General features: G+C 44.2%; 51 protein-coding genes and 2 riboswitches (1 of these 53 running past the window's edge). Of the genes, 38 read left to right on the top strand and 13 right to left on the bottom strand.

The features are described 5' to 3' along the window. Both LLW17_RS04325 and LLW17_RS04320 read right to left on the bottom strand, forming a co-directional pair. Positions 1 to 393, bottom strand: the 5' portion of a protein-coding gene (locus LLW17_RS04325) for a response regulator transcription factor (protein ID WP_228229039.1). The gene continues 291 nt to the left of window position 1, outside the view; only the first 393 of its 684 coding nucleotides appear in the window; it begins with the start codon at positions 391 to 393; the stop codon falls past the left edge of the window. Continuing rightward, complete coding sequence (locus LLW17_RS04320; protein ID WP_228229038.1) at positions 386 to 1,873, bottom strand: sensor histidine kinase; 1,488 nt, start codon at positions 1,871 to 1,873, stop codon at positions 386 to 388. Before LLW17_RS04320 ends, LLW17_RS04325 begins: the two co-directional genes overlap by 8 nt. A 126-nt stretch (positions 1,874 to 1,999) precedes the next feature. Here LLW17_RS04320 and LLW17_RS04315 point away from each other — a divergent pair, with 126 nt between their 5' ends. The 3 genes from LLW17_RS04315 (at position 2,000) to LLW17_RS04305 (ending at position 6,455) form a co-directional block, all read left to right on the top strand. Beyond that, on the top strand, positions 2,000 to 2,821 hold the full coding sequence (locus LLW17_RS04315; RefSeq protein WP_228229037.1) for a GLPGLI family protein: 822 nt from the start codon (positions 2,000 to 2,002) through the stop codon (positions 2,819 to 2,821). Between the two features lie 64 nt (positions 2,822 to 2,885). Further along, positions 2,886 to 3,713, top strand: a complete 828-nt coding sequence (locus tag LLW17_RS04310) for a GLPGLI family protein (RefSeq protein ID WP_228229036.1) — start codon at positions 2,886 to 2,888, stop codon at positions 3,711 to 3,713. A gap of 36 nt (positions 3,714 to 3,749) precedes the next feature. Further along, positions 3,750 to 6,455 (top strand): carboxypeptidase-like regulatory domain-containing protein, encoded by a 2,706-nt coding sequence (locus tag LLW17_RS04305; RefSeq protein WP_228229035.1) that lies wholly within the window; start codon positions 3,750 to 3,752, stop codon positions 6,453 to 6,455. A gap of 66 nt (positions 6,456 to 6,521) precedes the next feature. Here LLW17_RS04305 and LLW17_RS04300 read toward each other — a convergent pair whose 3' ends face one another. From LLW17_RS04300 to metK, 3 genes are all read right to left on the bottom strand, one after another. Then, on the bottom strand, positions 6,522 to 9,116 hold the full coding sequence (locus tag LLW17_RS04300) for a DUF3857 domain-containing protein (RefSeq protein ID WP_228229034.1): 2,595 nt from the start codon (positions 9,114 to 9,116) through the stop codon (positions 6,522 to 6,524). An 88-nt stretch (positions 9,117 to 9,204) separates the two neighbouring features. Next, complete coding sequence (locus LLW17_RS04295) at positions 9,205 to 10,131, bottom strand: 2-hydroxyacid dehydrogenase (protein ID WP_228229033.1); 927 nt, start codon at positions 10,129 to 10,131, stop codon at positions 9,205 to 9,207. A gap of 144 nt (positions 10,132 to 10,275) precedes the next feature. After that, entirely contained in the window at positions 10,276 to 11,532 is a 1,257-nt protein-coding gene (gene metK / locus LLW17_RS04290) for a methionine adenosyltransferase (protein ID WP_228229032.1), read from the bottom strand. Between the two features lie 363 nt (positions 11,533 to 11,895). Then, positions 11,896 to 12,003: riboswitch (SAM riboswitch) on the top strand. A gap of 120 nt (positions 12,004 to 12,123) precedes the next feature. On the opposite strand from metK, the gene LLW17_RS04285 reads away from it, so the two are divergent. From LLW17_RS04285 to LLW17_RS04225, 13 genes are all read left to right on the top strand, one after another. Beyond that, a complete protein-coding gene (locus LLW17_RS04285) occupies positions 12,124 to 13,416 on the top strand; it encodes an O-acetylhomoserine aminocarboxypropyltransferase/cysteine synthase family protein (RefSeq protein WP_228229031.1) in 1,293 nt (430 codons plus the stop codon). A gap of 114 nt (positions 13,417 to 13,530) precedes the next feature. Next, entirely contained in the window at positions 13,531 to 16,914 is a 3,384-nt protein-coding gene (gene thrA, locus LLW17_RS04280) for a bifunctional aspartate kinase/homoserine dehydrogenase I (RefSeq protein ID WP_228229030.1), read from the top strand. Between the two features lie 125 nt (positions 16,915 to 17,039). Next, a complete protein-coding gene (locus tag LLW17_RS04275) occupies positions 17,040 to 17,462 on the top strand; it encodes an OsmC family protein (RefSeq protein WP_228229029.1) in 423 nt (140 codons plus the stop codon). Between the two features lie 419 nt (positions 17,463 to 17,881). Further along, positions 17,882 to 19,048, top strand: a complete 1,167-nt coding sequence (locus tag LLW17_RS04270; RefSeq protein ID WP_228229028.1) for a trans-sulfuration enzyme family protein — start codon at positions 17,882 to 17,884, stop codon at positions 19,046 to 19,048. 29 nt (positions 19,049 to 19,077) lie between these two features. Continuing rightward, the gene (locus LLW17_RS04265; protein WP_099645831.1) at positions 19,078 to 19,488 is read left to right on the top strand and encodes an RrF2 family transcriptional regulator; all 411 of its coding nucleotides are present in this window, start codon (positions 19,078 to 19,080) and stop codon (positions 19,486 to 19,488) included. Between the two features lie 157 nt (positions 19,489 to 19,645). Next, complete coding sequence (locus tag LLW17_RS04260) at positions 19,646 to 19,918, top strand: DUF2061 domain-containing protein (RefSeq protein ID WP_228229027.1); 273 nt, start codon at positions 19,646 to 19,648, stop codon at positions 19,916 to 19,918. Further along, on the top strand, positions 19,918 to 20,541 hold the full coding sequence (locus LLW17_RS04255; protein ID WP_228229026.1) for a phosphoadenosine phosphosulfate reductase domain-containing protein: 624 nt from the start codon (positions 19,918 to 19,920) through the stop codon (positions 20,539 to 20,541). The genes LLW17_RS04260 and LLW17_RS04255 overlap by 1 nt, the downstream gene beginning before the upstream one ends. 11 nt (positions 20,542 to 20,552) lie before the next feature. After that, on the top strand, positions 20,553 to 21,452 hold the full coding sequence (gene cysD / locus LLW17_RS04250; RefSeq protein WP_099645834.1) for a sulfate adenylyltransferase subunit CysD: 900 nt from the start codon (positions 20,553 to 20,555) through the stop codon (positions 21,450 to 21,452). Positions 21,453 to 21,505: 53 nt separating this feature from the next. Further along, complete coding sequence (locus LLW17_RS04245) at positions 21,506 to 22,750, top strand: sulfate adenylyltransferase subunit 1 (RefSeq protein WP_228229025.1); 1,245 nt, start codon at positions 21,506 to 21,508, stop codon at positions 22,748 to 22,750. Positions 22,751 to 22,853: 103 nt separating this feature from the next. Next, positions 22,854 to 24,947, top strand: coding sequence for a nitrite/sulfite reductase (locus LLW17_RS04240; RefSeq protein WP_228229024.1), 2,094 nt, complete (start codon positions 22,854 to 22,856; stop codon positions 24,945 to 24,947). Further along, positions 24,940 to 25,698: a uroporphyrinogen-III C-methyltransferase gene (gene cobA / locus LLW17_RS04235; RefSeq protein WP_228229023.1), complete on the top strand. Its 759-nt coding sequence runs from the start codon at positions 24,940 to 24,942 to the stop codon at positions 25,696 to 25,698. The genes LLW17_RS04240 and cobA overlap by 8 nt, the downstream gene beginning before the upstream one ends. A gap of 1 nt (position 25,699) precedes the next feature. After that, positions 25,700 to 26,284: a precorrin-2 dehydrogenase/sirohydrochlorin ferrochelatase family protein gene (locus LLW17_RS04230; RefSeq protein ID WP_228229022.1), complete on the top strand. Its 585-nt coding sequence runs from the start codon at positions 25,700 to 25,702 to the stop codon at positions 26,282 to 26,284. A gap of 38 nt (positions 26,285 to 26,322) precedes the next feature. Beyond that, positions 26,323 to 27,378, top strand: coding sequence for an NAD(P)/FAD-dependent oxidoreductase (locus LLW17_RS04225; RefSeq protein ID WP_228229021.1), 1,056 nt, complete (start codon positions 26,323 to 26,325; stop codon positions 27,376 to 27,378). Here LLW17_RS04225 and LLW17_RS04220 read toward each other — a convergent pair. Genes LLW17_RS04220 through LLW17_RS04210 form a run of 3 tightly spaced genes read right to left on the bottom strand, consistent with a single transcriptional unit; the run spans position 27,375 to position 29,217 of the window. Beyond that, positions 27,375 to 27,761, bottom strand: a complete 387-nt coding sequence (locus LLW17_RS04220) for a response regulator (RefSeq protein WP_228229020.1) — start codon at positions 27,759 to 27,761, stop codon at positions 27,375 to 27,377. The two genes, LLW17_RS04225 and LLW17_RS04220, sit on opposite strands and share 4 nt — an antisense overlap. Further along, positions 27,748 to 28,617: a phytochrome family protein gene (locus LLW17_RS04215; protein ID WP_228229019.1), complete on the bottom strand. Its 870-nt coding sequence runs from the start codon at positions 28,615 to 28,617 to the stop codon at positions 27,748 to 27,750. Before LLW17_RS04215 ends, LLW17_RS04220 begins: the two co-directional genes overlap by 14 nt. A gap of 15 nt (positions 28,618 to 28,632) precedes the next feature. Next, positions 28,633 to 29,217 carry a carboxymuconolactone decarboxylase family protein gene (locus tag LLW17_RS04210; RefSeq protein ID WP_228229018.1) on the bottom strand — a complete coding sequence of 195 codons (585 nt, stop codon included), beginning with the start codon at positions 29,215 to 29,217 and terminating at the stop codon, positions 28,633 to 28,635. Positions 29,218 to 29,465: 248 nt separating this feature from the next. Next, positions 29,466 to 29,567, top strand: a riboswitch (SAM riboswitch). Positions 29,568 to 29,688: 121 nt separating this feature from the next. Here LLW17_RS04210 and LLW17_RS04205 point away from each other — a divergent pair. The 4 genes from LLW17_RS04205 to LLW17_RS04190 all read left to right on the top strand — a co-directional run bounded on the left by LLW17_RS04205 (position 29,689) and on the right by LLW17_RS04190 (position 36,109). Next, on the top strand, positions 29,689 to 30,711 hold the full coding sequence (locus LLW17_RS04205) for a homocysteine S-methyltransferase family protein (RefSeq protein ID WP_228229017.1): 1,023 nt from the start codon (positions 29,689 to 29,691) through the stop codon (positions 30,709 to 30,711). A gap of 9 nt (positions 30,712 to 30,720) precedes the next feature. Next, positions 30,721 to 33,849: a vitamin B12 dependent-methionine synthase activation domain-containing protein gene (locus LLW17_RS04200; RefSeq protein WP_228229016.1), complete on the top strand. Its 3,129-nt coding sequence runs from the start codon at positions 30,721 to 30,723 to the stop codon at positions 33,847 to 33,849. Positions 33,850 to 34,009: 160 nt separating this feature from the next. Then, positions 34,010 to 34,966 (top strand): methylenetetrahydrofolate reductase [NAD(P)H], encoded by a 957-nt coding sequence (gene metF / locus LLW17_RS04195; RefSeq protein WP_228229015.1) that lies wholly within the window; start codon positions 34,010 to 34,012, stop codon positions 34,964 to 34,966. Between the two features lie 51 nt (positions 34,967 to 35,017). Beyond that, positions 35,018 to 36,109: an acyloxyacyl hydrolase gene (locus LLW17_RS04190; RefSeq protein WP_228229014.1), complete on the top strand. Its 1,092-nt coding sequence runs from the start codon at positions 35,018 to 35,020 to the stop codon at positions 36,107 to 36,109. On the opposite strand, the gene LLW17_RS04185 is transcribed toward LLW17_RS04190, so the two are convergent. Further along, positions 36,106 to 37,725, bottom strand: a complete 1,620-nt coding sequence (locus tag LLW17_RS04185; protein ID WP_228229013.1) for an ArnT family glycosyltransferase — start codon at positions 37,723 to 37,725, stop codon at positions 36,106 to 36,108. The two genes, LLW17_RS04190 and LLW17_RS04185, sit on opposite strands and share 4 nt — an antisense overlap. Positions 37,726 to 37,919: 194 nt before the next feature. On the opposite strand from LLW17_RS04185, the gene LLW17_RS04180 reads away from it, so the two are divergent. From LLW17_RS04180 to LLW17_RS04170, 3 genes are all read left to right on the top strand, one after another. Further along, complete coding sequence (locus LLW17_RS04180; protein ID WP_228229012.1) at positions 37,920 to 38,678, top strand: head GIN domain-containing protein; 759 nt, start codon at positions 37,920 to 37,922, stop codon at positions 38,676 to 38,678. Continuing rightward, the gene (locus LLW17_RS04175) at positions 38,678 to 39,796 is read left to right on the top strand and encodes an acyloxyacyl hydrolase (protein WP_228229011.1); all 1,119 of its coding nucleotides are present in this window, start codon (positions 38,678 to 38,680) and stop codon (positions 39,794 to 39,796) included. The genes LLW17_RS04180 and LLW17_RS04175 overlap by 1 nt, the downstream gene beginning before the upstream one ends. Before the next feature lie 84 nt (positions 39,797 to 39,880). After that, positions 39,881 to 40,360: a hypothetical protein gene (locus LLW17_RS04170; protein WP_228229010.1), complete on the top strand. Its 480-nt coding sequence runs from the start codon at positions 39,881 to 39,883 to the stop codon at positions 40,358 to 40,360. 83 nt (positions 40,361 to 40,443) lie between these two features. Here LLW17_RS04170 and LLW17_RS04165 read toward each other — a convergent pair whose 3' ends face one another. Next, positions 40,444 to 41,562 carry a glycosyltransferase family 2 protein gene (locus tag LLW17_RS04165; protein ID WP_228229009.1) on the bottom strand — a complete coding sequence of 373 codons (1,119 nt, stop codon included), beginning with the start codon at positions 41,560 to 41,562 and terminating at the stop codon, positions 40,444 to 40,446. 52 nt (positions 41,563 to 41,614) lie between these two features. On the opposite strand from LLW17_RS04165, the gene ruvC reads away from it, so the two are divergent. From ruvC to LLW17_RS04130, 7 genes are all read left to right on the top strand, one after another. Further along, the gene (ruvC, locus tag LLW17_RS04160; RefSeq protein ID WP_228229008.1) at positions 41,615 to 42,190 is read left to right on the top strand and encodes a crossover junction endodeoxyribonuclease RuvC; all 576 of its coding nucleotides are present in this window, start codon (positions 41,615 to 41,617) and stop codon (positions 42,188 to 42,190) included. Between the two features lie 11 nt (positions 42,191 to 42,201). Then, on the top strand, positions 42,202 to 43,392 hold the full coding sequence (hemW, locus tag LLW17_RS04155; RefSeq protein ID WP_228229007.1) for a radical SAM family heme chaperone HemW: 1,191 nt from the start codon (positions 42,202 to 42,204) through the stop codon (positions 43,390 to 43,392). A 61-nt stretch (positions 43,393 to 43,453) separates the two neighbouring features. After that, positions 43,454 to 44,200: a cyclase family protein gene (locus LLW17_RS04150; protein WP_228229006.1), complete on the top strand. Its 747-nt coding sequence runs from the start codon at positions 43,454 to 43,456 to the stop codon at positions 44,198 to 44,200. Between the two features lie 430 nt (positions 44,201 to 44,630). After that, positions 44,631 to 45,257 carry a DUF4230 domain-containing protein gene (locus LLW17_RS04145; RefSeq protein WP_228229005.1) on the top strand — a complete coding sequence of 209 codons (627 nt, stop codon included), beginning with the start codon at positions 44,631 to 44,633 and terminating at the stop codon, positions 45,255 to 45,257. Further along, on the top strand, positions 45,241 to 45,768 hold the full coding sequence (locus tag LLW17_RS04140) for a GNAT family N-acetyltransferase (RefSeq protein ID WP_228229004.1): 528 nt from the start codon (positions 45,241 to 45,243) through the stop codon (positions 45,766 to 45,768). The genes LLW17_RS04145 and LLW17_RS04140 overlap by 17 nt, the downstream gene beginning before the upstream one ends. 3 nt (positions 45,769 to 45,771) lie before the next feature. Beyond that, complete coding sequence (locus tag LLW17_RS04135) at positions 45,772 to 46,395, top strand: tetratricopeptide repeat protein (protein WP_228229003.1); 624 nt, start codon at positions 45,772 to 45,774, stop codon at positions 46,393 to 46,395. A 102-nt stretch (positions 46,396 to 46,497) separates the two neighbouring features. After that, entirely contained in the window at positions 46,498 to 46,869 is a 372-nt protein-coding gene (locus LLW17_RS04130) for an MmcQ/YjbR family DNA-binding protein (protein WP_228229002.1), read from the top strand. On the opposite strand, the gene LLW17_RS04125 is transcribed toward LLW17_RS04130, so the two are convergent. Both LLW17_RS04125 and LLW17_RS04120 read right to left on the bottom strand, forming a co-directional pair. Then, positions 46,866 to 47,360 (bottom strand): PIN domain-containing protein, encoded by a 495-nt coding sequence (locus tag LLW17_RS04125; RefSeq protein WP_228229001.1) that lies wholly within the window; start codon positions 47,358 to 47,360, stop codon positions 46,866 to 46,868. The genes LLW17_RS04130 and LLW17_RS04125 overlap by 4 nt on opposite strands. Continuing rightward, on the bottom strand, positions 47,357 to 47,620 hold the full coding sequence (locus tag LLW17_RS04120) for a UPF0175 family protein (RefSeq protein WP_228229000.1): 264 nt from the start codon (positions 47,618 to 47,620) through the stop codon (positions 47,357 to 47,359). The genes LLW17_RS04125 and LLW17_RS04120 overlap by 4 nt, the downstream gene beginning before the upstream one ends. Positions 47,621 to 47,693: 73 nt before the next feature. Here LLW17_RS04120 and LLW17_RS04115 point away from each other — a divergent pair, with 73 nt between their 5' ends. The 4 genes from LLW17_RS04115 (at position 47,694) to LLW17_RS04100 (ending at position 51,792) form a co-directional block, all read left to right on the top strand. Then, complete coding sequence (locus LLW17_RS04115; RefSeq protein ID WP_228228999.1) at positions 47,694 to 49,469, top strand: MutS-related protein; 1,776 nt, start codon at positions 47,694 to 47,696, stop codon at positions 49,467 to 49,469. After that, on the top strand, positions 49,470 to 50,471 hold the full coding sequence (locus LLW17_RS04110) for a metal-dependent hydrolase (protein WP_228228998.1): 1,002 nt from the start codon (positions 49,470 to 49,472) through the stop codon (positions 50,469 to 50,471). Between the two features lie 104 nt (positions 50,472 to 50,575). Then, a complete protein-coding gene (locus LLW17_RS04105) occupies positions 50,576 to 50,893 on the top strand; it encodes a cupin domain-containing protein (RefSeq protein WP_228228997.1) in 318 nt (105 codons plus the stop codon). A 113-nt stretch (positions 50,894 to 51,006) separates the two neighbouring features. Next, positions 51,007 to 51,792: an SDR family oxidoreductase gene (locus LLW17_RS04100; RefSeq protein WP_228228996.1), complete on the top strand. Its 786-nt coding sequence runs from the start codon at positions 51,007 to 51,009 to the stop codon at positions 51,790 to 51,792. A gap of 3 nt (positions 51,793 to 51,795) precedes the next feature. On the opposite strand, the gene LLW17_RS18940 is transcribed toward LLW17_RS04100, so the two are convergent. Continuing rightward, positions 51,796 to 52,641: a helix-turn-helix domain-containing protein gene (locus LLW17_RS18940; protein WP_228228995.1), complete on the bottom strand. Its 846-nt coding sequence runs from the start codon at positions 52,639 to 52,641 to the stop codon at positions 51,796 to 51,798. Positions 52,642 to 52,773: 132 nt separating this feature from the next. Between LLW17_RS18940 and LLW17_RS04090 the strand changes: the two genes are divergently transcribed. From LLW17_RS04090 to LLW17_RS04075, 4 genes are all read left to right on the top strand, one after another. Next, positions 52,774 to 53,706 carry a dihydrodipicolinate synthase family protein gene (locus LLW17_RS04090; RefSeq protein ID WP_228228994.1) on the top strand — a complete coding sequence of 311 codons (933 nt, stop codon included), beginning with the start codon at positions 52,774 to 52,776 and terminating at the stop codon, positions 53,704 to 53,706. 303 nt (positions 53,707 to 54,009) lie between these two features. Further along, positions 54,010 to 55,587, top strand: coding sequence for an aldehyde dehydrogenase (NADP(+)) (locus LLW17_RS04085; protein ID WP_228228993.1), 1,578 nt, complete (start codon positions 54,010 to 54,012; stop codon positions 55,585 to 55,587). A gap of 116 nt (positions 55,588 to 55,703) precedes the next feature. After that, the gene (locus tag LLW17_RS04080) at positions 55,704 to 57,419 is read left to right on the top strand and encodes a DUF885 domain-containing protein (protein ID WP_228228992.1); all 1,716 of its coding nucleotides are present in this window, start codon (positions 55,704 to 55,706) and stop codon (positions 57,417 to 57,419) included. Positions 57,420 to 57,487: 68 nt separating this feature from the next. Continuing rightward, positions 57,488 to 57,671: transposase (locus LLW17_RS04075; protein WP_228228726.1), on the top strand; the 184-nt coding region annotated here is incomplete at its 3' end.

The raw sequence follows: 57,671 nt of genomic DNA, 5'->3' as shown, positions 1-57,671 counted from the left end.
CAATTCGGTATTTTTCTGAAGCGTTTTGCGGCTCACCAGATTGTGAATACGCACGATAAGCTCTTCCATACTGAAGGGCTTTTTGAGGTAATCGTTTCCGCCGATGCTAAAGCCTTCTACCACGTCTGCAGTTTGTGATTTTGCCGTGAGAAAAATGATGGGAATGCTATCGTCCTGCAAACGGATTTCTTTGGCCAGGGTAAAACCGTCTTTTTTGGGCATCATCACATCGAGCACCAGAGCATCGTAGTTGTTTTGGGTTGCCAGTTTTAGTGCCTTTTCCCCGTCTTCGGCAAGGTCAACCTTAAAACCACGGGTTTCCAGACTTTCTTTGACGATCTGACCCAGAGCGGCTTCATCTTCAGCGAGCAGGATATAGGTTTTTTCAGCCATGGGGAAGTTCGATTTTAAAGGTGGTTTGCGGCGCAGTGGCAACGTTTATGCTTCCGCCGTGTTTTTCAATGATTTTTTTGGTGTAATACAAACCAATGCCAAAGCCTTTTACGTCGTGGGTATTGCCTTTGGGTACGCGATAGAATTTTTCGAAAAGCTGTTTGGCTTCGGCTCTACCCAGCGTATTGCCCGAATCTGCCACCTCGATTATAACCTCTTTAGCAACAGATTTTAAAGTTACCGAAATACTTTCGCCCCCATATTTCACCGCGTTGTCCAGTAAATTGTTGAGCGCGTTTTCCAGGTGAAAAGGATCGGCGTTCAGAATCATGTCGTTTTCCGGGTGTTGAAATGTAAAGCTTTTTTGGGGAGCGAGCGTTTGATGCTTATTGATGAGGTTTTGTAAGAGTTCGTTGAGGTTGATGGCTTCGATATTCAGCGAAAGATCATCCCCGTCAAGTGTCGCGGTTTCCAATAGTTTTTCGACCATCATCGAGAGTTTATTCAGCTGGTTTGCCGATGTATTGACGTAGTTGCCGGTCTTCACCGGGTCGTTTTCGGTATTGAAATTTTTAATTCCTTCTAAAGCGACACTGATGGTGGCGATGGGCGTTTTAAACTCGTGGGTAATGTTGCTGATGAGGTCATTTTTAACTTCGGCGAGTTGTTTTTGACGTTTGATGATGTTGAGTAAAAACAACAGGCAGGCAATGACCGAAGCGACCAATAATGTAGAAAGCAAAATACCTAAAAGGTTGCGTTGCCATACTGTGCCGGCAATATTACTGTAATAGAGCGTGAAGTTGCTTTTGTTAGGGAGGTAGGCCGATTTGGCCTCGGCTTTGAGCGCGGTTGTATCAATTTTGTTGAGGTTATAGGATTGATTGGTGCCGTTCTTTTTAAGAAAGCGATACGCATAGTCGAGATCCAGTTTTTTCTGATCTAGCTGCTCTCTGATATACCTGTTCATCTCGGGAATCTCAATAGAATCGGTAGTTATGGAAATGATGATGCGGTTGGCCAGGGCAAACTTTCCTTTAAGGCTGTCTGTATTCCGCGGGTTTAAAAAGGATTCGACCACATCTTTACGGTCGTCTGAAGTGATTTTAATGCTGGAAGCCAGCGTATCTATATTTAGGGCGCGCAAACCTCTGAAAATTTTGATTTCGTGTAAATCTTCAGGATCTATACTGTCGAGACCGCTTAGCCCATCAGTTGAAAAATCCAGGCGCTTGGTAATCGTGTCCAGTCCTTTATTGTTGAGAATATCCCCGTCGTAAGCAAGACCAACGGTATTTTTTTCGGCTAAATCAATAAAATAATTGTCAATAGCGAGGTCGAGACTGCTTTGTACTTCGTTAATGAGTTGTTGCTTACCTGCCTGATAATTCTTGAAATTCCAATACACCTGTATCGCCAAAGTCGCAGCGATCACTGCGGCAATAAAGTAGATGAGGTAGGTGTATTTCTTGTTTTGCATAGTTCAAAAATAGGCCGAATATTTTTGTGCGGTCTTTCCGCTTAACACACGTTAACACTGGTTAACGCTTTGATATAGATTTCCTAATCATCTTTGCTTCAGAAATCAATCAAAAATCAAACAGTTATGAATTTTAAAATGCTATCTATCCTCGTCTTCGTTCTCGCTTTCGCGGAAGCATTAACCGCTCAGGATTTTCAGGGCGTCGCCACTTACAAGTCCAGACGTCAGGTTGATCTTAAAATGGAAGGTAAGAATATGACCGATGCGATGCAGCAACAGATCGCCGATCAGCTTAAAAAGCAATTTGAGAAAACCTACATCCTCACATTTGACCGCAATCAATCGCTTTACAAAGAAGATGAAAAGTTGGCTAAACCTGATTTGGGCGCTTCCGGCGGATTTCAGATAAAAGTGAGTCAAAGCCGCGATATTCTCTATAAAAATACGGCAGCCAGGCGCTACGAGCGGCAGGAAGATGTATTGGGTAAAATCTTCCTGGTGCAGGACAGCCTGCAGAAACCCGAATGGAAGCTGGAAAAAGAAACCAAATCCATAGGCGATTATACCTGTTTTAAAGCCACTCGCACCGAAGAGGTGACCAGCCAGACCTTTGAGTCTGATTCTATGAAAACCAAAGACACCACCTTTACTAAAACCATTACCGCCTGGTACACACCGCAAATTCCGGTAAGCCATGGCCCGGCGATGAACTGGGGTCTGCCCGGTCTTATTCTGGAAGTGCAGGACGGCAAAGAAAGCATTCTGTGTAGCCAGATCGTGCTCAACCCCGAGGATAAGATAGAAATCGAAGCTCCTGAAGGCGGCAAAATTGTAGACGAGGCTAATATGAAAATTATTCAGGAAGAGAAGATGAACGAGTGGCTTGAGCGTAACAGCAGCAACGGCGAAGACGGTAAAACCTTTACGATTAAAATTGGCGGATAAGTTAAAAACTGCTGTTAAACCTATTTGAAAATCAGGAGTCCAAATGCGATAAACATGTTGACTTATGAAAATCTACAGCATACTCCTGGTCTTTGCCGTTTTACTTTCCTTATCTGCTCAGGCTCAAAAATTTGATGGCGGCATCGCTACCTATCAGTCTAAAACTTCGTTCGATATGAACAATTTCGGTGGTCGCGAGATGAGCGAGCAGATGAAAAAGCAAATCGCCGAACGTATGAAGAGCCGTCTCGAGAAAACCTTTACGCTTTCCTTCAGTAAAGATGAATCTATTTATGAAGAGGAAGAAAAACTGGAAGCTCCGGGTGCTGGTGGCGGAATGCGCTTTATGGGTGGCGGTTTTTCGCAAGGCGGAATCTATAAAAATATCGCCGAGGATATTTACGCACGTCAAAACGAACTGATGGGCAAAACCTTTCTCGTTAAAGACACGCTCGCAAAACTGGACTGGAAGCTTGAAAAAGAAAGCAAAATGATAGGTCAGTATGCAGCTTTTAAGGCTACTGCGGTAAAAAAAGCAGAACAAAACCCCTGGGATGCGATGCGACGCAGTCGTAATGCAGATACTACAGCCGCAGAGGCGCCTAAGGAAATGGTGATTACGGCCTGGTACACGCCTCAAATTCCCGTAAGTCAAGGGCCTGATGAATACTGGGGTTTACCCGGTTTGATTCTCGAAGTAAGCGCCGGTCCCACCGTGATTTTATGCAACAAAATTGTCATCAATCCTAAGGAGGGTCTCGACATCGAGATGCCTAAAAAAGGCGATGAGATTAGCCGTGCCGAATATGAAAAAGTGGTGGCCGAAAAAACCAAAGAAATGAGTGAGCGTTTTGGCGGAGGTCGCGGCGGTTTCGGTGGTGGAAGAGGCTAGATCAACGCAAACTACATTCACAATCAACCAAAATTCATGAAATACATTTTCACCTTTTTTCTGTTGCTTAGCCTTACGGCGAAAGCCCAAAGCGTACGCGTAAGCGGTACGGTAAAAGACAGCATCGGCACACCGCTCGAGCTGGCTAATGTTATTGCCACCCGCGCCGATACCGGCGAAATGGAATCCTATGCGATTTCCAATTCTGAAGGACGCTATCAGTTTAACCTGCCTTCCGCTGCCGGGTATTCACTGGTTGCCAGTTTTCTGGGGTTGGCACCCACTACAAAAGAACTTACGATTGCTAAAGATGCAGCAGATATCGCTCTTGATTTTGTGTTGATGCCGGCGGCAAACCAGCTTGATGACGTGGAGATCGTTTACGAAATGCCGGTTGTGGTTCGGGGCGATACCATCGTCTACAATACCGACAGTTTTACCAACGGAACCGAGCAGAAACTGGGCGACGTGCTTAAAAAACTTCCCGGGGTGACCGTAGACGAAGACGGGCAGATTCAGGTGGAAGGGCAGACCGTTTCTAAGGTGATGATCGAAGGAAAGGATTTTTTTGACGGCAGCTCGAAGCTGGCGGTTAAAAACATTCCGGCTGATGCTTTGAAAAAAGTGGAAGTTTTGAAAAATTACAATGAGGTTGACCAGATGCGTGGTTTGGGTAACGACCAGAACAATGTGGCGATCAACCTGAAGCTTAAAGAAGGCAAGAAGAATTTTTGGTTTGGCGAAGTGCAGGGCGGTATTGGCGACGGGGGAGAAACCCGCTATCTGGGTAGTGCCAAGTTGTTTTACTACAGCCCTAAAGGCAGCATCAACATTATTGGGAATACTAACAATACCGGTGATGTGCCGTTCACGTTTCGGGATTACTTCAATTTTACGGGAGGTTTTAGGAATTTTAACCAACGCGGGGGAACTTCATTCAATATTTCAGACAGCGGTTTGGGCTTTTTGGTTACCCAAAATAACCGTGCCCAGATGATCGAAACCAATTTTGCTGCGGCGAACTTCAGTTACGAGGCTTCAGATGCCTGGGATTTGAGCGGCTTTACCTTATTCAGCGACAATTCAACCGATTTTATGCAGCGCTCCCTGCGCAATTACATTGCCACAAATGCTACCGAAGTAAATACCGAAGAAAGCAACCAAAGCAACCAGCTGGCAATGGCAAAATTCAGCAGCATCTACAAACCCAACGATAAGCTGCAAATAGATTACGATGTTTTGGCCAAAAAATCGCAACAATCTGAAATGACCGATGCACTTTCAATTTTCACCGATGAGGACGGCATCGTAAACAACCCGATCACCGAGCAAAAAGACAATGACCCCTTTAGTTTAAATCAAAACCTAAACGCGTATTATACGCTTGACGACAAGAATATTTTTGCCGGTTTTGTACAACATTTGTATCAAAATGAAGATCCGTTTTACAATGCAGTGGTTTCGCAGCAGCCCTTTACAGCAATTCTTCCGCTAGACACGCTTCAAAGCAAAACGCGTTTTGATATCAATCAGGACAAGATCATCAAGACCAGTAAGCTGGACAGCAAGATTGATTATTATTACGTCATCAACGATAAAAGCAATCTCAACCTCACTTTAGGTACAACCCAGAGCAGACAGGATTTCAATTCTAACATATTTCAGATTTTACAGGACGGAACCGTCAACAACTTTGTAGGAGACACGCTTAATAATGATGTGACCTTTAAATTTAGTGACGTTTTTGTCGGGGTGCATTACAAGTTTAAAACCGGAATTTTTACCATTACGCCCGGTCTTACGCTGCATAGATACGATGTGTCATCGGTGCAGTTGGGAAGAGAAACCGGAAGCAATCAGTTTAAGTTGCTTCCAGATCTTTTTGCAATTGCAGAATTTAAGCAAAGCGAAAGCCTACGCCTTAATTATCAAATGACCGCAGACTACACAGACGTTAACAATTTCGCCGAAGGCTATGTTTTCAATAACTACAACCGTATGTTTCGCGGTAACCGGGATATTGAGAACGCGATTTTTCATACGGCCAGCCTCAATTATTTCAACTTTAATATGTTCAACTTCACAAACCTGAATGGGGGTGTGAGTTATACCCGTCGTATTGATGCAATTAAGAGTCAGACCGCGATAAATAGCATAAACCAGGCTTCGTCGCCTATCAACAGCAATTTTGTAGATGAGGTACTGAGTGCAAACGGGCGTTTTCAAAAAACCTTCAGAAAGTGGAAGGCTAATTTAAGTGGAAACGTTTCGTATAGCGAACTCAATAATATTGTAAACAATCAACCTGCTTTGTCGCAAAATTTCACACAGAATTATACTGCGAGTGTAGAGACCAATTTTAAGGAAGCACCTAATTTTGAGGTGGGTTACAACCGAAGCATCAACAACTATCAAAACGGAAACAGCGATCGTACCTTTTTTACAGACCGTCCTTTTGCCAATGTAGATGTGCGATTCTTAAAGGGCTTTACCTTCACGGCAGACTGGAGTTATTACAACTATTTTGATAAAGACGACACGGTACAAAACGAATATTCGTTTTTTGAAGCCTCGTTGCGGTATCAAAAACCCGAAAGCAAATGGGAATTCCGTCTGGATGGCACCAATTTGCTGAATGTAGACTCGTTGAACAACGATAGTTTCAATGAAAATTTCAGCACTACAACCGAGTATTTTGTGATGCCCCGCATCGTAATGCTCTCGGTGCGATACAACTTATAGAAAGCAATTTTAGTAGCGTTAAGAAGAAAACCCGGAGACTCAATTGAAGTTCCCGGGTTTTTGATTTTATAAAGAGCTTTGCTGGCCCGGGCTTATTTCGGGGGTGTTAAACTCATAATGCTCAGGTTCAGTATAGGTTTTATTGGTGTTGGTAAAGGTGTTTTTTACCCGTTCTGAAAAGGCAAAATAGCAAATTACAATACCAGCTTTTATCATCACCCCGAGGATCTCTCCATATATATTTTGCGTTTCGGCAGGATTAAATTCATCAGGCGCAAGCTGAAGTAAAGCTATATTATCTAAAGTGAATAGGATTACAACGGCCGCATTCATGATGATAATCATACGTGGGGCGATGGTGCGCTTCTGAAAATAAAGAATGGCAACAAATATGGAAAAAATCAGGTAAGCCGAATTATACAGCAGTTCTACAATCCCTATGAGACCAAGTAGAAAACTTTGGTCAAAAAGATATTCCCAGTGGGTTGCATTTAAATGTAAATCTTCGCTGAAAAGCAAAGTACCCATTACAATCAGGGGGGTGAGCACAATCCCGATACCAAAGAAAGCCACCCAGCCGCCTATAGGCTGTTGCCAGCGTTCATCAACGGTGTTTGGCAGGTCGTAGGTGGTGTAAAGAAACCAGCAAAGCAGTGCGCTAAGCAAAACACCTAAAATGATCAGCGAGATAGTAAGGGTATAACTGCCGGCAGAAATCTGGGGACTATCAACAAAAGCAGCTCCGTAAGTCAATTGATAGGTAGATTGATTCTGTATTTGATTGTGCAGGTCAAGGTATTTGGCGACCTGATCAGCCTCAAGATAATCGGTTTTACCTTTGTAGTGATGCGTGATTTCTAAAGCGGCGTTTTTATAGTCTATTTTATAATCATAGCTAAAACCGGGATTATCCAGATGCAGGCTTTCATTCTCAATATCCCACGATTCAGGGAAGTACACAACCGTTTTGTGTTCAAAATTGGTCTCTGCATTTGTCAGATAAGGCATGCTACGCTCTGAACTGGAGACGGGATACAGCACGTTTTCTAATGCCGAAGGATAAAATTGCGCTGCTATAATCTTCTTATTTTCGGGGGTGGGTTTCCAAAGGCTGTCTATCTTATAGTTTTCTACCACCCTAATCAAATTGCTTTTACGATCATCTTCAACAACCACTTCTTTGTTTACACGTATGCCCGGGTACATACTGCTGTAGAAATCAGTATAGCTTTTCTGAACAGATTCGGTGCTGGTTGTATTGAAATAGGTACGCATATCATCTGCATCACCGTCATAATAAAGGGTTTCGATATCCAGTACCGCACCACCACCTACTTTGTCCAGTGAAAAGGTTTCCGTTAAAATGGTCTTTGGTTTTTTTGCTTTGGTCAATCGGGTTAGTTCTGTAGTGTTTTCGTCCAGAACGAGTCCAAAATGATAATTGGGCCAGTAAGTGGTTTGCAGGGAGCCCCCCTGATCGCTAATGGTAGGATCAATGTAGGCATCCTGACCAAGTTCAGTCTTATACTGAACGATGCAATGATCAAATACAAAAGGCGATGGTAATTTTTTATCAAGGGTTGTTCCATTGATACTATGCACCAAAATGGGTTTTGCCTCAACACCATAACATTGCAGCAAGGTCGAAAGCAGTAGGGCTTTGTCTTTACAGTCGCCAAAGCGCCTCTGCAGCACTTCTCCCGGCCTGCTGGGCTTAAAAGAATTTAGACCATCTTCAAAACCCAAATAGCGTATGTCATCCTGAACAAAACGCACGAGAGCTGTAAGACTGTCAGATCGGTTTTTGTGCCATTTTAAAACCGCTTCTGAAGCTTTTTTTAAGGCGACCCTATCCGGCTCACTTACCGCGTAATGCTTACTGTACTGTTTTGCGACGGCTGCCCAGTTTTCAAAAGCAGAAAACTCCACCGTAGGAGCGGGATAGTACCAGCTGGGTGTGTTGCTTTCGTAGAGAATGGCTTTAGTATCGCTAGCGCTCCAGCTGTAGCGCGTATTGCCCTTATAGCTGGTTATTTTTGCATCCGGGGCGCCATTGTCGGTGTTGATAAAGAGGTCGTAATTTTCCGGTTTAAGTATTGAAATGTGTATCTGAGCAACAGGCAAGGTATGTTGTAAAAAGAAGGTGGCACCCACTTTACCTTCGTGAATGGGGTTTCTTCCAAGGGTTGTGTATGCGTAGTCAATAATATCACCTTCGCGAATATCATAAAGATGATTCACTGCAGTTACCACACCATTGTACAGATGGCGCTCCAGATCTTCTTCCCGCTGAATGATCCTAAAATCTTTCATATCAAGCCGGTTAAGCGTTTTCCCGTCTCGAATGATGTCAAGTTTGTGAAGAACGATTTTTTGATATTGCGGGTCAAACTCGATGCTGATGTCGCTCATTTCCTGCACCCCGTTTTTGGAGACTATTTTATAGGTAAAGCGCTCGTAATATTCTTTCTGTTCGGTATTGTATTGATCGTCGAGCAGTAAATAATAAAAGCCCGAAGCCTTGGCATCTTCAGCGGATGCAGTGTAGTCGGGAGTTGTAGGTTCTACCCAATCAGGAATGGGTTTCTGGTTGAGGTTCTGCGCATTTATTTGATATAGGGATAGGAAAAATAAAAGCTTAACGAATACGTGTCTAAGCATAAAAGAAAAATAGCATAAAGCCCAAATAAACGTTTTTAAGAGATAATTAACAAGTTTTTTTGAAGCTTAATCGATAAACTGCAGCTGTTTAATACCCCTTTTTCTGCGAAACGGTATTCTTTAATTCTTCGCCTTTTTCCATCCTTCGGTAATTCTCTGCAATTTGCGGTGCGACCGAAGCGGCGTTGCTCATACTGGCAACGTGCGGAGTGATCAGTATGTCTTTTCGGTTCCAGAATGGATGATCTTCAGGCAGGGGTTCCGTATGAAATACATCCAAAGCGGCGCCGCTTAAGTGGTTGTTGTCTAAGGCTTCAATCAAATCTGCATCAACCAGATGTCCGCCGCGGGCAACGTTGATGAGGTAGGCACCTTTAGGGAGTTTGCTGAACAGGGAGGCGTTCAAAATACCTTCGGTTTCTTCAGTCAGCGGGAGTAAGCACACTAGAATTTCAGCTTGCGCTAAAAAATTATCCAGCTCATCCTGGGTATAGCTTTTGATGCCTTCGATTTCTTTTCGCGAATGCGACCAGCCGCTTACCTGAAAACCGGTTTGCTGAAGCGCCTGTCCTACCGCCTGCCCCAGGGTTCCAAAACCCAGAATACCAACCTGTACATCGGGTACACGCTTATACTGGGTGGGCTTCCATTGGGTTTGATCCTGCAGGTTGCGGTACAGCGGCAGATTTTTGATGTGGCTCAGGCATAAGGTCAGCACAAATTCCTCCATATCGCTGGCAAGCTTTTCATCTACCACACGCGTCAGGGTGACATCTTTAGGCAAGGAGGGATCGTTGAACAAATGATCAACTCCCGCACCCATAGAACCGATGACTTTAAGATTGGGATAGGGCTCAAAGCTGCCGTTTGGGGCTTTCCAGGTAACCGCCATCGTAACCGAATTAGGGTCTTCTGCCGTTTCGGGAGTTAGGACTTCAAGTGAAGGATCAGCTTCGTGAAGGGCGTCAATCCACGCCTCGTAATCTTTGTTGTTGCGAATAAGTAGCAGAGCCATATATGGAGATGTTTAGGTACAATTTAGAAAAAAGTTCTCAATCGTATTTTTAAGTGGAACATCCCCTCCAACCTCCCCTTCCAAGGGGAGGCTTTTTAAATTCGAGCTCCCTTCCTTTGAAGGAAGGGTTGGGGATGGATGTTTCTAAACTATCCCAAAGGCTTCTTTAACCCGGTCTACATAGTCCAGTTTTTCCCAGGTAAATAATTCCACTTCTTTTTCTACACGACCGCTGTAAGGGCTTTCAAACACTTTGGTTAGGATTTGCGGATCTTTCCCCATATGGCCGTAAGCGGCAGTCTCGCGGTAGATAGGATTACGCAGCTTGAGGCGTTCTTCAATTGCAGCAGGGCGCATATCAAATAACTCACGCACTTTTGCAGCGATTTCACCATTGCTAAGCGATACGTTTTTAGAACCGTAGGTGTCTACAAAGATTGAAGTAGGCTCAACCACACCAATGGCGTACGAAACCTGTACCAAAACTTCATCAGCAACACCGGCTGCAACCAGGTTTTTAGCGATATGACGCGCTGCATAAGCCGCAGAACGGTCTACTTTACTGGGGTCTTTACCGCTGAAAGCACCACCCCCGTGCGCACCTTTTCCGCCGTAGGTGTCTACGATAATTTTACGTCCGGTAAGGCCTGAATCTCCGTGCGGACCTCCAATTACAAATTTTCCTGTTGGGTTTATGTGGTAGATAATCTCGTCGTTAAACAGTTTTGCAAGCTCTTCAGGCAATGCATCTTTAACACGTGGAATCAATATCGAGATAATATCTTTTTTGATTTTAGCCAGCATTTTTTCGTCCTCATCAAACTCATCGTGCTGGGTAGAAACTACAATAGCGACTATCTTTTGCGGCACATTGTCGTCAGAATACTCAATAGTCACCTGAGCTTTGGCGTCAGGACGTAAATAGGTAATGTCTTTTTCCTCGCGGCGCAGCTTAGCCAGTTCGATCATAATGCGGTGCGAAATATCTAACGCAAGCGGCATATAATTCTCGGTTTCTTTGGTGGCATAGCCAAACATCATCCCCTGATCACCAGCACCCTGCTCTTCTTTTGAAGCGCGGTCCACACCCTGATTGATGTCTTGCGATTGCTCGTGAATAAGCGAAATCACACCGCAGCTGTCACCGCTAAACTGGTAGGCACCTTTGGTGTACCCAATGTCATTGATTACGCCGCGTGCGATGTTTTGCACATCGATATAGGTATTGCTTTTCACCTCTCCGGCAAGTACAACCTGACCTGTGGTTACCAGGGTTTCGCAGGCAACCTTAGACTCGGGGTCAAAAGCTAAAAAGTTATCGAGTAGGGTATCGCTGATTTGATCTGCGATTTTATCGGGGTGTCCTTCAGACACGCTTTCTGAGGTAAATAGATAAGCCATCTAAGCAATTTTTAACCACAATGTGGCACATTAAACGTTTTGAAACCAGATCTTTTTCGCGTTTTTAGCGCGCGTAAAAGTTGCTGTGAGTCGTTTGGGAAAGATTTGACAAATGCCGCGTAGGGTAGTGTGGTTACTGCCTTTAGCATTTTTTTAAACCAAAATAGTTTTGATTTAAGAGGTTGCAATCAGTCAAATCTTTCCTCTTTTGAGCGGCAAATGTAGGGATTTTGAAAGTATTACAAAACGCATGGTGTAATCTTGTGAAAAATTTACGCTTCTTAAAATTTCCCTGCTTTTGTTTGCATATCTGTAAAAGGTTTTGCAATCTTTGTCGCTCACAAAGTTCAGACTTTTACTGAAATGTTATCAAGAAAGGCGGAGGGATTAGACCCTGTGAAGCCTTAGCAACCCTTCCCCCGGGATGAAGGTGCTACATTCTACAACAGCACAGCTGATGATAGATAACTAACGAGTCATTTTTCTAGAAATGACTTTACTAATTTCTTAATAACATTTTTCTTGTAAATGATGCCGAAGGCCGGCAGCAGACTTTGGGTTTAATTTATTTTCAACTCAAAAAACAGAAAAATGAGTACACACCAATTTTCGACTCAGGCGCTACACGCCGGTCACGACACCACAGTTAACGGCGGTACCCGCGCGGTGCCTATTTATCAAACCACCAGCTACGTTTTTAACGACTCAGACCACGCGGCGGGTTTATTCAACCTGTCGCAGCCGGGTTACATTTACACCCGTTTGAACAATCCCACAAACGATATTCTCGAGCAACGTCTGGCTGCCCTTGAGGGCGGTATCGGTGCGGTGGTAACCGCTTCAGGAACAGCGGCGATCAACACCGCCCTGCTTACCTTGCTGCGTGCAGGAGATCACATCGTGGCCTCCAGCAGTTTGTATGGCGGCACCTACAATTTGCTTAGCGTAACGCTTCCGCGATTTGGAATTACCACCACTTTTGTAGACCCTTCAGAGGCTTCCAATTTTAAAAGCGCGGTACAGGAGAACACCCGTGCGGTTTTCGTAGAATCTTTAGGTAACCCAAAATTGGATGTACTGGATCTCGAAGCGATTTCCGCTGTCGCGAAAGAAAGCCGCGTTCCACTTATTGTAGACAACACCGTCGCTACACCGGCTTTGCTAAATCCCATCAAACACGGGGCGAATATTGTGATTCACTCGTTAACCAAATACATCAACGGTAACGGAACTTCATTAGGCGGTGCTATCATAGATGCCGGTACCTTTGACTGGTCAAGCGGAAAGTTTCCGGAGTTTACCGAGCCTTCTGCCGGTTATCATGGTTTGGTGTATCACGAGGCTTTAGGGCCTGCGGCTTTTATTGCCAAAGTGCGGGTTGAAGGTTTACGCGATCATGGTGCAGCTTTGAGTCCGTTTAACGCGTTTCAGATCATTCAGGGTTTGGAAACCCTTACGATACGCATCAGGCAACACAGCGAGAATGCTTTGGCCCTGGCCGAATGGCTCGAAGCTCAGCCCGAAGTAACCTGGGTAAACTATCCCGGCCTCAAGAGCAGTGCGTATTACGATTTGGCTCAAAAATACCTGCCCAAAGGACAAAGCGGTATCGTGACTTTTGGTTTGAAGAGCGGCTTTGAAGGCGCAAAAACCGTAGCCGATAAAACGCAAATCTTCTCCCTTCTGGCAAATATTGGAGATACCAAATCCTTAATTATTCACCCGGCGAGCACCACGCATCAGCAATTACCTGACGAGGCGCAGGAAGCAACCGGCGTGACTAAAGATTTGATCCGTCTTTCGGTTGGTCTGGAAGATGTTGAAGATTTAAAAAATGATTTAAAAGCAGCTTTTGCACAGATTAAACAAACAGCAAATGCTTAATAATAAAGCTAAAAGTTAGTATTCGTGTCAAACTGAGCCTGTCGAAGTTGAGGCTTCGACAAGCTCAGCCTGACAACTATAATGAAGCTTTTTTTAAAAATAAGACTCCCTAAAATGTTACACAAACTGAACCTTCCCGGGTTTAAGACCTTATCCGGTTTTCAACTGGACTTGCCACTCAGCTACGAGACTTTTGGTCAGCAATTGGGCACGGCACCGATAATTTTGGTAAATCACGCCCTTACAGGAAATTCGCACGTAAGCGGTCCTGACGGCTGGTGGAATGAAATTATAGGCGACGATAAATGCATCGACACCCGCAAATACAGCATCCTGTCTTTTAATATCCCCGGTAACGGCAATGACGGCTTTTTAATCGAAAACTATAAAGATTTTGTTGCACAGGATGTCGCGCGGGCTTTTTTAGAAGGCCTTAAGGCTCTTGAGATTACCGAGCTTTTCGCCATTATTGGCGGCTCGCTGGGAGGCGGTATCGCGTGGGAAATGGTGACCCAGCAACCGGCGATTACCCAACATTTAATCCCCGTGGCCTCTGACTGGAAATCAACCGACTGGCTTATAGCCAACTGCCAGATTCAGGAGCAGATTCTCAAAAACTCCTCGCAGCCCGTACACGATGCCCGTATGCACGCAATGCTTTGCTATCGCACGCCGGAATCGTTTAAGAGTAAATTTCAGCGCAGCACCAATGAAGACCTCAATATCTTTAATGTGGAAAGCTGGCTCGATCATCATGGTCATAAGTTGAAAGACCGTTTTCAGCTTGCGGCGTATAGGTTGATGAATCAATTGCTGAAAACCATAGACGTGACCCGTGGCCGCGAAGGTTTTAATGAAATCCTGAGTCAGGTTGAAGCCAATATTCACATCATCGGGGTAGATTCAGATCTGTTTTTTACGCCTGCTGAAAACCGCGAGACCTACAAGCAGCTGGCGCAGGTTAAAAATAATGTAACCTATGGCGAAATCAATTCGGTACATGGGCACGATGCGTTTTTAATCGAATTTGAACAGCTTGAGCAGTTGCTGTATCCTGTTTTTAGAGCCGATAGCGCAAAGCTGAAAATTCTCAAATTTGGCGGAAAATCCCTTGCAAACGGAAACGGCCTTGACACGGTTTTGAATATAATTAAAACCAAAGTTGATACTGGCGAGCGCATTGCTGTGGTGCTTTCGGCACGGGGTGGCGCGACCGATGAATTGGAAGCCATTCTCGAAGCGGCAGCTTCCGGACTTGAGTTTCAGCATCAGTTTGAAGCCTTTAAAAGCTATCAGCAAAGTGATTTTGATGTAGATCTTTTCGATGAATTTAAAGAACTGAAGCGCTTGTTTGAAGGTGTGGCGCTTTTGGGAGATTACAGCAAAAAAGTAAAAGACGAGATTCTGTCTTACGGCGAATTGATTTCGGTAAAAACCGTTACGCATCTGCTGCAAAAGCAGGGAGTAAAAGCTCATTTTGCCGATTCGCGTAAGCTTATTACCACCAACGGTGCTTTTGGCAATGCCCAGCCCAATGACAAGCGCTCCAAAGAGCAGGTGGTAAAGCATTTTGCCAAATACAACGGCGATACGGTAAACATCGTTACCGGTTTTATCGCCAGTGATGAAAACAACCAGACCACGACTTTGGGTCGTAACGGCAGCAATTACACGGCTTCGTTGCTGGCCAATTATCTGGATGCGGGCGAACTGCAAAACTACACACACGTTGACGGTATTTTTACCGCCAACCCCGATTTGGTTCCCGATGCGCAGAAGATTGAACGCTTAACCTATAGTGAGGCAAACGAACTCGCGAATTTTGGAACTTCGGTGTTGCACGCTAAGACCATCATTCCGTTGATTGAAAAGAATATTCCTCTCCGCATTCTCAATACTTTCAAGGCCGATGATGCCGGTACATTGATTACTGCGCAAACCGAGCAGGAAGGGATTAAGTCGCTTTCGGTGCTTAGCGAGATGGCCCTGATCAATCTGGAAGGTCGCGGCCTGCTGGGGAAAGTAGGGGTTGACGCCCGTATTTTTAGAGCTTTGGGGAATAGCGGTGTGAACGTGAGTATCATCGCTCAGGGTTCGTCAGAACGTGGGATTGGCCTGGTGGTGGAAGCCAAACAGGCGCAATTGGCGATTTCTTCGCTGCGTTTTGAGTTTGAAGCCGATTTTCAAAGTCAGGATGTTAACCGCATCGAGATTATTGATGAAGTTGCGGTGATTTCGATTATTGGTCAGGATCTGAGCAGTTTCCACAAACCGTATAGCGAACTCATCAAAAATGGGATTGTTCCGTTGTTGTTTAACAATACGGTGACGGGCAAAAACGTGAGTGTGGTGTTGCGCAAACCCCAATTGACCAAAGCCCTTAATGTGGTGCACGGCGAGATTTTTGGCATTGCCAAAAAAATAAACATCGCCATTTTTGGTCAGGGTCTGGTGGGCGGTACGCTTATCGACCAGATTGTGGCTTCGGCGGCCAGCATTCAGGAGCGCAAAGGCATTGCGCTGAATATTTTCGCGGTAGCAAATTCTAAAAAAGTGTTGCTCAACAAAGACGGCGCTACAGAAACCTGGAAAACCGATTTTGAAAATCAGGCTCAGGAAGGCGGTGTGGATGCCGTTATCGCTTTCGCGAAAGCGAATCACCTTGCAAACCTGATCGCGATTGACAATACGGCAAGTGCAACTTTTATTCAGAATTATCTGGAGCTCGCTAAAAACGGATTCGACCTCGTTTCTTCCAACAAGATCGCTAATACCGTTGGTTTTGATTTTTACCAAAAGCTGCGTCGCGTTTTAGATGAAAACAACAAGCGTTACCTGTATGAAACCAATGTGGGCGCAGGATTACCGCTTATTGATACCATTCGTCTGTTGCATCTTTCGGGCGATAATATTACCCGAATCAAAGGGGTTTTCAGCGGTTCACTGAGTTATTTGTTCAATACCTTTTCGGTAGAAGACCAGTCTTTTTCAGAAGTCCTGCAACAGGCGATTGATAAAGGCTTTACAGAGCCTGACCCGCGTGAGGATCTGGGCGGAAACGATGTGGGGCGTAAACTTTTAATTCTTGCCCGCGAACTCGACTTACACAAAGAGTTTAGCGATGTGCAGATCGAAAACCTGATTCCCGAAAATTTGCGGGAAGGAGCAGCTTCAGACTTTTTAGGAAGGCTGAAAGAGCTCGATTCGGTTTTTGAAACGCGTAAAAAAGCCCTGAAAGAGGGTGAGGTTTTGCGATATGTTGGCGACCTTTACGGCGACTTATCTCAGGAAGACGGCGGAACCCTCGAGGTGAAGCTGGTGACGGTTTCTAAAAATTCGGCCCTGGGTCAGGTTAAAGGAAGCGACAGTATTTTTGAGATTTATACCGAGTCGTATGGCGAGAATCCACTGGTGATTCAGGGAGCCGGGGCAGGAGCCGCGGTAACTGCACGAGGGGTTTTTGGCGACATACTCAAACTCGCAGAGCGGAATAGTTAAACGTATTGTTATTATTATTTCCATTATTATTTGGAAATTGAAAAATGAACAGACCGATGTTTCACCTTTGAAGGGTGCCAGGGGGGATGTTGAGGAATAACAATAGCAATAAAAATAATAATAGAATGAAAGTAACACTCGAACGTAAAAACTCTGATTACCTCTTTGAAGCCAAAGGAGCTTCGGGTAATCCTGTGATGATAGATAATAAAACCGGAGATGTGGTTCAGGGCAGCAGTCCCATGGAACTGCTCTTGATGGGAGTAGGCGGTTGCAGTGCGATTGACATCATTTCGATCTTAAAAAAGCAAAAGCTGGAGATTGATTCCTATCACGTGGAAGTGGAGGGCGATCGTATTGAAGTAGGCGGAGCAAAACCTTTTAATGCGATGCGCGTTCACGTGTATCTGGAAGGCGATATCCCGCCGGCAAAGGCCCTGCGCGCCGCCCAACTGAGTTTTGAAAAATACTGTTCGGTTTCAATTACGCTTCAGGCGAGTGTGAAGGTGACCTACAAGGTCTTTCTGAACGGGGAAGAGGTGGAATAGACCTGAGATCGGAGACGTGAGATTTTAGAACAAAGAATAAAGAATAAAGAATAGAGAGAAGAGGTAAGAAGTGAGAGATGAAAAGTTGAAAGTCAGTAAGCAGTCGCAGTTGGCAGTAAGCCGTTCTAGCCTGTCACACTGAGCTTGTCGAAGTGCTTTCTAGTGTAAACATAAAAGAAGCGAGTAGCAGAGATAGACCGATTAAACAGTTCAACGATTCCACGGTTAAACCTTTTTTCATAGTCTAAGAAAAACCAAAAAAATAGTATTAAAGTGTGGTAGCTGAGTGAATTACCCTGCGTAGCGGGAAATTTGTACCGAAGCTAACCGAAAAACGAAAAACACCAGATTTTAGACCATGTATTTGAGCAAGATAATCCATCTCAAATTTTACGTCTAAAGTCTAATATCTAAGTATAATGAGTAAACATTTTGAAACCGAAGCAATCCGTACCCAATTAAACCGAAGTGAGTTTTTAGAGCATTCTGTGCCGTTATACCTGACTTCGAGTTTTATTTTTGAAGATGCCGAAGATATGCGGGCTTCGTTTACCGAAGAAAAAGAGCGCAACATTTACAGCCGGTTTACCAACCCCAATACCAGCGAGTTTGTAGAAAAAATCTGCAAGATGGAAGGTGCCGAAACCGGATATGCCTTTGCAACGGGGATGGCTGCCGTGTTTTCGACTTTTGCAGCCTTGTTAGATAGCGGTGATCATATCGTTTCGGCGCGTTCGGTTTTTGGTTCAACACACACCTTGTTTACCAAGTATCTGCCCAAATGGAATATTGAAACTTCGTATTTCAAAGTAGATGAGGTTGATAAAGTAGAAAGCCTCATCAAGCCCAAAACCAAAATTCTTTATGTGGAATCGCCTACCAATCCGGGTTGCGACGTTTTAGACCTGGAGCATTTGGGCAATTTGGCTAAAAAGCACAACCTCATATTTGTGGTAGATAACTGTTTTGCCACACCCTATTTACAACAACCCATTAAATTTGGAGCAGATATCGTGATCCATTCGGCAACCAAGATGATCGACGGGCAGGGTCGCGTTCTGGGCGGTGTAAGCGTAGGTCGCGCCGATTTGATACGCGAGATTTATTTGTTCTCCAGAAACACAGGTCCGGCGTTATCGCCTTTTAACGCCTGGGTACTTTCTAAAAGTTTGGAAACCCTGCACGTACGTGCAGACCGGCATTGTGAGAATGCGCTCAAGGTGGCCGAGTTTCTGGAAGCGCATGACAAAGTTAATTTTGTGAAGTATCCGTTTCTGAAATCGCATCCGCAGTACGAAGTGGCCAAAAAACAAATGCGACACGGCGGAAACATCGTAGCTTTTGAAGTTAAAGGCGGAATCGATGCGGGACGCAAATTCTTAAATTCGATTAAAATGTGTTCGTTATCTGCAAATCTGGGCGATACCCGCACGATTGTGACGCATCCGGCTTCTACCACACACAGTAAACTGGCCGAGGAAGATCGTCTGGAAGTGGGCATCACCGATGGTCTGGTACGTTGTTCGGTAGGTTTGGAGCACGTAGAAGATATCATTGCAGATCTGGAGCAGGCGCTAAACGCTTAAGTTTCTAAGTTTTTGCCTACTTTTAGGCCGTGTTATCCAAGAAAACCAAATACGGTCTTAAAGCGCTTACCTATGTAGCCAAGCATCAGGGTGAAGATCCTGTGCAAATAGGTGCCATTGCCAAAAGTGAAAACATTTCCCAGAAATTCCTCGAAAGTATTATGCTTACCCTGCGTAAAGCCGGTTTTTTAGGAAGCCGAAAAGGAAAAGGTGGCGGGTATTATTTACGTCGCCAGCCCGAGGATATCAAAATGGTTGAGGTGATGCGCGTTTTGGAAGGTCCGGTATCTATGGTGCCGTGCGTGAGTCTTAATTTCTACGAAAAGTGCGACGATTGTCCCGATGAGACTACCTGTTCAGTACACGTACTCATGGCGCAGTTACGCGACAGCAATCTGGCGGTTCTCAATAAGAATACCCTGGCCGACCTTATCGAATAATGGTTGACAGATTCGGAATAATTGCTCCATTTTCTAAAAATCACTTAAAAATTTAAAAATAAATGCCAAAAGATTTGGTCACTAAGAAGGCACACAATACTTTTGCTTTTAAATCCTAGTAATCCGATAGGATTTAAATAAAAATAGATATTCGGTTATGATTTTAGATCAGGTATATAGTCAAACAAAGACTGAAGAGACTCCAAAGGTCTCTTATAAAAAAGATACAACTTCAGAAAAGCCGCTGCGCAGCATCGTTAAATCAATAAGCTGGAGAATCGTGGGTACCATTGATACGGTTTTGATATCGTGGATTATCACCGGTACGCTGGCTCTTGCGTTTTCGATTGGAGCGGTAGAACTGGTTACCAAAATGGCTCTGTACTTTTTCCACGAGCGCATTTGGAATACTATAAACTGGGGAAGATAATGAGTTATTCAGCAGCAGAATTAGAACAATTAAACGCAGATCTTCGGGAGAAATCGCCGGTTGAGATCGCACAATGGGCGGTGGCGCAAGCTAAAAATCCTATTGTAACTACCAATTTCAGGCCTTATGAGGCGGCAATTTTATTTGCAGCTACTCAGGCAAAACCCGAAATCCCGGTGGTTTGGTGCGATACCGGTTATAATACGCCCAATACCTATCGTCATGCAGAAGAAGTAATTGCCTTGCTTCAGCTTCACATTGACCTTTACGTGCCTCAGCAAACCGCAGCACACCGCGATGTAGTAATGGGAATCCCGCAAATTGACGATCCAAGACATAAGGTTTTCACCGAACAGGTAAAACTGGAGCCTTTCAAACGAGCGATGGCAAATCATAAACCCGATGTTTGGTTTACAAACCTGCGTAAAGGCCAGACCGCGCATCGCGATAACCTCGATATCTTAAGTCAGGGTGCAGACGGAGTACTTAAGGTGAGTCCGTTTTACTACTGGAGCGACGCCCAATTAGATACTTTTTTGGCAGAGCATAATTTGCCAAACGAACATAAATACTTTGATCCAACTAAAGTGTTGGAAAACCGGGAGTGTGGTTTACACGCCTAAAACCAATTGAGATGAGTACGATTTTAAAAACAAATGCATTAGAGAGCGAGGCGATTTACATCTTTAGAGAAGTAGTTGCCCAGTTTGAGAATCCGGTTTTGCTTTTTTCGGGTGGAAAAGATAGCATCACACTGGTGCGTTTGGCACAAAAAGCATTTTACCCTGCCAAGATTCCTTTTCCACTATTACATGTAGATACAGGGCATAACTTTCCGGAAACTATAGAGTTTCGGGATAAACTGGTTGAGGAATTAGGATTGAATCTGATTGTACGCCATGTGCAGGATGCCATTGATGAAGGTAAGGTAACTGAAGAAACCGGTAAATATTCAAGCCGAAATATGCTTCAAACCACCACGCTTTTAGATGCGATTGAAGAATTTAAGTTTGACGCCTGTATTGGTGGTGCCCGTCGCGATGAAGAAAAGGCGAGAGCCAAGGAGCGTATTTTTTCAGTACGTGATGATTTTGGTCAGTGGGATGAAAAAAACCAGCGTCCGGAATTATTCGATCTGCTTAACGGGAAGATTGAAATTGGCCAGAATGTGCGTGTTTTTCCAATTTCTAACTGGACCGAACTGGATGTATGGAGTTACATCGAGAAAGAGAAAATCGAAATTCCTTCGATCTACTTTTCGCATAAGCGCAAAACCTTTGTACGCGACGGCCTGATCTGGAGTGCTTCAAAATATGTGTACCGCGAGGAAGATGAGGAAGTGTTAGAGCGTATTGTGCGTTTCAGAACTGTGGGCGATATGACCTGTACCGCAGCCGTGGAGTCTGAAGCAGATACCATTGCACGCATTGTGAGTGAGATCAAAACCTCTACTATTTCAGAGCGAGGTGCGCGTATAGATGACAAGCGCTCTGAAGCCGCAATGGAAAAACGCAAGCAACAGGGATACTTTTAGGTCCTCGAGACGACACCTTCAATAATAATAGTAATAGCAATACGAAGAATAACGTGGAAGTTCTAAAAATAGCAACAGCAGGAAGTGTAGATGATGGTAAAAGTACCTTGATAGGACGCCTGCTTTACGATACAAAGTCTTTAACAGATGATAAGCTTGAGGCCATTGAGCGCAACAGCAAAAAGAAGGGTTATGATTATCTGGATTTTTCGCTGGCAACAGACGGTCTTGTAGCCGAGCGTGAGCAGGGAATTACAATTGATGTGGCGCATATTTATTTTTCGACCAGAAAGAAAAGTTACATCATTGCCGACACTCCGGGTCACGTAGAATATACCCGCAATATGGTTACAGGGGCTTCTCAGGCGCAGGCATCCATTATTTTAATTGATGCCCGAAAAGGAGTTATAGAGCAAACCTACCGTCATTTCTTCATCAATAATTTACTGCGGGTTAAGCATGTAATTGTTGCGGTCAATAAAATGGATTTGGTAGATTATGACCAAAGCGTTTTTGAAAACATAAAAACCGATTTTGAAAAGCTGAACGCCCAAAGCAGTTATGCCGAGCAGGAAGTGACGTTCATTCCTATTAGCGCACTAAAAGGGGATAATGTTGCGCAGAAATCAGATACTATGCCATGGTTTAAAGGCGAAAGTGTACTCGATTATCTGGAAGCTTTAAAGCCCGGACAGGAAGAACATACAGCCGCGCGTTTCCCGGTGCAAACGGTAATCAGACCAAAACAGGATGAGTTTCATGACTATCGCGGTTACGCCGGAAAAATCTACGGAAGCAGTTTAAAAGTAGGCGATGCAGTAACTGTTCTACCTTCTTTAACTTCTTCAAAAATCAAGACCATTGAGTTTTTTGATCAAAAGTATGATGAAGCGGTAGCCGGAAGTTCGGTAACCATCACGTTAGAAGATGATATCAACATCACCAGAGGCGATGTTTTAGTGAAGTCTGATGAAGTTCCACAATCCTCAAAATCACTCACGGCAGCTGTTTGCTGGATGGATGGTAAAGCGCTGGTTCCGGGAGCGAAATATGAGATTCAACACAATACCAACCGCATTCTTGCTAAAATTGACAGCGTAGAAAGTGTCATCGCTACAGATTATTCAGGTGAAGACGGCTCTAAGAATCAGTTGACGTTGAATGAAATTGGGAAGGTGAATTTTAAACTGAGTAAAAATCTTTTTTACGACACCTATGCCGAAAATAAGGCAGGCGGTTCATTTATATTAATTGACCTGCAGAGCAACACCACAGCCGGAGTTGGTTTTATAGGCTAACATTTAAAATTAGGAGTATTGCCAATTACTTTGGATACTCTTTTTAAATAATCCTATTATTTCTATAGGATTAAAATAATTAAGAATTAAAAAATAATAAGCTATGCAAAGCTTTAGAACAGAAATAGAAAACCCCGTTGTAGAACGCGATATTATTGAACTTGAAAGAAAGATCAAGCTCTTTAAAGACGGAAAGATTGATGAAGAGCGCTTTAGAAGCCTGCGTTTAGCACGCGGTGTTTACGGTCAGCGTCAGGAAGGGGTGCAAATGGTGCGCATCAAATTGCCTTACGGTAAAGTGACCAGCGATCAGCTGTTGCGTATAGCTGATGTTTCTGATGAATATTCCAAAGGACGTTTACACATCACCACCCGTCAGGATATTCAGATTCACTATGTGAGTCTCGACCGCACTCCTGAGCTTTGGGCCGAATTGGAAAAAAATGATGTGACCCTTCGCGAGGCCTGTGGTAACACGGTGCGTAACGTAACTGCAAGTGCTGATAGCGGGATCAACCCTGATGAAGCCTTTGACGCAACACCGTATGCACACGCTACCTTTCAGTTTTTTCTGCGAAATCCGGTTTGTCAGGAAATGGGCCGAAAGTTTAAAATGTCGTTTTCATCAACCGATGATGACTCGGCTTTGGCATTCATTCATGATTTGGGCTTTATCCCAAAAATCAAAGATGGCGAACGCGGCTTTAAAGTAATGCTGGGCGGTGGTCTGGGTTCGCAGCCACGCCACGCAGATGTGTTAACCGAATTTTTACCGGTGAATCAGCTTATCCCAACTATAGAAGGGGTGCTGAGGGTGTTTGACCGTCATGGGGAACGCTCCAGACGTTTAAAAGCGCGTATGAAATTCCTCATAAAAGATTTGGGGCAGGAAGGCTTTATGCAATTGGTGGAAGAAGAGCGAAAAGCATTAGCTTATAAAACGTATGAAATTGATACTGCAGCTTTTGATGGGACGCCAAAAGCTCCGTTAGCCGAAGCTCCACAAGTAGCTATTGAAGATACCAAAGCTTACGAAGCCTGGAAAGCGACCAATGTGTTTAAGCAAAAACAGGAAGGTCTTGTGGCTATTGGGATTCGTGTAAAACTGGGGGATTTTTATACCAAAGAAGCACGCGCTTTGGCGGGTCTGATTAAAAAATACGGTGGGGATGAGATGCGTCTTACCCTGCGTCAAAATATACTGTTAAGACATATACCGGAAGGGGCATTGCCATTCTTTTACTCACAACTAGCCGACCTAGGCTTTGCCCGCCCGGGATATGAAACCACTACAGACATAACTGCGTGTCCCGGTACCGATACGTGTAACTTAGGGATTGCAAGTAGTACCGGTATCGCAGTTAAACTAGAAGAAGTGCTTGAGGCCGAATATCCCGAGTACTTAAACAATAAAGGCATTACCATTAAAATTAGTGGGTGTATGAACGCCTGCGGTCAGCACAATATGGCGCACATAGGCTTTCAGGGAATGTCTGTGCGTACACCGGAGAAACTGGTTGCTCCTGCATTGCAGGTGCTTTTAGGCGGTGGCGTTTTGGGTAATGGCGAAGGTCGTTTTGCAGACAAAGTGATCAAAATCCCCAGTAAGAGAGGTCCAGAGGCTTTGCGCGCGATTTTAGACGATTTCAAAGCAAACGCCGGAGATCTTGACTTTTTGAGTTATTACGATGAAAAAGGGCAGCGATATTTTTACGATTTCCTAAAACCACTTTCAGATACCGATAATCTGGTGGAGTCTGACTTTGTAGATTGGGGTAATGATGAAAAATACATTCAGGAAGTAGGTGTTGGAGAGTGTGCCGGAGTCGTGATTGATTTGGTTCAAACGCTTTTACTGGAAGCCAAAGACAAACTGGGCAGCGCCATCGAAGCTTTTGAAGAGCAAAAATGGGCAGACAGTATTTACCACACCTATGCGGGGCTGGTAAATGGAGCTAAAGCCATCTTGCTTTCTGAAGACGTAAAAACAAATACCCAGGCCAATATTATCGAGGAGTTTGACAATACTTTCGGTGAAAATGACACGCTTCTTGGAGAAACTTCGTTTGCAGATTTGGTTTACCAAATACAAAAAAACGAACCTACCCGCGAGTTTGCCGAAGCCTATTTAGCCGACGCAAACGCATTTTTTAACCGCGTTGATACCTTCCGCAAAAACCAGCTTGCCAATGTTTAAGAATCCAAAATTAACCGTAGTAGGAGCAGGACCCGGTGATGCAGATTTATTCACTTTAAAAGGCATCAAAGCCTTGCAAAGTGCCGATGTGGTTTTGTATGACGCGCTGGTAAATCCGGAGTTGTTAGAATATGCCGCTGATGCCGAACTCATTTTTGTAGGAAAGCGTAAAGGTTGTTATGCCTATCAGCAGGAGCAAATCAACGATCTTATTGTCTCACGGGCTAAAAGTCATGGTCACGTGGTACGTTTAAAAGGCGGAGATCCGTTCATTTTTGGGCGCGGTGCAGAAGAAATGGAAATCGCAGCCGAAGCAGGAATTGAGGTTGCAGTTGTTCCGGGAATTTCTTCATCACTTGCGGTACCCGCATATCAGAATATTCCGTTGACCAAACGGGGCAGTTCAGAAAGTTTTTGGGTAATTACGGGTACCACCCGGGCGCATAAACTTTCAGAAGATGTAAAACTCGCAGCGCAATCTTCGGCCACCGTCGTGATTTTAATGGGGATGAGCAAGCTTGCTGAGATTACGGCATGCTTTCGCGAAAGCGGAAAAAACGACCTCCCTGTTGCCATTATTCAAAACGGAACAACGCCCGAAGAACGCATTGGGGTAGGCACCATAGACAGTATCGAAGAAGTTGTACAAGAGTTAAAGCTTACTAACCCATCAATTATCGTTATTGGTGAGGTGGTGCGCCATCGTGAGCAATTGCTTAACTTGCAAAATAAAATCGCATACGCTTCCTAAAATGTCGCAAGAAACCAATACACTTTATCCGGTTTTTCTCAAAGTTCGCAATCTGCAGGTGCTTATTGTGGGTGGCGGAAATGTTGCGCTTGAAAAACTCACGTTTTTGACCAAGTCGAGTCCGGACGCGGTGGTAGAGATGGTGGCTCCTTTTTTTAGAGCGGAAACTTTGGAGCGCGCGAAACAATACAACGTAAAAATCACCAAAAGAAGGTTTAGAAAGTCGATGTTGAAGAAGCGTCACATTGTGATTGCAACTACAGACAGCCCAAAAGTAAACAAGCGCGTTTATGAGCTGGCGCGAAAGCGTTTTTTGCTCTGCAATATTGCCGATGTGCCCGAACTTTGTGATTTTTATATGGGCGGAATTGTGACCAAAGGAAATGTCAAGATTGCGATTTCGACTAACGGAAAGTCACCCACTACTGCAAAACGGCTGCGGCAGTTTTTTGAAGAAGTAATACCGGATAATATTGACGATCTGGTGCAAAATTTAAATGAATACCGAAAAACCATAAAAGGAGATTTTGAAGAGAAAGTAGAAACCCTGAATGAGTTTACTAAAGGATTGATCAAGAAGAATTAAGAGTTGAATGAGGAGCTAAGGCTCAAAGAACAGAACAGATGATAAAGACAGATATTTTAATTATTGGAGCAGGCCCTACCGGGTTATTCACCGTTTTTGAAGCAGGATTGTTAAAGCTGAAATGTCACATTATTGATGCGCTGGCGCAGCCCGGTGGTCAGTTGGCTGAGATTTATCCTAAGAAGCCTATTTATGATATCCCCGGTTTTCCTGAAGTGATGGCGGGCGAACTCGTAGACAATTTACTCGAGCAGGGCAAGCAATTTCAACCCGGTTTTACATTGGGTGAACGTGCAGAGACTATAGAAAAACAGGAAGACGGTAGTTTTATTGTAACCACCAATAAAGGTACACAGCATCACGCACCTGTGGTGGCAATTGCCGGTGGTTTGGGAAGTTTTGAGCCGCGCAAGCCGCTTATACCAAATATTCACCAGTTTGAAGACAAGGGTGTCGCCTATATGATTAAAGATCCTGAAGTGTATCGCGGTAAAAAAGTGGTCATTGCAGGTGGTGGTGATTCAGCATTGGACTGGAGTATTTTCCTGGCTGATGTGGCTGATGAAGTTACCCTCATTCACCGTAGAAATGAATTTAGAGGTGCACTCGATTCTGTTGAAAAAGTACGTGAATTGAAAATGCTTGGCAAAATTAATCTCGTAACTCCTGCAGAAGTTGTAGGTCTCGCAGGAGCAGATGAGTTGGAGCAGGTAGTTATAGAACACGCCGATAAATCACAAAGCACACTGGAGGCTGATGCATTTATTCCTTTATTTGGGCTTTCGCCTAAATTAGGTCCTATCGCAGATTGGGGTCTTGAGATCGAAAAGAATGCGATCAAAGTTGATAACGCTTTAGATTACCAGACTAATATCCCCGGTGTATTTGCAATAGGTGATGTAAACACCTATCCCGGAAAATTGAAACTTATTTTATGTGGTTTCCACGAGGCCACGATGATGTGCCAATCTGCATATCAAATCATCAATCCCGGTAAGCGCTATGTGATGAAATATACCACAGTGAGCGGTATAGATGGTTTTGACGGTACGCGTAAAGAAGCCGAAAAAGCCGTAGTGCAGGCTATAGACTAGCAGGCAGGGCGCAATTTATTTTTGAGGTCCAGAATGATATTCTTGTTGAGCGGTTTTATTAAAAAATCAATCACCTGATTATAATTCTGGGCCTTTTCTTTGTCCAGATCGCTTGTGCTTGAAGTTACAATTACAACCCGGGTCTGGTCATCTTTTTCTTTTAGTGCGTCTAAAAAGCTCCATCCGTTAATATCGGGCATATTCAAATCCAGAAAGATCAGGTCTGGTTTTTCCTTCTCCAGTTCAGAAAGAGCTGTACGCGGCAGGGTATAATCAATGATACTTTCGGCAAAATCAGTGACTTCGATAAGTTTTTTGTTGATGAAATTGGCCATTTTTTGATCATCAACCAGCATTATTTTAAGCAGCTTAGTCATACCCATTTTCAATTAAATTAGCATTTGAGGCAGTTTGTTCGCTCTGGCTAACCACTCTTCTAAAAATAAGGTCCAGTTCAAGAGCAGACTCTTTAAGTTTGGGAAGAATACTTTTTCGCAGATCTTCGTCGGTATACAGTTCAGAGATTTCCAGAAAGCCCAGAATTCGGGTTAGAGGTTCTCTTAGATCGTGAGCATTAAGTTTTGAGAGTTCGAGAAGTTTCTTGTTTTTAAAATGCAATTCTTCCGTTCTGCGGAAAATAATATTTTGTTGATTGTTATTGATGCGCTCAATTTCGGTATTCTTGAGTTCTATTTCTGTAATTGCTTCTTTCAGCCTTAAGTTTTTGGTTTTTAATTGCTGACTCAGATAGATTTGAAAATACCTCGAGGTGATGTTATCAACCAGCAGATTGAGGATTTCCATATCACTGTGGTTAAAGCTTTCGGTATCATCTGAAATTAAGGAAAAGCAAATTTCCCGTTCGCCTGATGTCGTATGCCAGCCCCATAATTTTGGCTTATTCCAGTTTTCATAAAGAGCTGTAGCATGACCGGGTAAATCGGTTGTGTTAAGCGCTCTCAAAAGAGGAATTTTTACTTTAAACAGTTGCTTTTCGTAATCGAGTAATTCATCGCTATCTACGATTTTTGGTTCTTTCGATTTAAGGAATGTAAAACTTACAGCAGTTTCGTTTTTAAAAAGCATAACAATCCTAAGCATCTTGAAATTAAACAAATACTTAAGATGCCTGTTAGCAACAATTCCAAGCTCTTCAACAGATTCTACTTTGCTGAGACTGCCTGATAACTTGGAAAATGCCTCGTAGGTAATGCGATACTTGGCTGAAGATAGATTCACAGGAATGTAAAGGTTTTAAGCCTGGGCTTCCATCAATTCGTTATCGATCTTAATACCGGAAACATCTGCAAGGGTATTCAGCATATTAACCAGATCGGCCTGAGCCATCAATTCCTGAATTTCAGACTCGTCAAAACCTGCATCGCTTAATGCCTTAAAATCTTCATCGTTGATCTGATTAGAATGCAGAGCTGCCTTGGTCACCACTTTAATAGCAGTTCTAAAGCTTTCAGGAATCATGGGGCTATCCAGGTTTTCGGTCACTTTAAAGTTTGCCGTCTCATTAACCAGATTGCTCATGCTGTCTGCAAAAATCCCGTGAGCTTCGGCACAGTAGGAGCAATTGCGTTTTTTTGAAACGTTGTAAATAATGAGTTGCTTTAAAACGTTAGGCACGTTACCCTGCATTAGGGTAGCTTTTAATTTAGCCCAATTTCCGGCTAGTAAAATGGGATTAGAGCCCTGGCATTTAAACCAGTTTAGTACAAATGGGATTTGTAGCGTGCGTTTTGTGTTATCATAGATTTCTTTTACGGCATCAGAGGCATTCTCATAATCCACAATTGGAAATCTAGATTCCAGATAAGTAGCGTTTTGCATAGATAAATAGTTACGTTTCGTTATAAAAATGGGGACTACAAAATTAACTTAAATAATCAAACACACAACTCTGTAAATCAGATAGTTGATTTTTTAACAAGTATATTTATGCGTTTTTCGTCCGCATATATTGCCATTTGTCTAAAAAAGAGGCAGGTATTTTTTTAATTGTTTAAACATTAATCTCTTAAAATTTGGGTATTCTCCCGTTGTTTTTTAATCTTTGCAGTTCAGTTCATTATTTAATGCAGTTATCAAGAAAGGCAGAGGGATTAGACCCGATGAAGCCTTAGCAACCCTCCTCCCGGAGAAGGTGCTACATTCTACTCATATGTTGAGATAGATAACAAAAAACGAGTTTCACGAACTCCCTTTTTGCCTTCTTAATAACTTAATTTTGCGCTTTGTTTTGAGCAGATTTAACTGTGCTTAAAACCGAGAGGAGAGGATACAGGCTTATACGAGTTGATTATGAGTAAAGACAAATTATATCAGGCTTTAAAAGAGCGAATTTTGGTACTGGACGGCGCTATGGGGACCATGCTGCAGCGCTACAAGTTTACCGAGGAAGATTTCAGGGGAGAACGGTTTAAAGACTGGCCCAGCCCGGTACAGGGTAATAATGATATGTTGAGTATCACCCAACCCGAGGCGATTGCTAATGTACACGCCAGCTATTTTGCCGCAGGCGCAGACATCGTAGAGACCAATACCTTTAGCGGTACCACCATAGCAATGGCAGATTACGGAATGCAGGAGTTTGTTTACGAACTCAACTACGAGTCGGCTAAAATCGCCAGGAAGGTGGCGCAGGAGTTTACCGAAAAGCAACCCGACAAACCCCGTTTTGTTGCCGGTGCAATGGGACCTACCAATAAAACCGCGAGTATGTCACCAGATGTAAACGATCCCGGTTTTAGGGCAATTTCGTTTGACGAATTGCGCATAGCCTACAAGCAACAGGCCGAGGCACTGCTAGACGGTGGCGTAGATATTCTTTTGGTTGAGACTATTTTTGATACGCTTAACGCGAAAGCGGCCCTTTTTGCTATCGAAGAGGTAAAAGACGAGCGCGGTATTGAGGTGCCTGTGATGGTAAGTGGCACGATTACCGATGCTTCCGGAAGAACACTTTCCGGTCAAACTGCGGAAGCTTTCCTGATTTCCATAGGCCATATGCCTTTACTTTCAGTAGGCTTCAACTGTGCGCTGGGTGCAAACCAGCTTACTCCGTATCTCGAAGTGGTTTCATCTAAATCAGACTTTGCGATTTCGGCTTATCCCAACGCCGGTTTACCGAACGCTTTTGGAGAATATGACGAGACCGCAGAAGAAATGGCAGCGCAAATAAAAACCTACCTCGATAAACAGCTTATCAATATCGTAGGCGGCTGTTGCGGTACCACACCAGAACACATCAAGGCAATAGCAGATCTTGTAAAAGACTATAAACCCAGACCATTGCCCGCATTAGAACAAACGGCAGCTTTATAAAAACCAGTTATGAGTACTACTGTACAGGCAGCTAAGCATACTAAAAACTTCAAACCCCTTAAATTAAGCGGACTTGAGCCTTTGGTCATCACTCCCGAAAGCAATTTTGTGAATGTGGGTGAGCGAACCAATGTGGCAGGGTCACGCCGGTTTTTAAGACTTATTAATGAGGAGAAATTTGACGAGGCACTAGCCATTGCCCGCGATCAGGTAGAAGGCGGTGCGCAAATCATTGACGTCAATATGGATGATGGTCTTATTGACGGTAAAAAAGCAATGGTCAACTTCCTAAACCTGATTGCCGCCGAACCCGATATCGCCCGGGTGCCCATTATGATAGACAGTTCTAAATGGGAAATCATTGAGGCGGGTTTACAGGTCGTGCAGGGCAAATGTGTGGTGAATTCCATCAGTTTGAAGGAAGGCGAAGCCGAATTTATTAGCCACGCCAAAAAGATAAAGCGCTACGGTGCTGCCGTGGTTGTTATGGCTTTTGATGAGGTAGGCCAGGCAGACAATTACGAGCGCCGACTTGAAATCACCAAACGCAGTTATGATATACTCGTTAATCAGGTAAAGTTTCCGCCGGAAGACATCATTTTTGACCTGAATATTTTTCCGGTTGCTACCGGGATGGAGGAGCACCGTCGCAATGCTATTGACTTTATTGAAGCCACCCGCTGGGTGAAAGAAAATTTGCCTCACGTGCACGTGAGTGGTGGGGTGAGTAATGTTTCGTTTAGTTTCCGCGGAAATGATACCGTACGCGAAGCGATGCACTCGGTATTTCTCTACCATGCCATAAAGGCCGGGATGAATATCGGGATTGTAAATCCAACGATGCTTGAGGTCTATGACGACATCCCGAAAGATTTGCTGGAGCACGTTGAAGATGTGATTCTGGATCGCAGGGATGACGCAACCGAACGCCTGCTTGATTTTGCCGAAACCGTAAAAGGCAGTGCCAAAGAAAAAACCGTTGACCTTTCGTGGCGTGAAGAACCGCTTCAGGATCGAATTACACGAGCTCTGGTTAAAGGTATTGATACCTATATTTTAGAAGATGTGGAGGAAGCGCGGCAGGCTTCAGAAAAGCCATTGCACGTGATTGAAGGACATTTGATGACCGGTATGAATGTGGTAGGCGATCTCTTTGGAGATGGAAAAATGTTCCTGCCTCAGGTGGTTAAATCGGCACGGGTAATGAAAAAGGCTGTGGCCTATTTATTACCGTATATTGAGGAGGAGAAATTGAAAAACGCAGCCCCCCAACCCCCAATGGGGGAGCAATACTGGCGCACGGCAGACCCGGTATTATATGGTTTGCTTAAGGAATTTGCTCAAAAAATGCGTTACAACAATCCCACTCCGGCTGAAAAAGTGCTTTGGGATTATTTAAGCAACAAAAAACTACAGGGCTATAAATTTAGAAGGCAGCACATCATAGGCAAATACATTGCTGATTTTGTCTGTCTCAAAGAACGTTTGGTAATAGAAATTGATGGTTTAATTCATCAATTGCCCGAAAATAAGGAGCATGATCAGGTTCGTACAGAGTGGCTTCAGGAACAAGGGTTCAAGGTAATCCGCTTTTCAAATGTTGAGGTTTTAGAAAATACCGAAGCGGTTTTAGAACGCATCGTTGAAAAGATAGTGACCGAAACTCCCCCTCAGGGGGAAAGGGGGGCTGGCTTGGTTCTTATGGCAACCGTTAAAGGCGATGTGCATGACATCGGTAAAAATATTGTTAGCGTGGTTTTGGCCTGTAACAACTATGAGATTATAGATATGGGCGTAATGGTTCCGCCTGAGAAGATAATCGCAACCGCCAAAGAGCGCAATGTTGATATCATAGGCCTTAGCGGACTCATAACACCATCATTGGATGAGATGGTTTTTCTGGCGAAAGAAATGAAGCGTCAGGATTTTACCGTGCCTTTGCTCATAGGTGGTGCTACCACCAGTAAGGCGCACACGGCTGTAAAAATTGACCCGGAATATCCGGAAGCAGTGGTGCACGTGAATGATGCATCCAGAGCGGTAACCGTGGTGGGCGATTTGCTCAATCCGGAAACCAGACTGAAGTATAAAGCAGATATCAAACAGGATTATGCATTGTTCCGGGACCGCTTTTTAACCCGTGGTAAAAAACGCGACTTTTTAACGCTGGCACAGGCCCGCGAGAATAAATGGAAGCTCGACTGGGATGCTTTTAAAGCCTTTAAGCCCAACGAGCCCGGTATACAGGTAATCGAAGATTTTGAGTTGGAAAAACTCGTTGATTATATAGACTGGTCACCGTTTTTCCGCAGCTGGGATTTGCACGGTAAATATCCCGACATTCTCGAAGATGAGGTTGTAGGCGAGCAGGCACGCGAACTTTTTGCTGACGCGAAAGCGATTCTTAAAAAGATTTTAGACGAAAAGTTGCTGACCGCGAAAGCCGTTTTTGGTCTTTTTGAAGCCAACACTGTAAACGACGACGACATTGAGTTGGTCACTTCGGGCGCAGTCGAGAAGCAGGAGAAATTCATCTTTAGAACCTTACGCCAGCAAAGCAAAAAAGCTTCGGGTAAACCGAATATCGCTTTGGCCGATTTCATCGCGCCTAAAGAAACCGGGAAAAACGATTATATGGGTTGTTTTTGCGTTACTGCAGGTTTTGGCACTCAGGAACTGGCCGAAAAATATGAAGCCGAGCACGATGATTATAACAGCATAATGGTAAAAGCCCTGGCAGACCGTCTGGCAGAAGCTTTCGCCGAATACCTGCACGAGCGTGTGCGCAAGCAACATTGGGGTTATGCCAGCGATGAGGAGTTGTCTAATGACGAACTCATCAAAGAGGCGTATAAGGGCATCAGGCCGGCACCGGGTTATCCCGCCTGCCCGGACCATCTGGAAAAACTAACTATTTGGGATGTGCTCGATGTCAAAGAACGCATAGGTGTTGAATTGACTGAAAGCCTTGCGATGTGGCCGGCTGCTTCGGTGAGCGGGTATTATTTTGCACATCCGGAGGCGCGTTATTTTGGTTTGGGTAAAATCAAAATGGATCAGGTTGAAGATTTCGCAAAGCGGAAAGCTATCGAAGTGCGCACCGCTGAAAAGTGGTTAAACCCGAATATCGCAGATTAAAAAGCGCCAGGGATTGAGCTGCTGTTGGAGCTCGTCGTGGCGGTAGCCAGGACAGCGACCAGCGAAAGCCCGGCCCGCAGGGAGGCGCCCAAAAATTGAATATTAATAGAATAAATAAATCCGGTTCCCGCTCCTTTGGAGCGGGCGGAGGAAGAGGAATATGAAAATTACAGATCACATAAAAAAAGCAGACGGTAAAACCCTTTTTTCTTTTGAATTGATACCGCCACGCAAAGGCCGAAGCATTCAGGAATTGTACGATAATATTGACCCTTTGATGGAGTTTAAACCTCCGTTTATTGATGTGACGACTTCGCGTGAGGAGTTTGTGTATATCGAGAAAGAAGACGGTCTGCTCGACAAAAAAATCACGCGTATGCGCCCGGGAACTCTGGGGATTTGCGCGTCTATAAAGCACAAATACGATGTGGATACCGTGCCGCACGTGCTTTGTGGCGGGTTTACCAAAGAAGAAACCGAATATCTGCTGGTAGATTGCCATTATCTGGGTATTCACAACGTGATGGCCTTGCGCGGTGACGCGATGAAAGAGCAGCAGTATTTTGAACCTACCAAAGGCGGGCACGAGTATGCACTGGGGCTGGTAGAGCAAATTGCCGATATGAATAAAGGCCGCTATCTGAATAATGTAATTGAAACTTCAGACTGTTCTGATTTTTGCATCGGTGTGGCAGGCTATCCGGAGAAGCATTTGGAAGCTCCTTCGTTAAAAACCGATCTAAAACGCCTTATTCAAAAAGTGGAGGCCGGTGCCGATTATGTGGTAACCCAAATGTTTTTTGATAATAAAAAATACTTCGAGTTTGTAGATATGGTGCGCGCTGAAGGAATTGATATTCCTATTATTCCGGGGATTAAGCCACTTGCGGTTAAACGCCATCTACAACTGCTGCCGCAGGTTTTTAAAATTGATTTGCCTCAGGATCTCATTGATGCTGTTGATGCCTGCAAAAACAACAATGACGTGCGTCAGGTAGGGATTGAGTGGGCGATACAGCAATCGCGCGAGCTTATGGAAGGCGGTGCGCCGGTATTGCACTATTATTCTATGGGGAAAAGCGACAACATCAAGGCAATTGCGGCTGAACTTTTTTAGGGGAATAAATTCGAATACTATTTGATACATTTGCCCGATAGTTAAAATCGAATGATCTACCGAATCCTGTTTTTAGTGTGTTGCGGCTTTTCTGTTATGGCCCAGGAAACCGAAGTTAAGCCGTACAGCCTGGATGCCAACTTTTTTTACGGAACCATCCTGCAGCACAATAAGGACATCGCGCATTTAATTACCGGGCATCCTACGGGTGTAATTCTGAGTTATAATCGTATGACCTATGGTTTTAACGATTGGGAAGCACGTTACAATTACCCGGATTACGGGTTCTCATTTATTGCGCAGGATCAAAAGAATGAAAATCTGGGTCAGAATTTTGGACTCTACGGTCATTTTAACTTCTACGCCCTCAACCGAAGATTGATGCTGCGTATTGGTCAGGGTATTGCTGCGACGACTAAGCCTTTTGACCTGGATGATAACTTTAGAAATAATGCTTACGGTTCTACCTTGTTGAGTTCAACCTTTGTGATGGTAAACTATAAGCAACCCAATATTATAGATCGAATAGGTTTACAAACCGGTATTTCCTTAATCCATTATTCGAATGCTAATGTAAAGGCGCCTAATGCGAGTACCAACTCGTTTGCCTTCAACCTGGGTTTGAATTACCAGTTGGATGACGAAGAGCGACCCGAGTATATCCCAAATGTCAAAAGCCGCTATACCGAGCCTTTAAAGCTGAATTTGGTTTTGCGTGGCGGGGTTAATGAAAGCGACTACATCGGTTTGGGGCAGCGTCCTTTTCTGGTTACTTCGGCATTTGTAGATAAGCGCATTACGCATAAAAGCACGCTTCAGGCGGGTGTTGACTTTTTTCTGAGTCCGTTTTTAAAAGACCAGATCGAGTACGAGAGTATTGCTCTGGAACGTCTGGGTACCACAGGAGATGAGGATTGGAAGCGTTTTGGAGTGTTTTTGGGACACGAACTTCGGTTTAACAAAAATGCCTTTGTAACGCAGTTTGGTTATTATGCTTATTATGACTACGACTTTGAAGGCCGGATTTATTTCAGAGGCGGTTTAAAACGTTATTTTACCGATAAAATCTTCGGCGCTATTACGCTCAAATCGCACGGAGCAAAGGCTGAAGCGGTAGAATTTGGTATAGGTTACCGCCTTTAGTAATACACCGTCCACTTCTTCATTTTTTCAGCCTGAAAGCCTTGCAACAGGTATTGTAAACTGTCTGGCAGTGATTTCTTATTCTTAATCAGTAAAACGTTGTTTTTATCGGCCAGTAACTTCTTGAGTCGGTCGCTTTGCCCCGGTTCGTTTAGAGGAAGATAGGTTTCTTTCCAGTGATCTGTAGTTTCAAAGCGCGTATCCCGTTTGGCTTCAAAATTAGAGTTGTAGATGGTAATCACCCGGTCACCCAAATAAAAAGGGGCAGAAGATAGCAGATTGTCGTAGACCAAAACTTTATAATCACGATCAGTCCTTTCACTTTTAACAAACGCATACTTCGCTTTAGGTGAATTGATAAGCGTTTGGTTTTGCGCTGCAAAATCAGCATAAATCAAGATCAAAACACTCAACATCGCTGTACTTAAAACAAGCAGACGGTCTACCTGAGCAGCCTTTGACCGAAATAACAAATGAGAACCGAAAGCCAGGGAGATTCCCAGAAAAAGCAGTGTTTTATACCAGGTAAACGTGAATTGAGGGATAAAGAACAACGAGGTAATAATGAGTACTAAAAGCAGAAATGCACCTCTAAAAGAGAACTCGTAGATTTTTGAAAACCGGTTGCCATACTGGATGAAAACACTGCCGCAAAAGAGCGCCAAAAACGGAAACATCGGGAGGATGTATAAGATTAATTTGGACGAAAAAAGGGAAAAGGCAATCAAAATGGACAATGCTGTATAACCGGTAATTTGAGTGGGTTTATCCCATTTTTCCTGTTTCACCTTAAAGATCGTAATCAGCGTAGGTACTATCCAGGGTAGAGAGAGGGCAGGAACCAATACCAGATAAAACCAAAAGGGTTTATCGCGGTGAAAGGTTTCGGCATGTACGCTTCGGTCGATGATTTGTTCCTGAATAAAATAATCCCAGAGTTCCGGTTTTTGCAGGATCAAAATGATAAACCAGGATGCCGAAATTCCCAGCAGTAAAATAAGTCCTAAAACAGAATGAATACTCACTTTGGGTTTTTCCCTATTGATGATTTTATAACAAAGAATGAACAAGGCAACAGGTAAAAATGCAACCGGACCTTTAGTGAGGCAGGCCAGTCCTAAAACAATATAAAACAGGTAGAGGTAAGTTATCTTTTCGTTTAATTTATTCTGAAGCCATAAATAAATCGCCCAGATAATAAACGTGGTTAAGAATGCATCTGTGGTTAAATTACGCACAGCGATAAGCGCCAGCGGAAATGAAAAATATGTTAGTGCCGAAGCCAGTGCGATTTTGTCGTCCTTAAACCAAAGCCGGGCAATTTTAAAGATAAGTAACAGCTGCAGGATTAAAGCCAGACTTAAAAAAAACCGGGCTCCAAACTCGTTGTAACCAAAAATTTTATACCCAATCGCCGTAATGGCGTAGGTAACAGGAGGCTTATGATAGTGAATGATTCCCAGTAGACTGGGATTGATAAAATCATTGCTTAAGGCCATTTCGCGGCCAATCTCGGCATAGCGTGCTTCACTGCTTTCGGTAAGACCCCAGCTCCCTAGCCTGATCAGCAAAACGCCAAAAAGAACCACGAGAAGGACATAGAATTTTTTAGTCAAAATATTCCGGACGTTTAATACAACTAAGAATTCAAAGTTCTGTCTTTCTATGCATATGCTAAAATGTAGCCTGCTTATTTTTATTTTTTGAGAGGCACCTTGCTTTCAAAAAACAATCTGCGGGTAGGTTAGGACTTTTTTACCGTACTTTGTGGCGGTTGAGCCAAGGCTCAATGAGCGAGTTGAAGAAGTTTATGAGAAACCTGTTTTTATTTGCATTATTAGTTTTCACCGCTTGTGGTTCAGATAATGCCGGTGATTGTTTTGAAGGAGAAGGCGATCCTGTAGCCATTACCTACGATTTGCCTGAGTTTACCAAACTGCGCAGTGAGACCGATGTGATTGTGTACATCAAGCAGGGTCCCGAGCAAAAAGTGGTGCTTAAAACCGGAGAGAATATGGTAAGTGATGCCGTAATCGAAGTGCTTGACGGCGGTATTTTACGCATCAAAAACGCCAAGCGCTGCAACCTGTTTCGCGATTATCAAAACTTTGTGGTCTACGTCACAACGCCAAATCTTACCGAAATACGCAATGCATCGGGGAATGCGATTTACAGTGACGGTACTCTTAATTTTGCAACTTTGGTTTTGCTTAGCGATACGATCTATGATTCTGGAGATACTACACCGCGTAAAAGTGGAAACTTTTATTTGGATCTTGTTGCCAACAATTTGGAGGTTCGCGCTAACGGAAAAAGCGTTTTTTATCTTTCGGGAACAACCACTAACTTAAGAGCATCCTTTTTTAATGAAGGCCCAAGACTTGAAGCCCGGGATCTGGTTGCTCAAAATGTAACCGTAAATCAAACCTCTGCAAACAAGATGATTGTAAACCCACAGGCGAGTATTAAAGGAACCATTTTTGGAACCGGAGATGTTATTTCGGTAAACAGACCGGCTGTGGTTGAGGTTGAAGAAAAATACACCGGCCGCTTAATTTTTGAAAACTAATGCGCAGACTTCAACTTGTTTTACTTGCCGTATGTAGTTTTTCTTTTTACAGTCTGACCGCACAGGAAAACCCCGATTTGAAGGAGAAAAAACCGGTATCATTAGACGCCTCGTTTTTCTACGGAAGTATTCTGGAGCATAACCCCGACATCAATCACCTCATCACCGGTCATCCCACCGGTTTTATAGTAAGTTACAACCGCCGTACCTACGGTTTTAATGAGTGGGAACGCCGCTACAATTATCCCGATTGGGGATTTTCAGCTATTTATCAGGATCTGCACAACGAGTATCTGGGCGAAAACCTGAGTTTTTACGGGCATTTCAACTTTTATTTTTTGAATCGTAATGCGTATTTCCGCATCGGTCAGGGAGTCGCGGTTGCGGGCAGTCCGTATGATCCCGAAACCAATTACATAAACAATGCCTACGGCACCAAATTGCTGAGTTCGACCTACATCGCCCTGCAATACAACAAGCAAAACCTGTATAAAGGCTTCGGATTAAATGCCGGGTTTACGATTATTCATTACAGCAATGCCAATTTGCGCGCACCCAACAACAGTACCAATACCTTTGCCTTTAACGTCGGCGCTAATTACAACCTCGATTACGAGGAGTTTCCCGATTATATCCCCGAAGGCGAGCGTACCAAATATACCGAGCCGGTACATTTCAACCTGGCGCTACGCGGCGGGGGCAATGAAAGCGACATTGTAGGTCAGGGGCAGTTTCCGTTTTTTGTGGTTTCGGCATTTGCAGATAAGCGCATCAACCACAAAAGCACTCTCGTCGCAGGGACTGATGTGTTTTTTGCCTATTTCTTCAAAGAACTTATTAAGCTTCAGGCCGCTTCTTTTCCCGAAACCGGCGTTACCGGTGATGAAGACTGGAAACGTGTAGGGCTTTTCGTAGGTCACGAACTGCGTTTTAACAAGATCGCTTTTGTTTCGCATTTGGGTTATTACGTGTACTACCCGTACGAATTTGAAAACCGACTTTACAACAGGCTGGGTCTTAAGCGCTATTTTACCGAAGATATCTCGGCTGCTGTTACCGTGAAAGCGCACGGCGCAAAAGCCGAAGGCGTAGAGTTTAGTCTGGGCTATCGTTTTTAAAAACCGGTAAAAGACTGTTAGCCGAGTAAGTACTAGTTTTATTCCGCTCGTTTTTACATCTTTGCCAGTGATTTAAGTCATTCCATGATTCGATTTGTAGTTCTTTTGGCGCTTGCCCTTAACCTGTTTTCGTGTAAAGATCTCGAGACCAAAAAAATCTCTTCAGACGATCTGGTACAGGAAGAACTCAAAACCCTTAATATGAATGAGGTTGAGGAGTATCCCACTTTTGCTTCCTGCGAAAACTTAAAAGATCAACAGGCGCGTTATTCCTGTTTTCAAAACGAATTGCAGCGCAATTTTCAGCTTCAGCTTTCTAATAAAACGATGATTGTCGAGACCGAAATCAACGATACGGTCTGGCTTTACCTGAGCATCAGCGAGCTGGGTGATCTCACAATTGAAAAGGCACAAATTCCCGATACCATCGCCAGTCAATTGCCGCAACTGGAAGGTTGGCTTATAGACAGCCTCGATTCGCTTCCTAAAATCATCGCGGCCCACAAAAGAGGTATTCCGGTTAAGACCAGCTTTAAAATGCCGGTGGTTGTGAAGGTTGAATAAGAGTTTTTAGCGTGCTTTTTGAAATTTTCAAACAGCAGCCTTCCTTTGAAGGAAGCGTTGGGGATGGATGTTTACGTAGGTGTCTATTTCCTAAAATCCCTCCCTTTCCAGCTAAACTTACCAAACTGGCTCACCAAGGCTATATACAGGGTGAAAAACGGATAAACAAGCGCAACCCATAGATACTGTTTAAACGGTTTTTTTTGGGCGAAAAGATTTGCGGTGCACCAGATGAGGAGAAAATCTATAGCGACTTTTAGTATCAATAAGTAGTAGATTTCGGCAAAAAATAATATGGCTACTACCGAAGCATTTCCCAAAAGAACCAAAACCGAAACCCAAACAGCAAAACGGCTTTTGTAGGCTGAGGCCTTCGCTGCCCAGCGCTTCCGTTGATTGATCAGCGATTTTAAATCGGGTTGCGGGGCTGTTGCTACCAATGCGTCGCGGGTTTTGAGATACCCAACCGCTTTAGCATCGGCTTCTAAAAACTGCTGCATTAAAAACACATCGTCTCCGCTGGCGATGTGATTGTTCGCAGCATAGCCATTCAGCCTTAAAAACGCGCTTTTTAAAAACCCCAGATTTGCACCATTACACATAAACGGCCTGTTCAGTCCAAAACTGCCGATGGTTGCGCCCTGAAGACTCAAAAAGTCCAGCTGTTGAAAGGCATCCAGCAATTGGTTTTGATCTTCATAAAAGCAAACCGGCCCGGCGATGAATGTGCAAGCCTCGCGAAGTATTTTGTAATTGTAATGCTTCAGCCAGTTTGACGGCACCCGGCAATCTGCATCGGTGGTAATGATCCAATCCATTTTCGCTTCAGCAATCCCCAGATTGAGCGCATCTTTTTTTGGTGAACCCGAAACGCGTTTGTTGTTTAGTATTTTCAGTTCTAGTCTTTGATGCGCAGCTAGAAAATTTTCAATTACTTCCAAAGACCTGTCTGTAGACCCATCGTTTATGAGAATGATTTCATACAGTTCATCCGGATAATCCAAACAATTCAATGTTTCCAGTAAGGCTTGCAGATGTCCGGCTTCATTTCTAAACGGGATGACGATAGAAAACCTGGTTTTGGTGTCTGAAAACATCTGGTTGTCAAAATTTGTGCTTTCGTTTTTCAGTCTAAAAAAACCAATGCAAAGCCCCGCGATGAGCAAAACATAGAAGATTAAGAGGAGGGCAATGACGATCACGCTTATAATGGTTAGCTTTGCGAAAGCTTCAAAGATGGAAAAAATTTAGCGCTTGAAATCAGAAAAAATCATTTTAGGGATTGACCCGGGAACCACGATTATGGGTTTTGGTCTCATACGCGTGGTCAATAAAAAAATGGAGTTTCTTCAGATGAATGAACTTCAGCTTAAAAAATACGACGACCCCTATATCAAACTCAAACTCATTTTTGAACGCACCATCGAACTTATAGACACCTACAATCCCGATGAGATGGCGCTCGAGGCTCCGTTTTTCGGAAAAAACGTACAGTCTATGCTTAAGTTGGGCAGAGCCCAGGGAGTGGCTATGGCAGCCGGTCTCTCGCGCCAGATCCCGGTAACCGAATACCTTCCGAAAAAAATAAAAATGGCCATCACCGGCAACGGTAACGCCAGTAAAGAACAGGTGGCTAAAATGCTGCAAAGCCTGCTCGGCCTCAAAACCCTGCCTAAAAATCTGGACAGCACAGATGGTCTGGCTGCTGCGGTATGCCATCACTTCAATGCAGGTCGTGTCGAAACCGGTAAAAGTTATACCGGCTGGGATGCTTTTGTTAAGCAGAATGAAAAACGGGTAATATCCCCCAAACCCCCAAAGGGGGCTTAAAGCATTATTCTATGAAAATCGAAGATTTTCTACAAGACAGTAAAACTCCCCCTTCGGGGGCCGGGGGGCTGGGGATCGGTTTGTACATCCACATCCCGTTTTGCAAGCAGGCCTGTCATTATTGTGATTTTCACTTTTCGACTTCGCTAAAGAAGAAAGACCAACTCGTTGAGGCTTTGTGCAACGAACTCATCTTGCGTAAAAACGAAATTTCAGGTGTTCTGCAAACCATTTATTTTGGTGGTGGAACGCCCAGTTTGCTCGATGCAGACGAACTCGAGCGTATTTTTAAAACCATTGATGCGCATTTTGAAATTTCCGAAAATCCCGAAATCACACTCGAAGCGAATCCCGATGATCTTACGGAAGAAAAGCTGAAGATGCTTTCAGAATCGAGAATCAATAGGCTGAGTATTGGCGTGCAGTCCTTTTTTGAAGAAGATTTGAAGCTGATGAACCGGGCGCATAATGCAGATGAGGCGGTGCGCTGTCTGGAACTGGCTAAAGCCTATTTTGACAACATTTCGATAGATCTAATCTACGGCATGCCCGATATGACTAACGAGCGCTGGAAAGAGAATCTGGACAGTGCTTTGGAATTGAATATTCCGCATATATCAAGTTATGCGCTTACGGTGGAGCCCAATACGGCGCTTCAAAAGTTTATAGAAAAGGGTGTTGTAAAACCCGTTGACGACGCGGTGGCACAGGCGCATTTTGAGATTTTGGTCGATACGATGCAGCAGGCCGGTTTTGAGAATTATGAGTTTTCCAATTTTGGCAAACCCGGCTATTTTTCGCAAAACAATACGGCCTACTGGACCGGCAAAGCCTATTTGGGCATTGGCCCCTCGGCACACAGCTACGACGGAAATACCCGCAGCTGGAACATCAATAACAACCCCAAGTACATCAGGGCTATTGAGGCCGGCGAGCTTCCGGTGGAGCGCGAAACGCTTTCGCTTACCGATAAATACAACGAGTATGTAATGACCGGTTTACGTACCATTTGGGGTATTTCGCTTTCTAAAATTGAGGAATCCTTCGGTCTAAAATTTAAAGAATACGCTTTGCAACAGGCCGAAAAACATTTGGAAGAGCACCTGCTCTTTCGGGATGGCGATCGCATTGTAGTCACTAAAAAGGGTAAGTTTTTGAGCGACGGTCTGGCGAGCGATCTCTTTCTGCTCAATCTTTCTTAATTTTTTTAGCTGTAACTTTTTCCGAAAAGACTAACTTATAAGGCAACTTAATGAAATGCCTATGCGAGCAACAATTACTTTAAACAATAAACCCGTTACTGTAGATTTTAGCAAACCCATAGACATCAGCATTCCTGTAGTGAGTGGTGCCGCTAATCCCGTGGCCTGGTATCTCAATCCGCCTAAAATTGAACCGGTAGTCGAGGGCAAATGGGTCGCTGCGGTGGCTCAGGGAGCGGTTTTGAATTTCAATAATATCTATTACAACCCGCACGCGCACGGCACGCATACCGAATGTGTGGGACACATTACCGAAAAAGTACACAGCATCAACCAGAATCTAAAAACCTTTATGTTTACTGCGGAAGTGATCACCCTCGTGCCCGAGCCGAATAACGGGGATTTTGTGTTTACCAAAAAACTAGCTCAGCGTGCCCTTCAGGGAAAAAATCCGGAAGCTGTGGTGATACGAACCTTGCCCAATACGGCAACCAAAAAAAGCAGAAAATGGTCGCATACCAACTGGCCGTATCTGCTGGAAGAGACGGCGGTGTTCTTTCGCGAAAGCGGAATCAAACACCTGCTTATCGATATGCCCAGCGTTGACCGCGAGGAAGATGGTGGCGTGCTTGCTGCACACAATGCGTTTTGGAACACCGATGGAAAAATCAGAATGGACGCCACCATTACTGAAATGATTTTCGTTCCTCACACCGTTCCGGACGGCTCGTATCTGCTCAATCTGCAAATCGCTTCTTTTGAAAACGATGCCAGTCCCAGTAAACCGGTTCTGTATGCTTTTGAGTAATTCTGAATGCAGAATGCTGAGTGTAGAGTTTTCGATATCAAACCAAAAACCACTATTTGCCATAAAGATTTAAAGCATTGCAGGTTGCAGGTTGAAAGAAGCTCGGAAAGCTGAAGGCAAAAATGATTAAGCGCTGGCTGAGTAGATTTTGCGAAGGCCGTGGGCAGCAGAATTTGTATCGAAGGCAGTGCGAATTCTGATGTGTTAAATAACTTATAACTAATAATTTAATCCAAATATATCCTTTAGTTAAAAAGTAGCCTCCCTTTGAAGGGAGGTTTGGAGGGATGTTTTTTCAATGCAGAATCAAGAATTATGAGTTTTGAATAAGAAATCAGAAAGAGTGATTTCAAATAACCCAATAATCAATAACTTCATAAACAAACAGAACCCTTAACTTTACCGGAATACCGAATTTTCAACTTGCGTAATGGAATATCTATTCATAGGTCTTGCAGCAGGCAGTATCATTGCCTATTTTATTTTTTCGCGCTTTTCTAAGAGCCGAAGACAGCAAAATGCCCAGCAGCAGTCTGTGGTGTTGATGGAAAAAATACGCAGTGTATGCAAATTCATCACTGTGGAAGGCGATTTTTCCGAAATCTACCATTACCAAAATGTAAAAGACAAGTGGCTCAATTTGTTTTTGGGAAGCAAAAAGGCTCTGGTTTTAATTGACGCCAAAGCCTACGTGGGCTTTGATCTCACCAAAATCAAAATGCACCCCGATGTGAAAAACCGTACGATTGTACTGACCGATTTTCCGCAGCCGGAGTTGCTAAGCATCGAGACCGATTTTAAATATTACGACAAAAAAGAAGGCTGGGCCAACCCGTTTACCTCTACAGATTTAACCGAAATCAACCGGGAAGCCAAACAGCATATTATTGATAAAGTGCCCCAAAGCGGACTCTTTGGCGAAGCTTCAAAGCAGGCATTGAGCACGGTTTCTCTGATGGAAAACCTGGTGCAAACCATAGGCTGGAAACTGGATTATAAAGCCCTGGAAACCGCAACCGAAACTCCAAAATTGAAAGAAGGTGAAGTCTCCAAATAGTTTTGAAGTAAGGCCTCTGGGCGAAAAGGACTGGCCGGTTTTAAAAAGTCTGGTTGATCGCGTCTGGCCGGTGACTTTTAAAGACATTCTGTCTGAAGAGCAGATTGCTTATATGATGGAGTTTATGTACAGCACTGCTTCGCTAAAAAAACAGGTAGAGACCGGAAGCCGTTTTTACATCTTGTATGAAGCAGCCGAACCTATAGGATACCTGGCGTTGATCCCCAATTACCGAAATGAGAAACTTTCCAAAGAGGGAAGATGGATGAAGGTAGATAAACTTTACGTGATGCCCGAAAATCACGGCACAGGAGCAGGTCGGTTCTTGATGGATTTCGCTTTCGCGGAAGCTAAAAAAGAAAACGTACAGGGCGTAATGCTTAATGTGAACCGCGACAACAAAGCGGTCAAATTTTATGAGTATTACGGCTTTAAAACCGCCTATTCAGGCGACTTTGACATTGGTAAAGGCTACCTGATGCAGGATTATATAATGGTTTATAGATTTTAAATTATGCTTTACGGGGGAAGTAGCGCGAAAGGGATGATCGATAGTCTGCGGAATAATCGAAAATTACTCCGCAAGAACTCCAAATTCAAAAAAGACCGAAGCTTTCTCAACCTTAAAGAAACTGATTTAAAAGGTGCAACCGGCAAACCGACTTTCAATGCCTATTCTAAAGAGGCTATTAGAAAAATAAAAATAAAATTTAAACGCAGGCGTAAACGGGAGAAGGTCTTTTTTGTTTTTCTGGGATTTATTGGCTTGTTTCTTTTTGTGAGTTTAGGAAGGTTATTGGTTAAAGATGTTTTACGGGAGCGAAACGATAGTAGACAGGAACAGATTAAAAAAAATGAGCGGCTGTATTTAAAGCATATAGAATTTGGAGATCGCTGGTTTTCTCAGGGAAAATGGAAGAATGCGATTTTCTATTATAAGCAAGGTGTTGAGCTATATCCTGACAACTACGAGATCAACTACCGCCTGGTGCGTACCTATAGTTTGCACTGTAAAAATGAACTGGAAAATTGTACTGAAGCAAAAGCCTTGCTGGATGATATGTTGATTAAGTTTTCAGATAAGGAAACACAATTAGCAGAATTGAAAGAGGTGTTGAATTTTGAATACGGAATTTAAGATTAGGTCAAACTGAGCTTGTCGAAGTTGAGCTAATTTTGAAAATATAAAATTACCTAAATCAAATTCCCTCCCCCTTGGGGGAGGGTTAGGGAGGGGACCATGAACATCGACATTTTCAGAACCTACTGTTTACGAAAACCCGGTACAACCGAAGAATTTCCGTTTGATAACGAGACTTTGGTTTTTAAGGTGATGGGGAAAATGTATGCCCTAAGCGGACTCGAAAGTTGGGAGGGCGGCACACCTCGCATCAACCTCAAGTGCGATCCCGAGCGTGCGCTGGAGCTGCGTGGGGAGTATCCCGAGAGTGTTTTACCCGGCTGGCATATGAACAAGCAGCATTGGAATACTGTGGTGTTGAACGGGGAGATTTCGCTAAAACAACTCTACGAATTTATCGATCACAGCTACGAGCTTATCGTAAACAGCCTTACCAAAAAGCTAAAAGAAGAATTGAAGAGTTTAAACTAGACTTGAACTTCATCTTCGCCATGTTTTTTGAGGATTACATTTAATAATTCAATGGCGCAAAATCGATTTTCCGCAATCAGTTTTTGAAAAATGGGTCGCAGTTTAGGAATAAGTTTTTTGGTTCTGGCGGCTGATAAAATCCCAAGAGTTCCAATACAGTTGATTTCAAAACTTTCGGCGATGGCGCGTGCTTTTTTGTCGTCTATTAATAGAAAATCTGCATTAAGTTCCCTGTAAAGAATAACAGATTCAGATTCCCCGTAATCCATTACAAAAGTTAAATCATTGAAGCCTTTAATGGGAACAACTTTAGTGCTGAAAAAATCGTGTAGCAGGGGGTAGATTTCGGTTGTCTCGTCTAAAGTTATTTCTTCCCAAACAGCCTGTGGAATTTTTACATCTTCAAAAAGTTCCAGGAGGATGTGCAGCTGGTCAACTGCAGCAAGCGAAAATAGGGGGCCTGCATCAGCAATTATAAGTTTGGTTTTCATGAATCCAATTTATTCAGATCAGATAGGATATCTTTTTCTGAAAGGTTGGATATGGGAATTCCGTTTTTAACCAGTTCGTTTTCAAACTCCATCCGAGAAATGCCGGAAAGCTGGGCGGCCTTACCCAGAGTTAATTTTTCCAACTTATACAATTGGATGGCAAGGGTAAGTTTAATGCGATTTTTGAAGTCTTGCTCAGATTCATTTAATGCCAAAAGAATATCAGCAGGAAAGTCGAGCGAAATGCTGTGATGTTTCATAATTTTAGCCTTTTACCAAATTTAAGCAATTTTCATCCAGAAACCGGCTTTTAAAAATCACCTGACAACATCGATGCAAAACCCAAAAGATACCTATACTTCCCTTGTAACCGACTATAAAGCACAGCTTACCAAAGCCCAGTCCACACTATTTACCAGCAGTATGATTCGCCTGGCGGTTTTTCTGGCGGGGGTTATCGCGATCTATTTTTTATGGGCGCAGACGCGGGTGGTAGTCGGGATTGTGGTGGCTGAGATTGTGTTGTTTCTCATTTTGGTCTCCCGGCACAACAAGCTTCAGTACAAACGCGATTTTTTGCAGGAATTGATTGCTTTAAATGAGACCGAATTGCGGGTGTTGAATCGCAATTTTCACGATTTGCCTTCCGGCGAAAAATTCAAAAATCCGCTTCACGCTTTTAGTCAGGATGTAGATCTTTTTGGTCGCGGATCCTTTTTTCAGTACCTCAACCGCACCGCCCTCGAGAGCGGAACCCGCAAACTAGCCGAATTCCTCACCGCAAACGACATTGCAGAAATTCCGCAGAAACAGGAAGCTGTGAAGGAACTTGCCGGGCATTTATCGTGGAGGCAGCAATTTCGAGCCACGGCTGCACTGGTCAAAGCCGACTATGATGCCAAAGAAATTCTCAGCTGGTTAAAAAACTACAGCAGTTTTATGCCCAAACTTATGCGGTGGGTGCCCAATAGCTACACCGGTATTTCACTGGTTGCTTTTGTGTTGGCCTATCTGGGCCTGATTCCCGGAAATGTTGTGGTGTGGTTGTTTTTTATCGGTCTGGGGATCTCCGGGATTTATGTGAAAAAAGTAAATGACCTCTGGGCCAATGCCAGCAAAATGCAATCTACGTTTGAGCAGTACCACAAACTGATGCTGCTGCTTGAAAAACAGGAATTTCAGTCGGTCTACCTGCAACGCCAACAGGTTAAAATCAAGTCGCAAAAGGCCAAAGCTTCGGCTGTAATTGAGCAGTTTTCAAAAATGCTGGGGATTTTAGACCAGCGTTCTAATATGCTTATGGGCATTATTATCAATTCTTTTTTCCTTTCCGATCTTAGACAATGCTACAACATCGAGCGTTGGATCGAAGCCAACGCAGGCGAGGTGGCCAACTGGTTTGAAGTCATCGCCTTTTTTGATGCGCAAAACAGCCTGGGGAATTTCAGCTTTAATCATCCCAATTACGCTTTCGCGAAAATTACAAAGGCCAGTCAAACTCTGGAAGCTAAAAGGCTTTTCCATCCGTTGCTGGATCCTAAAAAGGCCGTTCCCAATGATTTCAGTATCGAAAATGAGCAGTTTTTCATCATTACCGGGGCCAATATGGCCGGAAAGAGCACCTTTCTGCGTACCGTTTCGCTGGCTATCGTGATGAGCAACACCGGGCTTCCCATCTGTGCTCCCGAAGCGCATTACCATCCCATTAAGCTCATCACCAGTATGCGCACCAGTGACTCACTTACTGATGATGAATCCTATTTCTTTTCAGAACTGAAGCGCCTGCAGTTTATTGTAAACGCCATTAAAACCGATACCTATTTCATCATTCTCGACGAAATTCTCAAAGGAACGAACAGCACCGATAAAGCCATTGGCTCGCGTAAGTTTATTGAAAAACTGGTCGCTTCCAATTCTACCGGAATCATCGCCACCCACGACCTGAGCCTTTGCGAAGCGGCAGAAGATCTAGAACCTGTAAAGAATTACTATTTTGACGCGCAGATCATCAATGACGAACTCTTCTTTGACTACACTTTTAAAAAAGGGATTTGTCAAAATATGAACGCCTCGTTCCTGCTGCGTAAAATGAACATAATCGACGCTTAGATGGATTCTCTAACACAAATTGTACTGGGTGCCGCGGTAGGCGAGGCCGTTTTAGGTAAGAAAGTAGGCAACAAGGCGATGTTGTATGGTGCGATTGCAGGTACGATTCCGGATTTGGATACCCTCGTTGGTAAATTCCTTGATCCGCTTACGGCGATTGAAATTCACCGCGGCATCAGCCACTCCATTGTGTTTAGTATTGCGATGGCGCCGTTGCTGGGTTGGCTGGTTTCTAAAATTCATACAAAGGCACAGGCAAGCTGGAAGGATTGGTCCTGGTTGTTCTTTTGGGGTTTGATCACACATCCGCTGTTAGACGCGCACACCACCTGGGGAACGCAGTTTTTTTGGCCTTTCGATCTGCGACTGGCTTATCAAAACATTTTTGTGATCGATCCGCTGTACACCCTGCCGTTTTTGATCTTCCTGATTTTGGTGATGCGATTGCCCAAAACTTCGCCTAAACGCCGTAAGTGGAACCGCTTCGGGATAATTGTAAGCTCGGTTTATATGCTGCTTACACTCATTTTAAAAGGCATCAGCTATCAAAAGTTTACCGATGCGCTCGAGGAGCAAAACATTGAATATACCGCGATTGATACCCGCCCTGCGGCCTTTAATACGATCTTATGGTATGCCAATGTAGATGTGGGAGACGCTTATCTGCTGGGTGATTATTCGTTTTTTGATACCAAGCCTATTGCGTTTCGGTTTGTACCGAAAGATCACCAGTTTTTAGGCGATTACAAGGATACCAAAACCATAAAGCGACTGGAAGCCATTGCCCAAAACTGGTACACGATTTCCCGTAAAGACGGAAACCTGTATTTTAACGACCTGCGTTTTGGGGCTTACGATTTAGATGCTAAAAACCTGAGTTTTGTATTCAGTTATGAATTGATTCCTACCGAAACTGGACTTACCATAAAGGAAACCGAGCGTGATCCGGAAGCGATGAAACAGGTGCTGCGCAGTTTGTGGGAACGCATGTGGGGGAATTAGATTTTAGACGTGAGAAAGTAGAAAGTAGAAAGTAGAAAGTAGAAAGTAGAAAGTAGAAATTACCTTTAATAACCCAATAACCCAATAACCCAATAACCCAAAATATGAATTATAAACTCTCAGACATTACCCCAAAAGAAATCATGCCGGGATACCATGGTAAACTGGTACATACCCAGAATACCTCTTTGGCTTTTTGGGAAGTGGAAGAAGGCGCTGAAGTGCCTGAGCACAGTCATATGAACGAGCAAATTATGCATGTAATTGAAGGCGAATTCGAATTTACCCTCGACGGAAAGACGCAGGTGTATCATCCCGGCGATATTGTCGTGATCGCTCCGCATCTCAAACACAGCGGCAAAGCCCTTACACCCTGTAAATTGCTGGATGTGTTCAGCCCTACACGGGAGGAGTATAGATAATTAGATTTTAGATTTGAGACATCAGACATTAGAATAGAGAGTAAAGACAAAAGACTGTTTGTTCCTTTCGGATGTGTCTCAAATACTAATAATAATAGCAATAAAAATAATCAATGAATATTAACTTAAGCGGAAAGAAAGCACTGGTTGGCGGAAGCACATCAGGGATTGGGAAAGCAATTGCTATGCAACTTGCGGCAAGTGGCGCGGCGGTGACCTTAATGTCCCGCTCGCTGGAAAAGCTGGAAGCGGTAAAGGCAGAACTGCCTTCTCCTCACGAGCAGCAACATCAGATCCTTCAGGTTGATTTTACCGATTTTGAAGCTTACAAAATGATTATTTCTTCATACTTTGAAAGCAACACCGTCGATATTTTAGTCAATAATACGCAAGGTCCGGCTGCGGGAACCGCGCTTGACAAAGAGGTAAGTGATTACCAGCAGGCTTTTGATTTGTTGTTTAAGAATGTCTTACTCACTACCGAACTAGCGCTTAAAGCGATGCGCAAAGCGAAATGGGGACGTGTGATTAATGTGGCTTCGGTTTCGGTTAAAGAGCCTCTGGCACATTTGGTCCTGTCAAATTCCATCAGGGCTGCTGTAGTAACCTGGGCAAAAAGTCTGGCTACCGAAGTCGGTCCCGATCAGATCACGGTTAACAGCATACTTACCGGCTATTTTGATACCGAACGCATCGCATCCTTAAATGCCAGAAAAGCCCGGGAGCAGGGTATTTCGGAAGCAGCAGTTTTTAAACAACTTGAAGCCGGTGTGCCGGTACGCCGTATTGGTAAACCGGAAGAATATGGGTTTCTGATTGCCTTTCTAGCTTCAGAGCAGGCGGCCTACATCACAGGCACTCAAATCCCCATTGATGGAGGTTTGTTAAGTAGTTTGTAAATATTATGCACTTAAATTTCGGTACTCGCGCGGCGACATCCCCTTTTCTTTTTTAAAATACCGGTTAAAGTTGGAAACCGAATTAAAACCTGCGGCATAGGCGATGTTAGCGATAGGTTCCTGCTGATCTGGGGTGCGCAGCAACTGGCAGGCGTGCTCAATACGCAGGCCGGTCAGAAATTCGCTAAAGGTTTTGTTCGTCCGCTCTTTAAAAAATCGGCAAAAAGCGGTGGGACTCATCACAGCGATTTCCGCGATTTCCTCCAGGCTTATCCGCTCCTGAAAATGACTCAGGCAAAAGTCAAAAACCTTGCTCATCCGCTGGCCTTCCGTATCGGTATAGCGTGAATTTTCGGTGAAATTGGAGAGCAGTTCTTTAGGAGCTTCGGCGGTTTCGTAAAGCAGGTTGATGAAGTGTAAGAAGCGCTTCATCCCGGAATTCTTCAGTTGCATAAAGCATTTTTTAAAGCGTAAATCCCGGTCTTTAATGCGGAAACCCGACTGGGCCAGATTAAAAAAGGGTTCAAAATCGCGGAGTTCTTCGGTCTCAAAAAAATCGGCGCCAAAGCTTTCACGGTTAAAAAAAACCGAGAGCATATGCGATTCGCTGTCTTCCTGTATATCGCTTCTAAATACATGCGGCAGATTTCCGCCAAAAACCAAAACTTCACCGGGCTCAAAGCGGGTTACGGTGTTTCCGGTTAACAAGGTGCCGGTGCCACTCAGGACATAGCTCATCTGTATTTCGGGGTGTTGATGCAGCTTGTCGTAAAATAGGAATTCGTGATCCTCCTGCACGATGAGGGCCTGCTTGCCCGATTTCGGTATTTTAAACGGTAAAACTTTCACTAAGTAGAATTTGACCTAAATAACTGCCTTAATTTGAAGGTCGCGCTAAAATATGCAAAGATTTGGTTAAATACTACAAAAGAAATGCTTTAGAACTCCAGTAGCTTTGCTAGAGTATTTAAAATTAAACCTATGCAAATCAATTGGGAAGGCGTAATGCCCGCAGTAACCACAAAATTTACTCAGGACGATAAACTGGATCTTGAACTTTTTGAACTAAATATTAAAGCGCAGCTTGATGCCGGTGTTCATGGCATCGTACTGGGCGGTACTCTGGGAGAAGCCAGTACCCTGAGCGATGAAGAGAAAAGTACCTTAACGCGCAAAACGGTTGAGATCGTTGCCGGTAAAGTGCCGGTTATGATGAATATCGCCGAGCAAACTACAAAAGGTGCAATTGCGGCTGCTAAAAAAGCTGAAGAAGATGGTGCAAGCGGACTCATGATGTTGCCTCCTATGCGTTACAAAGCCAGTGATCGCGAGGTGGTTGCTTACTTTAAAGCGGTGGCGCAAAGTACCTCGCTTCCTATTATGGTATATAACAATCCCGTTGATTATAAGATTGAAGTGACCCTCGATATGTTTGAAGAGTTGCTCGAAGAACCCAATATTCAGGCGGTAAAAGAGTCTACGCGCGACATTTCAAACGTGACGCGCATCAAGAACCGTTTTGGAGACCGTCTTAAAATTATGACCGGGGTTGATACGCTGGCTCTTGAAAGTTTATTGATGGGCGCAGACGGCTGGGTTGCCGGTTTGGTTTGTGCATTTCCTGCTGAAACTGTGGCGATTTATGAGCTGCAAAAAGCGGGTCGCATTGCCGAAGCACTTGAAATTTACCGCTGGTTCTTACCGCTTTTAGAGTTGGATATTGACGCTCAGTTGGTGCAAAACATTAAATTGGCAGAAGTACATACCAACATTGGGTCAGAATTCGTGCGGGCGCCGCGTCTTCCGCTTGCAGGAGCACGCAGGGAAGAGGTTCTTCAGATTATTAAGAAAGGTCTGGAAACCCGCCCTGAATTACCTGAATATAAGAACCTGAACGCAAGCGTAACTGCTTAAGCGTAAAATAACCTCGGGGTCAGGCCTTGAGGTATTTTACCCCTTGGCGAAGCTAATTAAATTGGTGAGAGAATGGATCGGAAGCTAGAAACATACTCATGTGCGGCTAAAACTAACTAACAAAGCAGAGGCCATGCCGAAGATCCATTTTTACCGATTTACCCTCGTTTAGGGTTTCAAATACAAGCCGGGCACCTTTCAGAGGTGCTTTCGCGCTAAATAAATACTGTTTTTGGCGGATTGAGCTGAAAACTACAAGCTGATTTTTCAAGGTTTTTTGAAAGTCAGACAATCAAAAATGATATGATTACAGGAAAAAATTACATAGGCAACAGCCTTTCGGCGAAAGGAACACAAACCTACAAAACGGTTAACCCGAAGCTTAACAGCGATAATGAGTGGGATTTTACCGAAGCTACAGAAGCTGAGGTAGATGAAGCCGCTCAAAAAGCGACGGAAGCTTTCGCAGTATATAAACAAAAAACAGATAAAGAACGCGCTGCATTTTTAAGAGCTATAGCAGCGGAAATCGAAGCTTTAGGTCAGGAAGTTATCGCTGCGTACACCGCAGAGTCAGGCCTGCCCGAAGGGCGAGCGATGGGCGAGCGCGGGCGTACCATTGGCCAGCTGAATTCGTTTGCTGCTTTGCTTGAGCAGGGTGATTGGGTTCAGGCGACTATAGATTATGGCAACCCGGAGCGCACTCCCGCACCAAAACCTGATTTGCGCAAAATGCAAATCGCGGTAGGTCCCGTCGCCGTTTTTGGCGCCAGTAATTTTCCGTTTGCTTTTTCTACGGCTGGCGGTGATACGGCCAGCGCGCTTGCAGCAGGTTGCCCCGTGATTGTAAAAAGTCACCCGATGCATGCGGGTACGGGCGAACTCGTTTCTTCAGCGATTATTAAGGCTGCGGAAAAAACCGGAATGCCCGACGGTGTTTTCTCAAATCTGAATAGTAAAGGAATTACCGTAGGCGAGCAACTTGTAAAGCATCCTGCAATTAAAGCGGTGGGCTTTACCGGAAGCATCAAAGCCGGAACGGCATTGACCAAATTGGGTGCGGGCCGAAAAGAGCCTATCCCGGTTTATGCCGAAATGGGAAGTATAAATCCGGTTGTGATTTTACCCGAAGCTTTAAAAGCAAATGGCGAGGCCTGGGCACAGAAATATGCCGGAAGTATCAATCTGGGAGCAGGACAGTTTTGCACCAATCCCGGACTTATTTTAGGAATTGAAGGCGCTGAACTCGATACGTTTGGGAAGCATCTGGCTGCAGCATTAGGTCAGCAACCGGCTAATTGTATGTTGCACCCCAATATTCACAGTTCGTACGAGAGCGGAAAGCAAAAAATGCTCGACGCAAACGGCACTGAAGTTCTGGCGGTAGCGCTGGAGGCGGAAGGTGCAAATGACGGCAAACCCGCACTGGTTAAAGTAACTGCAGACGATTTTCTGGCTAATCCCGAATTGCATACCGAAGTTTTTGGTCCGTTTTCGATGCTGGTTGCCTGCGCTTCAAAAGCCCAGTTGCTCGAAGTATTGAATACATTAGAAGGTCAGTTGACCGGTTCGTTGATTGCCGAAGCCGCAGAAGTTTCAGCCTATACCGATGTGATTGACGCCCTGCGTTCACGGGTGGGACGAATTTTATTTAACGGGGTGCCAACCGGCGTAGAAGTATGCCCGGCGATGCACCACGGTGGTCCGTTTCCCTCAACTTCTGATGCGAAGTTTACATCTGTAGGAAATGACGCGATTTACCGCTGGGTACGCCCGGTTTCGTATCAGGACTGGCCGCAGGAACTACTACCCGAAGCTTTAAAAGACGGAAACCCTTTAGGTATTCTGCGTAAGGTGGACGGTATTTATAGTAAAGCCTAGTAACCACTCCTTCCCTTTGAAGGGAAGGTTGGGATGGGATGTTGACGGGAATTTTGATAGTTCTGCAAAGCCGGTAAGTAAAAAGCAAAATGATGATAATATCTAAACGAATTCAGATGAAAACACGTTGTATACTACTGCTTGTCTTTTTGATGACAGGAGCTTTAAATGCGCAAGAATCCATTTCCCTTGACAGCATCATCAGCATTTATGAAAACCATCGGGATTACGATTGGCAGGATTATCCGCTGGGGCGTTACGATGAAGAATTGTATAAAGAGCGGGCTGCGTTTGCTCAGGAGCTTTTAGATAAGCTGGCGACCTTAAACGAAGAGGAGCTCACGGCAAGCCAAAAGATTTCAAGTAAGCTTCTAGCCTTTGTGTTGCAGGATCAGGTAGCTGAGTACACCTACAAGATGCACCTCAATCCCATTCAGGCCGATCAGGGCTTTCACCTCAATCTCAATTATCAGGTGCGGCCCATTCGCAATTACGATCAGGCGGTGGGGTATCTCAACCGTCTAAAGGCCATTCCGTATTTTGCTGAAAGTCATTTCGCCCTGATGCGCGAAGGTTTTAAGCAGGGTATTGTGCAGCCACGCGTGATTTTCAACGGGTATGATTCCACCTACGAGACGCATATTGTCGACAATCCGCTGGAGAGTTATTTTTATTCGCCCTTTTTAGAATTGCCCGATAACATTTCGCAGTCGCGAAAAGATTCGCTGCTTACCGCCGCAAGGCAGGTAGTTGAAGATAGTGTGATCCCCAGTTTTAAAAAGATCAAAGCCTTTTTTGAGACCGAATATTTACCGGCAAGCCGGGATGCAATTGGAGTCTCGGCACAGCCCGGCGGAGCAGAATTTTACCAAAACCGAATTGATTTTTACACCACTTCGACTGATTATACAGCAAAAAGCATCCACGAGCTGGGCCTGAAAGAAGTCGCCCGCATCAAAGCCGAAATGCAAAAAATCATCAAGGAAGTCAATTTTGAAGGCAGCTTCGCCGATTTCCTGAAGTTTTTGCGTACCGATGCTCAGTTTTACGTTACTACCGGCGATGCTTTGCTAATGCACGCCCGGGATATTGCCAAGCGTATTGACAACGAGTTGCCAGCTTTCTTTTCGCGATTGCCAAGGCAGCCTTACGGTGTAATTAAAGTACCTGATGCGATTGCGCCTAAATATACCGGCGGGCGCTATTCCGGCAGCAGTATAAACGGGACGCAGGCCGGGCATTATTTGGTGAATACCTATCAGTTAGAGAGTCGGCCGCTGTACACCTTGCCATCGCTTACCGCGCACGAGGCCGTGCCGGGACATCACCTGCAGGGCGCGCTCAATCAGGAAATGAGTGACAGCATTCCGCAGTTTCGCAGAAATTTATACATCTCCGCTTACGGTGAAGGTTGGGGGCTTTACTCCGAGTATCTGGCCGATGAGATGGGAATTTACAGAACGCCTTATGAGAAATTTGGTCAGCTCACCTATGAGATGTGGCGCGCCTGCCGTCTCGTGGTAGATACCGGGATTCACGCCATGGGCTGGAGCCGCCAGGATGTGGTAGACTATATGTCTCAAAACACGGCACTTTCCATACACGAGATCAATACCGAAACCGACCGCTATATCGCCTGGCCGGGGCAGGCACTCAGCTATAAAATTGGCGAACTCAAAATACGCGAATTGCGGGAGCGTGCTAAAAAAGCTTTGGGCGAAAACTTTGACATTAGGGCGTTTCACGAGATCATCCTCAGTGAAGGCACCGTGACCTTACCCATTTTGGAAGAACAGGTTGACGCCTACATCGCGAAGAATGTAAAAGGTTAAGGGTTAAAAGTTAATAGTACCATCATGTACGTCCCTGATATAGGTTGACCACTTAAACGTGATTAACAATGAAATCCAACGTACAAATCATCCAAAAGAGGCGTGTTTATTCTGAGAGTTTTAAGCGTCAGATCGTCGAAGATTTTGAATCCGGTAAGTATAGTGCTAGCCAACTATCGATGTTGCACAACATACCTTGTGTTAGTATTTACCGATGGATTTATAAATTTTCTAACTTTAATGAGAAAGGAT

Origin of the sequence: Leeuwenhoekiella parthenopeia (genome assembly GCF_020782115.1) — a bacterium.
Lineage (GTDB): Bacteria > Bacteroidota > Bacteroidia > Flavobacteriales > Flavobacteriaceae > Leeuwenhoekiella > Leeuwenhoekiella parthenopeia.
The sequence above is the reverse complement of the archived record's forward strand: the minus strand, read 5'-3'. Positions and strand labels throughout refer to the sequence as shown.

Excerpts from the sequence above, each read along its gene's own strand:
- LLW17_RS04320 (WP_228229038.1), bottom strand. The coding sequence starts at position 1,873 with ATGCAAAACAAGAAATACACCTACCTCATCTACTTTATTGCCGCAGTG.
- LLW17_RS04315 (WP_228229037.1), top strand. The coding sequence starts at position 2,000 with ATGAATTTTAAAATGCTATCTATCCTCGTCTTCGTTCTCGCTTTCGCG.
- LLW17_RS04310 (WP_228229036.1), top strand. The coding sequence starts at position 2,886 with ATGAAAATCTACAGCATACTCCTGGTCTTTGCCGTTTTACTTTCCTTA.
- LLW17_RS04305 (WP_228229035.1), top strand. The coding sequence starts at position 3,750 with ATGAAATACATTTTCACCTTTTTTCTGTTGCTTAGCCTTACGGCGAAA.
- LLW17_RS04300 (WP_228229034.1), bottom strand. The coding sequence starts at position 9,116 with ATGCTTAGACACGTATTCGTTAAGCTTTTATTTTTCCTATCCCTATAT.
- LLW17_RS04295 (WP_228229033.1), bottom strand. The coding sequence starts at position 10,131 with ATGGCTCTGCTACTTATTCGCAACAACAAAGATTACGAGGCGTGGATT.
- metK (WP_228229032.1), bottom strand. The coding sequence starts at position 11,532 with ATGGCTTATCTATTTACCTCAGAAAGCGTGTCTGAAGGACACCCCGAT.
- LLW17_RS04285 (WP_228229031.1), top strand. The coding sequence starts at position 12,124 with ATGAGTACACACCAATTTTCGACTCAGGCGCTACACGCCGGTCACGAC.
- thrA (WP_228229030.1), top strand. The coding sequence starts at position 13,531 with ATGTTACACAAACTGAACCTTCCCGGGTTTAAGACCTTATCCGGTTTT.
- LLW17_RS04275 (WP_228229029.1), top strand. The coding sequence starts at position 17,040 with ATGAAAGTAACACTCGAACGTAAAAACTCTGATTACCTCTTTGAAGCC.
- LLW17_RS04270 (WP_228229028.1), top strand. The coding sequence starts at position 17,882 with ATGAGTAAACATTTTGAAACCGAAGCAATCCGTACCCAATTAAACCGA.
- LLW17_RS04260 (WP_228229027.1), top strand. The coding sequence starts at position 19,646 with ATGATTTTAGATCAGGTATATAGTCAAACAAAGACTGAAGAGACTCCA.
- LLW17_RS04255 (WP_228229026.1), top strand. The coding sequence starts at position 19,918 with ATGAGTTATTCAGCAGCAGAATTAGAACAATTAAACGCAGATCTTCGG.
- cysD (WP_099645834.1), top strand. The coding sequence starts at position 20,553 with ATGAGTACGATTTTAAAAACAAATGCATTAGAGAGCGAGGCGATTTAC.
- LLW17_RS04240 (WP_228229024.1), top strand. The coding sequence starts at position 22,854 with ATGCAAAGCTTTAGAACAGAAATAGAAAACCCCGTTGTAGAACGCGAT.
- cobA (WP_228229023.1), top strand. The coding sequence starts at position 24,940 with ATGTTTAAGAATCCAAAATTAACCGTAGTAGGAGCAGGACCCGGTGAT.
- LLW17_RS04230 (WP_228229022.1), top strand. The coding sequence starts at position 25,700 with ATGTCGCAAGAAACCAATACACTTTATCCGGTTTTTCTCAAAGTTCGC.
- LLW17_RS04225 (WP_228229021.1), top strand. The coding sequence starts at position 26,323 with ATGATAAAGACAGATATTTTAATTATTGGAGCAGGCCCTACCGGGTTA.
- LLW17_RS04220 (WP_228229020.1), bottom strand. The coding sequence starts at position 27,761 with ATGGGTATGACTAAGCTGCTTAAAATAATGCTGGTTGATGATCAAAAA.
- LLW17_RS04210 (WP_228229018.1), bottom strand. The coding sequence starts at position 29,217 with ATGCAAAACGCTACTTATCTGGAATCTAGATTTCCAATTGTGGATTAT.
- LLW17_RS04205 (WP_228229017.1), top strand. The coding sequence starts at position 29,689 with ATGAGTAAAGACAAATTATATCAGGCTTTAAAAGAGCGAATTTTGGTA.
- LLW17_RS04200 (WP_228229016.1), top strand. The coding sequence starts at position 30,721 with ATGAGTACTACTGTACAGGCAGCTAAGCATACTAAAAACTTCAAACCC.
- metF (WP_228229015.1), top strand. The coding sequence starts at position 34,010 with ATGAAAATTACAGATCACATAAAAAAAGCAGACGGTAAAACCCTTTTT.
- LLW17_RS04190 (WP_228229014.1), top strand. The coding sequence starts at position 35,018 with ATGATCTACCGAATCCTGTTTTTAGTGTGTTGCGGCTTTTCTGTTATG.
- LLW17_RS04180 (WP_228229012.1), top strand. The coding sequence starts at position 37,920 with ATGAGAAACCTGTTTTTATTTGCATTATTAGTTTTCACCGCTTGTGGT.
- LLW17_RS04175 (WP_228229011.1), top strand. The coding sequence starts at position 38,678 with ATGCGCAGACTTCAACTTGTTTTACTTGCCGTATGTAGTTTTTCTTTT.
- LLW17_RS04170 (WP_228229010.1), top strand. The coding sequence starts at position 39,881 with ATGATTCGATTTGTAGTTCTTTTGGCGCTTGCCCTTAACCTGTTTTCG.
- hemW (WP_228229007.1), top strand. The coding sequence starts at position 42,202 with ATGAAAATCGAAGATTTTCTACAAGACAGTAAAACTCCCCCTTCGGGG.
- LLW17_RS04150 (WP_228229006.1), top strand. The coding sequence starts at position 43,454 with ATGCGAGCAACAATTACTTTAAACAATAAACCCGTTACTGTAGATTTT.
- LLW17_RS04145 (WP_228229005.1), top strand. The coding sequence starts at position 44,631 with ATGGAATATCTATTCATAGGTCTTGCAGCAGGCAGTATCATTGCCTAT.
- LLW17_RS04135 (WP_228229003.1), top strand. The coding sequence starts at position 45,772 with ATGCTTTACGGGGGAAGTAGCGCGAAAGGGATGATCGATAGTCTGCGG.
- LLW17_RS04130 (WP_228229002.1), top strand. The coding sequence starts at position 46,498 with ATGAACATCGACATTTTCAGAACCTACTGTTTACGAAAACCCGGTACA.
- LLW17_RS04125 (WP_228229001.1), bottom strand. The coding sequence starts at position 47,360 with ATGAAAACCAAACTTATAATTGCTGATGCAGGCCCCCTATTTTCGCTT.
- LLW17_RS04120 (WP_228229000.1), bottom strand. The coding sequence starts at position 47,620 with ATGAAACATCACAGCATTTCGCTCGACTTTCCTGCTGATATTCTTTTG.
- LLW17_RS04115 (WP_228228999.1), top strand. The coding sequence starts at position 47,694 with ATGCAAAACCCAAAAGATACCTATACTTCCCTTGTAACCGACTATAAA.
- LLW17_RS04110 (WP_228228998.1), top strand. The coding sequence starts at position 49,470 with ATGGATTCTCTAACACAAATTGTACTGGGTGCCGCGGTAGGCGAGGCC.
- LLW17_RS04105 (WP_228228997.1), top strand. The coding sequence starts at position 50,576 with ATGAATTATAAACTCTCAGACATTACCCCAAAAGAAATCATGCCGGGA.
- LLW17_RS04100 (WP_228228996.1), top strand. The coding sequence starts at position 51,007 with ATGAATATTAACTTAAGCGGAAAGAAAGCACTGGTTGGCGGAAGCACA.
- LLW17_RS04090 (WP_228228994.1), top strand. The coding sequence starts at position 52,774 with ATGCAAATCAATTGGGAAGGCGTAATGCCCGCAGTAACCACAAAATTT.
- LLW17_RS04085 (WP_228228993.1), top strand. The coding sequence starts at position 54,010 with ATGATTACAGGAAAAAATTACATAGGCAACAGCCTTTCGGCGAAAGGA.
- LLW17_RS04080 (WP_228228992.1), top strand. The coding sequence starts at position 55,704 with ATGAAAACACGTTGTATACTACTGCTTGTCTTTTTGATGACAGGAGCT.